The organism is Gammaproteobacteria bacterium, from assembly GCA_022450155.1.
Taxonomy (GTDB): domain Bacteria; phylum Pseudomonadota; class Gammaproteobacteria; order Arenicellales; family UBA868; genus REDSEA-S09-B13.
Genome location: JAKUQR010000005.1, coordinates 1 through 57671 on the forward strand (window position 1 = coordinate 1; position 57671 = coordinate 57671).

The window sequence follows — 57671 nt, forward strand, 5'->3', positions numbered from 1 at the left end:
CCCTAGAGGAACTTTTGTTAGGCCTAACAGAAGTTGATTTGAGGTCCGTTCGCCGTCCCTGACCCACTGAGTAATATCTCTTTAGGAGATGATATTTGTTCAGGAGTTCTCGGTGGGTTTTGGCCCTTTGTTTGTTGTGATGAACGAGTAACTTCCCAACTTCCTGGTTCGAAACTTTGACTTTCTCGACTTCGACCGTCTTGATCCCGAGTTGTTGAATAGCGACCAATCGGCGATTTCCTGAGATCACCCTGTTCTTTTCATCGATGACCAGGGGTTGGAGGAGACCTACTTCCTGAATACTTGAGGCCAGATCATCGATGTCTGACAGGATATAGACCTTCCTGTTGAGGGGATGATGATCGAGCTTAGAAACTAGTACTTTCACGGGGCGATCATACCCAGAGGAGAGGGTTCGGAAAAGGTAGCAGAAAGTGGGTCTAGAAAACCCTTGTTTTATCGCGTTTCCGAACAGTCGATCCAGCTGTTCTGGAATCACTTGTTTTCAGAATAGCCCGTTTCCAAATAAATCTAGTTTGATGATTCGGAAGTTACCTTGAGTTTGTTCAAATCTCTTATCAAACGCACCCACCTCCCACGACATACCCACTGTCAAAAAGAGGAGGCGACCGACAACAGAGAATGATTGTTTTAGTTTCATGGTTGTAATACCCCAGGACTTTCATTAGTCCTATCCACACAATACTACCGGGAATTAGGGAGTTCAAGGAGTCTTGAATTGACTCCAAATGGTTACAGATTCAGTAGATTCTCTTTCCTGACATTTCAGATCACTGAGCATCCCCATCTACTCAAAGATTGTGACTTTTCACTTATGTGCAAAGAACTGTTTGTTTTTGCCGTGTTTAGTGAAGTAACCATCTGCAACAGTCAAAACCGTCTTAGAAGTGTTCTCAGAGTTGTTCTCGTTACGGTATTGAGTAACCGATGATGCAGGGTCAATTCTATTTGTTTAACCGTATGAAATCGAGATCACGACCACTGATTTCTCTTAACTATTTTCAACACGTTCTGTAGATATGAACTTAACGTCAATATCTTTCCAGTCCGTTCTCCAGTTATTTCTTTTCTCCCAATCTGCATTGACTTCCCCATCTGTACTAACCAATACCCACCTCTCGTTACATGCAGGAATAATCTGTTCTTCTCGTATATAACTTTTTGTTTCTATTCTAGGAACAACGTGCATATGGTGTTTCTCAATTGTTTCTCCATGAGAAAGCAACCTATCTAGAACCGATGGAATCGAATCATCATCCCACCTCCCTGTTTTCGGGTTAACTCCAATATTGGTGAGAGACTCCTTTACAAATATCTCGACTACAGGTCCATCACCGTCATCATCTTGTAGCATTGCATCTTCGTCCTCATACTCATCTGTGTACAACTCTAAATTCAGTACAACGTCTTTGTGACCCGCATAGGACAATGCCACAGCAAGTTTAATTTTTTGATTTACACCTTCCGGATATTCATATGCCTCTACTAAATTCGGTATGCGAACTCCTTGCTTCATTTGTAGAATTCCCCCTAACCCGGTTTCGTATTTGCTTCTATCCCACATCTTGAGATGGTTGTAGTCTCCTTTCAGTTCAATCAATCTAATCTCTGATTCAGACCCATCCCCCTGGGGGAATAACTGTCGAACCTTCCTTTCTCTTATCAACTTATCTCTTGCAGGAGAGATAACAAACCCGAGCACCGCAAACTCCTCATCGGATAGAAACCACTGTTCTATTGCATGAGACCAGTGGGAGTCGTCCTCCCATAACTGACCCAGCAGTTCACTCTGTTCTTCCATCAACTCGTCAGTCTCTTCCCCTTCCGGTATACCATCTTCGACTAACTTATATTCATCAGAAAATGCACGGGTGTTCTCGGGTTCATCTAACAACTCGACATCTGTAATAACTTCTAACTCGAACACCACGTCTTCTTGATCTTCATAGGTCAAGGTAATAGTTGGACTAAATCTTTGTAGACCCATGTTCTATTCCTCCTTATCTACTCGATCCCTTCAGTAGATTGCATGACTATTATGCTGACTAGACTTTCCAAAAGCTTGATTTTTTGAGAAAGGGCCTTATCCTAATGCTTATTATAGGTTTGTGAACTAACGCCTAATTGGAGCAATAGCACGTTATGTTTAACAGAGAACAGATTGTCTCTCTCCGACCAGCCTCCAGTGCTGTGGAATACAACAAGGTCCTCCGGAATACCTATGGATTGCTCTCTGCGACCCTGCTCTTCAGTGGCGCCGTCGCTGGACTGTCTATGGCCTTTAACTGGCCCCATCCAGGCCTTGTGATTACCCTGATAGGCTATTTCGGGTTACTTTATCTGACCCGTCGATTTCGAAACTCAGCTCTTGGGCTGTTATTCGTGTTCGCTCTGACAGGCTTCATGGGATTGACCTTGGGGCCGATCATCGATTTCTATTTGACCGCTGTCCCGAACGGCCAGCAGGTGGTAATGACCGCCCTAGGCGGTACGGGTGTCATTTTCCTGGGCCTCTCAGCCTACGCCTTACGTTCCCGCAAGGATTTCAGCTTTTTGGGCGGAATGCTGTTTGCTGGCATCCTGGTTGCATTTATCGCTGGAGTAGGCGCCATAGTTTTTGGCATTCCCGCATTGTCTTTAGCGGTATCCGCCATGTTTATCCTGCTGATGAGCGGACTCATTCTGTTTCAGACCAGTCAGATCTTACACGGTGGTGAAACAAACTACATCATGGCGACCATCACACTTTATATCGCCATTTACAATCTGTTCCTCAGCCTGCTCCACATCTTGGGTATATTTGGCGGTGACGACTGAGAGATAGTTTGCTCGATTAAATGACCAGCTCTGGCATCGCCGGGGCAGATCTACTAAGCGCATCTCTTTCAGACATTCTGGATCCTGTCACATCCAGCCAGATAGGGCCGCAGTACATCTGGAACCGATATTGTTCGGTCTTCATTCTGATAGTTCTCCATGATTGCCACCAGCGTCCTGCCTATAGCAAGACCCGACCCATTCAATGTATGCACATACTCTGGTTTACTGGTTTCAGGATTACGCCATCGAGCCCGCATACGCCTTGCCTGAAATGCCTCATAATTACTACACGAGGAAATCTCCCGATATCTCTGCTGGCCGGGAAGCCAGACTTCCAGGTCATAGGTTTTAGCAGAAGAAAAACCAAGATCTGCAGTGCAGAGGGTAACAACCCTGTATGGCAGTTCGAGGAGCTGTAGCACGGTCTCAGCATGACCAGTCAATTCCTCTAGGGCAGCCCATGATGTCGAAGGTTCAACAATCTGGACCAGCTCTACCTTCTCAAACTGGTGTTGTCGGATCATACCGCGGGTATCTTTTCCGTAAGATCCTGCCTCACTTCGAAAACAAGGTGTATGACACACGTGTCGAACGGGCAGCCGAGTCGATTCGAGTATTTCGTCTCGATAAAGATTAGTAACTGGCACTTCCGCGGTGGGTATGAGGTAGTACCGAGGGTCGGTATCGGTTGCGAACTGATCCCGCTCAAACTTTGGCAACTGTCCTGTACCGAATAAGGAACTGGCATTAACCAGATACGGCACATAGGTCTCTTCATACCCGTGCTCCTGGGTGTGAAGGTCCAACATAAACTGAATCAGCGCTCTATGTAGTCGAGCGAGACCTGCTGTCATCACGACAAAGCGCGAACCGGTCAGCTTCGCAGCCTGTTCGAAGTCCAACATCCCCAGGTCCTCGCCAAGTTGAACGTGGTCAAATATTTCAAACAAAAATTCACGGCGTTCACCCCATCGCCTTTGTTCGACATTATCATCCTCTGACTCGCCGGCCGGCACACTCTCATGAGGAATATTTGGCACGTCTGCAGTCAGGTCATTGAGTTCAAGCTGTATCTGTTGCAAGCGATCGCTGACAGTTTTGAGTTCTCCTCCGAGCAGTTCGGTTGTCTTGATAAGTTCAGATGCATCCTCTTTGGATGCCTTAAGTTTGCCGATTTCTTTTGAGATTTGGTTACGGGAATGTTGCAGCTCCTGCTGTTTGATCTGGAGCTGTTTTCGGTCCTCCTCCAGTCTCTGGAACCGTTCAGTATCAAGCAAATACCCCCGGGCTTGCAGCAGTCTTGCCACTTCCTCTGTTTTACTTCGGAGCAGTTGCGGATCAAGCATCTTCGACTTACCTCAAGACTTTGCTATCAAAAGTTCCGACCTACACCCATTCCCAGATAGGCACCCAGTATGGATACAACAACACTTGTAACAATGTACAACAAGCCACGTAGCCACAAACCCTGTTCAAATAGAGTGATGGCGTCTACGGAAAATGCCGAAAACGTTGTAAATCCACCAAGCAACCCGATCTGTAGCCCGTTTCTTAAGAGGTCACTTAAAGGTATTCGCGTGACAAACAGCGCTAGGACCAGTCCGGCAAAAAAACACCCGGCTATATTGACGACTAACGTACCCCACGGAAAGCCGTTTCCCGCGAATTGAGTGATACGCAATCCTAATCCATAGCGCATCAGCGCTCCGACAGCACCACCGCATCCTATGACCAGTAACTGCAACATCCTATCTATTCAACATCGCCTATGACATCGACGCCAGCAGGCGGAATAAACTGAAATACGCTATCGGGGATCGGTTCATTTTCGACCACATCGGACAGTGTTACTCGCGTGATCTGATTGAGTTCGTCCAGCAATTGTATAAGTCGAAGCGTATCACCCTCGAAACCCAATTGAATCTCTGCAAAACTTCCATCGCTTAACTTGGGGACTAGTGAGATCCAGTTAACCGCACCTTGTCTCCCCAGAACTGTTGCTTTGTAGTCTTTCCGATATTGCTGCCCACCGGAAAGCAACACCGCGGGAGTTTGTCCAATCGCAGTCTCCTGCCCCCTGCGAGTGACCTGCTCCAGTTCAACATCGTAAACCCAGAGCACCTCACCATCAGCCACAATCGTCTGCGAGTGAACAGAGTCATAATCCCACCGAAATCGGCCTGGGCGAGCGATCCAGAGCAGTCCGCTGGACTCTTCAAGTGCCAGTAAATTTTCGTCAAGAATTACCTGGGTGAAACTGGCCTTGAGCGTACTGACCTCCTCAAAAAACCGATCAAGCTGGTCAAACCCATCTGCACCTGCGTATGCCGGTGACAGCCCGGCACCCATCGAAAAGAAAAGAAACAGCCAGCGTACAGCCTGGCGGATTGTGGCCACTTGTTCTTGTCGAGTCATCTATTCAACCGGGGCCGGCGCAAAGACCTCACGTTTTCCACTTTCGAGTGGCCCGACCACGCCCGAAGCCTCCATGGCTTCTATCATTCTCGCCGCGCGGTTATACCCAACCCTGAGGTGTCTCTGAACCGACGAGATTGAAGCGCGTCTTGTTTCAGCAACAAATGCAAGCGCCTGGTCGTATAGCGGATCACCTTCGCCCCCAATAGCGTCGTCTCGTCCAGAGCCGAGTTCCTGGGAGGCCTCCGAATGAATCACAGCATCTAGATATTCGGGTACACCACTCTGGCGTAAATGTTGTGTGACTCGCAGAACTTCCTGATCCGAGACAAAAGAACCATGCACTCGGACTGGATAGCCGGTACCAGGTGGCAGAAAAAGCATATCGCCATGCCCCAGCAGTTGCTCCGCTCCCATTTGGTCGAGAACGGTACGAGAATCGGCACGCGAACTCATCTGGAATGCTATGCGGGTTGGGAAATTTGCCTTGATCAGGCCTGTCACAACATCCACAGAAGGTCGTTGAGTCGCCAGCACCAGGTGTATACCAGCTGCTCTTGCACGTTGTGCGATCCGGGTGATCAGCTCCTCGATTTTCTTTCCCACCACCAACACGAGATCGGCAAATTCGTCTACGATCACCACGACGTAGGGCATTTTTGCCAGCGTCGGTGGCTGGCGGTCTCCCTCGCCACCGATTGGCTCATAGAAAGGATCCGGAAGCGGCTTTCCGGAATTTATCGCAGCGAGAACCTTACGGTTGTACCCCATAATGTTCCTGACACTGAGGGACGCCATCAGCCTGAATCGGCGATCCATTTCGCCCACGCACCAGCGAAGCGCGTTGGCGGCTTTGTTCATATCAGTGACAACCGGTGTCAGTAGGTGAGGTATTCCGTCATAACCAGACAATTCAAGCATTTTGGGATCGATCATGATCAGTCGAACGTCCTCTGGAGTCGACTTGTAAACAATGCTTAAAATCAACGCATTGATGCAGACCGATTTTCCTGATCCCGTGGTGCCTGCTACCAGTAAATGCGGCATCTTGCACAAATCATCGATTACGGGCTGCCCTGAAATGTCCTTACCCAGCACGAGCGTCAAAGGGCTTTTACTCGATTCATAGACTTCAGAAGCCAATCCCTCAAGCAGGCACACGGGTTCCCTCAGCTCATTAGGAATCTCCAGTCCGATGTATGTTTTGCCGGCAATATTTTCAACCACCCTGACGCTGATCACCGACAATGAACGGGCAAGATCCCGAGCCAGACTCACCACCTGGCTTGCCTTAACACCCGGTGCCGGATCGATTTCAAAACGGGTGACCACGGGCCCTGGCTGAACTGATTCCACTCGCACATCGATGTTGAAGTCCATGAGCTTTTTCTCAACCAACCGGGACATCATTTCCAAGGTTTCCTTGCTGTATCCCTGAACCTTCGCATCTGGTTTATCAAGCAGGCCTAGTGCCGGTAGTGACCCCTGCGGGACCTTATCCTCTGTAAACATAGGGATTGGCGCCTGCTTCTCCTTGTAGATACGGGCGCTCTCCCTGGTTTCAGTGACCTTAGGCTCTATACGCGGGGGACGTTTCTTGGCACGATTCCGGTTGATTTCTGCCACTGTATCTTGTCGTTTTCGTTTGAGCCTGGATCCCCGTACCTCATCAAACCAAATCGTTACCCGTTGCCATATCCTCTCAGAACACCTGCAGGTCAATTCTCCAACCTTATCCATGATCGTGAACCAGCTGACGTCCATAGACCAGGAAATCCCAGCAATAAAGACCACCAGAAATACAACCGTTGCACCGACTATCCCAAATGAATCAGAAGCCCACGCCCCCGCCAACATGCCGATCCAGCCACCTGACTCGAACGGCATAGTGCGGGACCAGGAGAAGTAATGTAGGAATTCGATACCACACGCTGACAGAAGCACGAATATCATACCGGCCCCATGAACCAGCTTGGAATATCCCATACCTTCACTGTCCGATCCACGCAACAGTCGCCAACACACCACACCAAACAGGATCGGTAAAAAGTAGGCGGAGTAACCTAATGCATTCAGCACCAAGTCTGAAAACCAGGCGCCGAATCTGCCGCCAAGGTTCTGGACGTCATTACTGACTCCCGTGTGCGTGTAACCAGGATCGCTGCTTGAATAACTCACCAAACAAACCAATAGATAGGCTGTGAATGCACCCAGAGCAATGACCAACACCTCCTTGCCCAAACGCAACAGTCTTGGTGACACACGGACATGAGTCCGTTCCACTTGTTTGGGCGACTTCGCCTGGGCCACAGTGATCGATAAGCAGATTGGTAAAAAAATGAGGCGGTGTAATTATATCGAAATATGCAAGAGCAGCGCTTAATCTGGGTAATGCTCCCCTATCGGTATCGATTTAAACTCATTATGATAGCGCCTTCGGATTCGTTGATGATCTCGCATTGCTTAATTCCCCCCTACTTTGACTAGACCGCACCAGTTAAAACCACCCGCCATGCGAAAACAAAACCACAGCCGATTGTTGATCCTCGGATCTGGTCCCGCGGGTTATACCGCTGCCCTCTACGCTGCCCGGGCAAATCTGAGCCCAGTCCTCATAACGGGTATTGAACAGGGCGGTCAACTCGTGACAACCACAGATGTGGACAATTGGCCGGGAGATTCGACTGGTGTCCAGGGACCCGAGTTAATGCAACGTATGTTGGCGCATGTGGAACGTTTTGATACCAACGTTATATTCGACCATATTCATGATGCCGAATTGGACCATAGGCCATTCCACCTGCATGGCGATTCGGCGACGTACACCTGTGATGCACTAGTCATTGCGACCGGTGCATCGGCAAGGTACCTGGGACTGCCATCAGAAGAAACCTACAAAGGAAAAGGCGTCTCGGCATGCGCCACGTGTGATGGGTTCTTCTACAAAGACAAACCCGTTGCCGTCATTGGAGGTGGGAATACAGCTGTTGAGGAAGCTCTCTATCTTTCAAATATCTGCTCTACTGTTTCGTTGGTTCACCGCCGTGAGCAACTCAGGGCTGAAGCGATCATGCAGGATAAACTGTTTGCCCGATCCGATGGTGATGGAAATGTAGTCATCCACTGGAACAACACACTTGATGAAGTAGTGGGAGACACGGCAGGCGTAACTGGTATTCGAATAAAAGACGTTAATTCGGGCAAGAAATCAACGCTCGACGTTCATGGGGTGTTCATCGCGATTGGTCACAATCCCAATACAGATATCTTCAAAGATAAACTAGAGATGGATGGCGGGTACATTGTGGCCAACGGAGGACTGAATGGAGAAGCTACGGCAACAAGTATCCCGGGAGTTTTTGCAGCGGGAGATGTCACGGATCACGTCTATCGCCAGGCCGTAACCTCGGCGGGTTCGGGTTGTATGGCTGCTCTGGATGCAGAACGTTTTTTAACCGAACAATCTAACTGATGGACGGCCTTATGATGCACGATCCCGATCGTTTATTCAGAAAGTCAGTGACGGGGGTCACGCCCCTTCGTAATCAAGGCTCGCCGGTCGTATCAAACAAGCCACGAAGTGCCGGCGCGCCGCCTGAGGCAGGTGCGATATCCAGTTCTGGAAAGGTGGATCTTGATGGTGATCTGTTTTACCGAAGCGGAGTCCAGAAAAAAACATTGAGGGAGCTTAAGCGAGGTCGATTGAAGATCGATGAAGTTCTTGATCTTCATGGGTACACGCAGACCTCCACCCCCGCTGCGATCACCAGCTTCATAGGGTCCTGTAACAACCCGGACAACCAGTGCGTTATGATAATCACTGGGAAAGGGAGAAATTCTCCTGATCGAGTCTCGGTCGTTCGAACCACCGCGCTTGAAACGCTTCGAAAACACCCTCGTGTTTTGGCTTATTGCTGTTCACAACCGGTCGATGGTGGTTATGGCGCCTTCTATATCCTGCTTCGACGTTAACCTATAGATTGTTCAACCAGAACTACCGCGTGCGCCGCTATACCTTCAGCGCGTCCGGTGAACCCCAACCCTTCGGTAGTGGTCGCTTTTACATTGACCAGACTTCGGTCTAATTCAAGGTCAGCAGACAGGTTTGATCGCATCGCATCGATAAATGGTGCTAATTTTGGCGCCTGGGCTACGAGTGTCGCATCGACATTAACCACTCGAATTGAATGCGATTGGAGTAGCCGGCGAACCTCGACCAGAAACTCCCGGCTGTTTCTATTTAGGTTTCGATCATCAGTATCTGGAAACAAGTTCCCGATATCTCCCAGTCCTGAAGCACCCAATAACGCATCGCAAATCGCATGGATCAGAACATCAGCGTCACTGTGCCCCTGCAAACCTTGGTGATAGGGTATCTCCACCCCCCCAAGAATCAACACCCGCCGGTCACCCAGTTGATGGGCATCGAACCCATGACCGACTCTGATCAGGTCCTTCATGATTGCTCACCAAGCAAAAATTCTGCCAGTTGTAGATCCCTGCTGTTTGTGATCTTGATATTCTGCCCAGCGGATTGAACGATCAGGGGTTTTAGACCCAACCTTTCTACCGCTGCTGATTCATCCGGGATCGACTCCAGATTATGCGCTACTGCCTGTAGCGCGGCGAACAGCACAGGAAACCGGAACAATTGGGGAGTCTGGGCACGCCAGAGCATTCTTCTATCCATCGTCTGGTCCGCGGTTGAATCCTGGTTTGCAATCTTGATTGTATCGGTTACGGGTACAGCCAGTAGCCCAGCTTGGAATGACGGTACTACCTTTGAAATTAAGGTGTCAATGTCCTCGATTCGCACGCAAGGGCGTGCTGCATCATGCACAAGGACCCAGTCATCTGCAGCCGCGCACCCCTGTAGCGCTTGAAGTCCCAACCACACGGTCTCCGCCCGACATTGACCCCCGGTATAACAAACTACCTGCGTGTCGTCCGGCAACGGTAGCCTCTGCCAGTGTTTGTCAGTTTTAGAAATTCCAACAAAAATGTCATCGATCTGTTCAACCGCAGCCAGCCTGTTCAAGCTATGGGCCAAAACACTCAACCCGGCGATTTCTAGATATTGTTTTGGAACAGCGCCACCGAGACGCTTGCCCTGACCTGCTGCAGGGACAACGGCCCAAAGTCTCTCTCCGTTCTTAAACGCCATAATGTCTTTTTTCTAACAGGATATTCAAGCACGTACGCGTCATTAGGATAGAATCCATAACCTCACCGCGGCCAAGCAAACGCTGCCCGATGCGCCCGTTACCAGACGAATTCAAGCCAAGCTCCGATTCGACCCAGGCCACCCCCTGGCCTGATCTGTATGGCAGCGCCGAGGGATTTGCGATAACGCGCTTAGCTGATCGGCTGGAAAAGCCGGTGGTTGTCATCGCCAACGATTCTCGGCGGATGAAACTCCTGCAGGAGGAAATAGCTTTCTTCATTCAGGACCATTCTACCCCACCCCTATTGTCTCTCTCAGACTGGGAGTGCCTGCCGTATGATGTTGTTTCACCTCAGCCAGAGGTCATATCGGACCGACTGAGAACACTTGCTCAAATCCCGCATCTCGAACGGGGCATCTTGCTTTCAACCGTACCCGCACTGATGCAAAGACTCCCCCCTTCTGACTACTTCTTGGGCCACAGCTTTTTACTCGAGACTGGTCAGACAGTGGTTCCAGAGAATCTTCGAAAACGACTTCAGGAGGCTGGATATCTATCTGTATCGCAAGTTCTTTACCAGGGAGAGTATGCAGTTCGCGGCGGAGTCGTTGATATTTTCCCCATGGGCTGTAGCGACCCATTCAGGCTCGACCTCTTTGGGGACCAATTAGAAACCATCCGCTTGTTTGACCCAGCGTCACAAAGATCGTCTGCTACCAGAAGTTCCATAGAACTCCTCCCTGCTCGGGAGTATCCCACAGACAGCGACGCGATCACTCGGTTCCGGGCCAATTTTCGGCGTCAATTTGAAGGCGATCCACAGAAGCATCTAGTGTACCGAGAAATCAGTAAAGGCAATCTACCCGCGGGTCTGGATTTCTTTTGGCCATTATTTTATGGCGAGACCAATACCCTGTTTGAACATCTGCCCTCTAACGTCACGTGGGTCCTGGACAAAGGTTTTCGAGACAGCGTCGACAGACAATGGGCATCGATCATTGACCGTCATAAACTGGCATGTCTCGTGCCCGAAAGACTCCCCCTGCCACCCGAACAACTGTACGCTTCGCCAACCGAAATAATCCAGCGAGTGGATACTGAGACCAGGGCCTTTCTAGACACAAAATCACATGAGCAATCGGAGGGCGTTAAACCTGGTATTTTTTGGGTCGAACCGCGAAGCAACGAACCGTACAGTGCTGTAATTCAACATCTTCAACATACGCCTTGCAGGACTCTACTCGCGTTTGAATCCCAGGGCCGACAGGACATCATTAACGAGGTTCTTGGAAGTCGTGACATGTACCCGACTAAAGTGGATGCATGGACTGAATTTGCGGACGAGGATGGCCCCCAACTCGCGACAATAATCTGTCGGCTCGAACGCGGTGCTGTTTTTCGGGCCTTGGGGTTGGAGGTCTTGACCGAAACCCAGATATTTGGCGAGCGGATTACTCACAAACCGAGGCGTGCCGCCCGATCACGTGATCCTGAAAGTATCATCCAGTCGCTTGCCGAACTGAAGATTGACGATCCGGTGGTCCATGAAGATCACGGTGTAGGGCGCTACAGGGGCTTGAAGGTCATGCGCATATTGGAGCACGAGAGCGAACTGATGGTTATCGATTATCAGGGTGGCGACAAACTTTACGTGCCGATCTTGAACCTGCATCTGGTAAGCCGATACCTGGGCGGCGACTCCGAGACTGCGCCACTGCATAAACTAGGGTCCGAACAATGGGCCAAAGCTAAAGTCAGAGCCGTCAAGCGCACCCGCGACACAGCCGCCGAACTGTTGGAAATACAGGCAATCCGGACGTCTCGAACCGGCAACGCCCTCGCTATACCGACGCCGGAATACTCGGAGTTCGTATCAAAGTTCGTTCACGAAGAGACGCCTGACCAGATCACCGTGATGGAGGATGTTCTGAGTGACCTGGTATCCGATCGGCCAATGGACCGGCTGGTCTGTGGCGATGTTGGATTCGGCAAAACCGAAATTGCACTTAGAGCTGCGTTTGTAGCGGTTCACAATGGGAAACAGGTTGCATTATTGGTGCCCACAACGTTACTGGCACAACAGCACTTTGATACTTTTCTCGATCGTTTTTCCGACCAGCCTGTGAGTATCCGATGTATTTCCCGCCTGCAGACCACCAAAGAAGTTGAAAAGACCCTGGCAAATCTTCATAACGCCTCCCTAGATATCGTAATCGGAACACACCGCCTGTTACAGCCCGATGTATCTATTAAGAATCTAGGACTGTTAATCATAGACGAGGAACACCGGTTCGGCGTACGCCAAAAAGAGCACATCAAAAAACTTCGAAAGGTCGTGGATATCTTGACACTCACCGCAACCCCGATTCCCAGGACATTGAATTTCACCATGGCTGGGGTCCGTGACATTTCACTGATTGCTACACCACCCGAACAGCGCGTCGCTATCAAGACATTCATCCGAATCAGGCACGATGGTCTTATTCGGGAGGCCTGCCTGAGAGAGATAAACCGTGGCGGACAGATTTTCTTCTTACACAACCAGGTCAGATCTATCGGACGCGTAAGAGATGCGCTTCAGGCTCTCGTCCCAGAAGCAACCATTGGAATCGCGCACGGCCAGATGCCGGAATCGGAACTTGAAGTCGTGATGAGACACTTTCAACAACAGCGATTCAACCTGATGGTGTGTAGCACCATCATAGAAAGTGGTATCGATATTCCCAACGCCAATACCATACTGATCGATCGCGCCGATCGTCTGGGGCTTGCACAACTGCACCAGATCAGAGGGCGTGTCGGGCGGTCAAGTCGACAGGCCTTTGCCTACCTACTTATACCCGATGAAATACCGATAACTGAGAGTGCATCAAAACGTCTTGAAGCAATCGCTTCCCTAGAAGGACTCGGTGCAGGATTTGCACTGGCATCCCACGATCTCGAGATCCGAGGTGCTGGAGAACTCCTCGGAGAGGAACAAAGCGGAACAATCGATGATATTGGATTTAGCCTTTATGCTGATTACCTCAATCGTGCTGTCAGGGATCTAACGAAACTCCCAGACGACAACGAAAACGTTCTCTACGAATCAGTTCGAACCGAGGTCGACCTCGATCTGCCAATTCTTTTCTCGGACAGTTATCTGCCCGACGTCCATACCCGATTGTTGCTGTATAAGCGAATCGCAAATGCACGAACTGCCGAAGAACTGTATGACTTGCAGTTGGAGACACTCGACCGATTTGGCCTGCTGCCCGAGGCCGCAAAGTCGGTCTTTGCTGTCAGCGACATCAAGTTAATAGCGACCGGCCTTGGGATAGAGAAAATTCAACTGGGACACAAAGGTGGCTTTGTGAAATTTTCCGAACATACCTTGCTGAATCCAATTTGTATCGTTGACCTTCTTGAATCCAGCAACGGTGAGATCCGCATGCAAGGCACCTATACGCTAAAGATCACTACATCTGTGCCCCTGCCACAAGATAAAATCACCTACACAAAAAAGTTGTTGGCTCTATTGGGGGATAACTCATGAATCAGAGCTAGTGCCTGTTTTAGCGGCTAACCCAGACCTATGGTTTGAATCAGACTCTGCCAGGTTCACGGCTATACCGTTGTACCAGAGGTGAACTATCAACGCGAGAAACTGATCACTTGGGCAGAGTCAGTCTCCTCCACTAGTTTTCTCTGCATGTATTCCGGCACTAATTCCTTCATGATCTGCTCGATTGCATCAGTGTCGGATTGCTGACATTTAGAAGTCAGCAACCTAACAGCATTCACAACTGAATCGCTGTTTAGGACCCTACTTTCAGCTAGATTGATCTGCTGGTGCAGTGTTTTCCCAAGTATCTCCTCGTGATGAAACAGTTCCTCCACCAGTTTTTCGCCTGGTCGAAGGCCGGTATAAACAATTTCAATCTCTCGGCCGGGTATCAGGCCGGCCATACGAATGAGTTGTTTTGCGAGATAGGAAATCTTGATCGGTTCCCCCATGTCAAGCACAAATATTTCACTGCCCTGTCCCTGAACACACGCCTGCATGATCAATTGACACGCTTCCGATATTGTCATAAAGAATCGCGTCACATCGGGATGGGTGACGGTGACTGGTCCGCCCTCTTCGATCTGTTTCTCAAATAGCGGTACCACACTGCCCGCAGACCCCAGTACGTTACCGAAACGTACGGTTATAAAAGCGACCCCGGACTGTGTGTTTCGAGCCTGAACCAGGACCTCAGCCATGCGTTTGGTTGCACCCATGATACTCGTCGGGTTGACCGCTTTATCGGTCGAAATCAGAACAAATTTTTCGCAACCAGTTTCACAACTCACTCGCGCCATTACATCTGTCCCAACCACATTATTTCGGACAGCTTCCCGGACTTGCTCTTGCAGCGAAGGGACGTGTTTGTAGGCTGCCGCATGAAACACGATATCCGGCATATACTGGTTGAATACTGCTCTGACCCCGGGTTCATCACATACATCTCCCAGCCGCGCATGTAATGCTATATCCGGGTGCTTGTTCTCTATTTCGTGACCGATCCTATACAAGTTGAATTCACTCTGGTCCAGCAATATCAGCGATGCCGGGTTCAATCGAACCACTTGGCGACATAACTCACTGCCAATGGACCCTCCCGCACCCGTTATGAGCACGTTCTTACCGGTCAGGCCGCTTGAAATTAGGTCGATATCGAGCGACACCGGATCTCGACCCAATAGATCATCCAACGCGACTGGTCTCAGATCCCGACTGCGAGCAGTTCCATCCAGTATGTCCTGCACCTTAGGCAAGGTACGGTAGGAGACCTGCGCCTGCTCACAGTAATCTACGATACGCCGCATGTCCTGTGTCACGGCACTGGGTATCGCAAGCAATACCAGTTCGATGCGTAACTCTTTGGCCACTCTGGGTAACGCTGAACACGCGTCAACCACCCGAACTCCCTGAATATGGCGTCCTTTCTTATCCGGATCGTCGTCTAGATAGGCTATCGGCTCGTACAGTACCGGTGTTGAGTTCCTGAGATCCCTGACCAACATATCGCCAGCCACACCAGCACCAATTACTAAAACCCGCTTACCGGACCCACTCGGTCCAGCGCGTGTGTGATAAGCGCGATAAATCAACCGGTTGGCTACCAGCAATCCGATAAGCAGCACACTATGTAGTGGAAAGACAGACCTCGGCACAGCCTCAAGCCGGGTTGCAAGAAAAATCGCAACCGCGATCAAGGCTGTTCCAAAGAATACCGACTTAACGATGGCAGAGACGTCCGGCGCAGATGTAAATCGCCATGCACCTCTAGGAACCGCAAATGCAAGCGACATCGCCACATGGAGCAGGACCACCAAGGGCAGCATTGCGATTGCCTGGTCTAGAAAAGGCTGCGGGATAGTATCGAGATTAAAACGAAACCAGTAGGCCACTAACCAGGCGATGATGACCATCAACGCGTCATGCAGGATCACTGGCCAGCGACCGGCGTAGTACCTCAACTCCTCGACTGCGTTTTCGCTGTTACTGCTCTTCATTTTGACTAAGGCGCGCCCGTTCTTTTCGTCGCACTGCCAGTCCGCAGCCCGCCAGTGTCACAAGGCCCAGCATGATCCAGAACCATTGTGGACCGAACCCGTGGATCAGAAACGTAGCGTAAATCGACAAGCATAGCGTAATCACCACAGCCAACAATGTCACTTGTGCGTGATTATAGCCAAGACGAACCAGTCGCTGGTAGAAATGACTCGAATGCGCTTCCCACCAGCGTTCACGCCTTAGAATGCGGGCAGAAAGTGTTAGAGTCGCATCACAGAACACCACACCGTAGAGAAGCACAAACGCTTCGACCGGCAAGCGATATGAAGTCCAGCCGATGATCCCCATTACTGCAAAATACATTCCCAATGTAAGACTTCCAATATCACCGAGAAAAACACGCGCAGGTCGCCAATTAAGGATAGAAAAACCGATCAAAGCACCCGCAAGCGTCAGGTTCAACAACACAAGGTTGGGGGCACCTGCCTGGTGGAACCAGAACGCCAAGACGATTGTCGCAATCGTCGACTGCGTCGCGATCAATCCATCAATACCGTCCATAAAATTGAACAGATTAGTCATCCACACGACCCAGACCACGAGTTCAATAAACAGCAGCCAGTAGGGCTGCTCCAGACGATAACCGGCAATATGAATACCCTGTGAGCGCGCAAGTAGATATACCATGATGCAGGCGATCACAACCTGTATGAAAATTCTCGACCGGATCGTCAAATTACGCCGATCGTCAAACCATCCCAGTACTGCGATGCACCCGAGTAACAGTGCGATCAATACATCCAACACAGTGATCGATTCGAGGATCAACTGATAAATTGCGATCAGTGATACTGTCGCAACAATAATCACTATCCCACCACCCCTGGGAACAACTTGACTGTGCAGACTGCGGGTATTAGGTCGATCTGGAACCAGAATACTCGAGTTGTGCTGTAAAAGGTAAGACAGCAGGCTATAAGTGGCGAGGCTACTCAGTAGCAGCAACAGCGCGGAGACAGGCGTCATAAGGTTATGTCGGTTTTAGGTCGTGACAAACAACAACAGCCATCTTTCAATTGTACAGAGGTCGGATACGTCGACTGAACCGCCCCAAACAGTCCTTCAGGATATGGTGGGTGCTTGCTTCTGCCACCTGCTCATTGATGCCGACGAGGGCATCAAGACACAGTTCTGAAATATCATCAACATGGACTCGTTGGTGACCATCAATCAGAAACTGATGTTGACTGTTCGAATCAGAAATAGAATCTAACATGTTGTTATTATGCAGATTAGTATAGTTTTTATGGCTGACATGATTAAGCCACGACTGCAAGACGAATGGCCCTCGTTCGAGCCAGCCAGCTGTTGTTTCGGACACTGGTGGTTTCTCGTCAGTGCTGTTTTGTTCAACTGCCTTGGCTTCAACTCTGGTCTCCAGCAGCAGCTGTAAGCTGAAGGCTCGATGTGCAAATCGCTGTTGATAGGTCGTCAGTCGATCAGCGGATCCTAAACATATGATGCAGCTAAACTCAGGCCAGTCTCTGTCAGGCACCTTTGCAGTGTATTCTGACGTAATCCAGGTAACCCGAGGTATTCGGGGTGCTGTTTGAGGGTCGGTTGTTTCTACAAATACGACGTAACCCCGGGCTGCCAGTCGCATCACAACCGAACGCACTAATCGGGACTGCGCTCCGATGACGAGCACACCGTTACCGTTTGTCTCAGGCCAGGAGCCTTCGAACTGACCTGGATCTTTACCGCAACTCGCCTCGGGTTTAGCAAGATCGGCCAAACTTTTTACCTTTAAATGTGACTGCGACATCAACGATATCGCATAAGCGGCGAAGGAATGCCGGTTTGAATGTTTCCTAAAGTAAGTCATCAGCGAGTGATGCTTATGGCGGGCAATTTCAACCGAATTAACGCCGCTTGATACAGCCCCCACATGTACAGCCGATACGCCTGGATTGAACACAACTTTAGACCCCGCTTCCCTGACCCGCCGACAGAGATCCAGATCTTCGAAATGAAGAAAATAGTCTTCATCCATCCCGCCCAACTCGTTGTAGAGTGACTTCCTGATGGCAAAAAAAGAACCTGACACCGCATCCACATCAATGCTATCTTGTGGCATTGGTTCGTTTGTCATATCTATTGTTGGCATATTCCTGAGTGGGAATAATTTGCCCAACATCTTGCCAATAGTTCGGATCAGCGTCACATCGTGGCGTCTACAACCTGCCTGCTCGCGCCCGTGAATTCCAAATACCAATCCACCCACTAAACCGACTTCTTGCTGATCCTTTAACAATCTGCACAGTCGATCAATGGTGTGTGGCCACACCAAGCAATCTGGATTGATGACGACCAAAATATCCCCTGATGCGACCGACGCGCCAATATTGACGGCCGCAGAGAATCCCAGATTTCGATCGTTTTGGATGTATTTTTCATTTTGCCTCCCGTTACATCCCAGTGCCCAAATTTTGCTGATATCCCTTGAGTGATTATCGACCACGATCAACTCCACTGCTGGGGTCGATTTTCTGATTCGCTCAATGCATAGCCCAAGGAACGCACCCGCATTGTAATTAACCACGATGGCAGAAACAGCCGGACAGGTGTATGGGTTCATATCAACGCGATTTCGACAGTTTCAAAACCGCCCCCTGATCGATCGCCTATCTTGGTAAAGGCCAACAATCTCTGCCGGGAATAGTCGTAAACCGCGCGGATTGCTTGAATTCTGTAACATCACCACTGCTCGACCTGAAATACGTTTTGCTCTGTGATCCTCTCCTGTGGTCCGAAACAACCCGTGGGCCGCCCATCAAACTTCACTAATGGACATGTTCATTTGAGCAAGTCCAAATCCGCCATAGTCACCTCTGACAGTAAGATGTATCAGGTCGTATCGACGGTCTATCGCGATGTTGTCACGCTCTCCGTCATCCAGCGCGACACCAAGTGATATGAAATATTCACCTGGCACCAGGTTTAGATCGAACTGAAAACGGACGACGACGGTCATTCCAGCCTTACCATGGCTGACATCTATAGCGCGTTCCCTAGTGTTAGTCCCATAGACCGTCTGGCCGTCGACAGTTTTAACAGTGCAGCCATAGATCAGGTCAGTTAATTCCTGGAAAAAGCGAACATGGACCATCAATTCTAGGTTTTCTCCGGACTCGAATACCACCTGGTCGTCGCCAGAGTTAGACTTAAGCTGGTAGTCCATTATGGCTGCTCGCCGGTCTCCCCAGCGATATTCGTTAGGGTTGTATGATCGCCGCTGCTTACAGTGGTCCTGAGCTAAATCGGATGACGCTGGCGCAGCCCAGGCTGGGCTGGTGTCAGCATCCGTCTGATCGCCTTCAGTAGCTTCCTCACTGGGGCCAACCTTCCTCGGTTGCTGAACCTCACTTCCGAACAGGTGTTCCAGATAGGCCTGGATCACGGCCTTGGGCTCTCCAATAGCTTCTATGTTGCCTGCATTCAAAAAAACAGCCCTTGAACAGTGATTTTGGATCAGTTCGACCGAATGTGAGACGAACAGTATTGTTTTCCCAGATGCCTGCATCTCCTGGAACCGCCTATAACATTTACGCTGGAACCGGATATCACCTACGGCCAGCGCTTCGTCAACGATCAGAATATCTGGATCTGAACTGATAGCTGTTGCAAATGCCAGCCTCACGTACATCCCACTGGAATAGGTGCTGACGGGGTGATCAATAAATGCTCCGATATCAGCAAATTGGAGAAGCTCGTTCAACTTAGCCTCCAGGCTATGCTTTGGAATACCCAATATTGAAGCATTGAGATAGACGTTTTCACGGCCTGTGAATCTGGGATTGAACCCTGCACCCAGTTCCAACAGAGCAGACACTGTGCCCTGTCGTACGACCTCACCATGCGTGGGAGACAAGGTACCCGAGATAATCTCAAGCAGGGTCGATTTTCCAGACCCATTGGGTCCGATAATTCCGATTGTCTCACCTTGAAACACCTCAAACGAAATATTATCCAACGCCGTAAACTCATGGTGATATTTTCGACCGCGTATCGAATACAGCTCCCTTATTCTGTCCATCGGTCGGTTATAGATCCTATAGACCTTCCCCAACTCAGTCACTGTCAACGCCGATACAGTGTCAGAGCACATCTGCAAATCCTTTGCGCACTCTTTCAAACCACAAGAATCCCAGATAGGCGAACACCAGCGCAACGACTGTGTAAATACCGATTCCCAATATATCCGGTGCGGCGTTCTTCAATAAAAAGTTTCGTAACTGCTCTATCGGAAAGGTTATTGGATTTAGATAGAGAAGGGGCTGAATGCTCTCGGGCAACGCACTCTTGGGATACAGGATTGGTGCCATAAAAAACAGTACTGTACTAATCACGCCCATCAACTGGCCAATATCCCTAAAGTAAACCGCTGCCGCAGACACAAACCAACCGATTCCTAAGCACACAATTGAGATCATTACAAATGGCAGCGGTATAAAAACTACAGACCAGCCAAATGAATGGTCGTTTTCCAACAAAAGTAAGCCGAGCAAGTACAGGATTAATACAAAGAGGCTAATACCAGCCTGGAATAAAGCGGACAAAACCGTCACCCAGGGGAGCGCCTCCAGTGGAAAAACTACTTTCTTAACGTATTGTGGATTATCTGCGATGACGGTGGTCGACTGAATAAGACAATCCGACAGTAAGGAATGTATGATCATTCCTGAAAACAATATTGCTGGAAATCGCGCTAAGCCACCCTCTTGGGCAGGCCAGCGAATTTCTAGGACCAGGCCGAATACAAACGTATAGATCGCCAACATAAGCATTGGCGTAAGGAGTGACCAGATAAGTCCCAACGCTGTACCCCGGTAGCGCGTGAGAACAGCGCGGCGGGTGAGCTGATGGATGACAAAACGGTTCGACCGGTAACTACCGAACAAAGCCAAAAGACACCTTCAATTGTGTGTAATCAATTCGGAAAACGGTTTGTGGCATGGTTACTGTTTCCAGGCAAACAGGCTAGTTGTCGTATTCGTCGCTGACGACCTGTTGGAGATACTGGCCGTAACTGCTCTTTATCAACGTAGCGGCCAACCCTTCGAGTTGCTCGATAGTAATGTACCCCATTCGATAGGCGACTTCTTCTGGGCAACAGATCTTCAGTCCCTGTCTTGACTCTATGGTTTCAATAAATACCGCCGCTTGTAATAGAGACAGGTGGGTACCGGTATCCAACCATGCGATTCCACGCCCCAGATTCTCGACGTTCAGCTGTCCGCTTGCCAGGTACATACGGTTGAGGTCTGTTATTTCCAGTTCACCTCGTGCCGAAGGCTTAAGAGAACGTGCAAAATCAACAACCTGCGTGTCATAGAAATACAACCCTGTCACAGCGTACTTAGACACTGGCTGTTCTGGTTTTTCTTCCAGGCTTATCGCCACACCCTCTTTGTTGAAGGTGACTACCCCATAACGTTCTGGATCTTGGACGGGATAAGCAAAAACCGTAGCACCACAAGGCTGTTCAGCTGCCCGTTGCACAATATCGCTTAGATTATGGCCGTAGAAGATGTTATCGCCCAGGATCAGGGCGCAGTCGGAATCCGCAATAAACTCTGCGCCGAGAAGAAAAGCCTGAGCAAGCCCATCTGGCGACGGCTGAATCGCGTAAGAGAGATTCAGCCCCCAGGAACTGCCATCGCCCAGCAGCTTTTCAAATCGAGGCACGTCCTCGGGTGTCGAGATAACGAGAATATCCGTTATACCCGCGAGCATTAATACCGACATTGGATAGTAGATCATCGGCTTGTCGTAAACTGGCAGTAACTGCTTCGACAAAACATTTGTGGCAGGTGCCAGTCGAGTACCCGCGCCACCGGCTAGAATAAGGCCTTTCATCTTAGACTCCCAGCCCTCGTCGCTCGCTGCGGCAAGAATCTGTGCGAACTATTTGGACCCAGTCCAGCCCGCGCGTCGACAGATACCACTCAACGGTCTTGCGAAGTCCGGTGACAAAAGTTTCTCGAATTGACCACCCCAGTTCCTCCTGCAGACGACGACTATCTATCGCATATCGAAAATCATGACCAGGGCGGTCTTCAACAAACTGAATGAGGCTCTCCCGGTTGGGCAGTGTTTCTAGCGGTTTAAGTTCATCCAGGATACTACATATCGCTTTGACCACATCAATGTTGCTTTTCTCACAGTTGCCACCAATGTTATAGCGTCTTCCGGTCCTTCCTTCGAACAGAATTTTCTTTAGTGCTCGCGCGTGATCATCGACGTATAACCAGTCTCGGATATTCTCCCCTGCGCCGTAAACAGGAATGGGTTGAAAAGCCATAGCTTTCTCAATCACAACCGGAATAAGTTTTTCGGGGAATTGATACGGCCCATAGTTATTCGAACAGTTTGATATCGACACGTTCAGGCCGTAGGTTTCGCCCCACGCCCTGACCAGATGATCGGCGCTGGCTTTGCTCGCAGAATACGGTGAATTCGGCTCATAGGGAGATAGTTCGGAAAAAATGCCGTCTGCACCTAAAGATCCGAAAACTTCATCTGTTGAAACATGCAGGAAGCGACAGCCAGATCCATCGGGTTTTCCTTGTTTAAGCTGATGGGTCCTGACGGCTTCCAGCAGTGTATAGGTGCCTATTATATTTGTTTGAACAAAATCGCCCGCAGAATCGATCGATCGATCAACATGGGATTCTGCGGCAAGATGTATAACCCCAGTTGGGTTGTGCTTGTGGAAAAGTCGCCGCACTGAATCCGCATCGCATATATTCGCCTGTTCAAAAACGTAACGTTTGGACCCAGCAATATCATCGAGAGTCTCCAGGTTCCCGGCATAGGTCAAACAGTCGACGTTGACCACCCGACACTCTGTACTGGCCAGCAGTTCTCGAACGACTGCTGAGCCTATAAAGCCGGCTCCACCGGTCACAATGATCGTACCTGATTCGGGTCCAAGCGTAGTGCTCATCAGTTTGGTTCTGGCCGTTTGGACTTCGGAGAATTGGATTGCATGTGCTGCATAAGCCAGTCAACATAACGGCGTACACCTGACTCTAGCGTTGTAAATTCCCTGTCATAACCCGCCGAGCGCAACCTGCCGACATCTGCCTGGGTATAGTCTTGGTACTTGCCTGCCAGGGTGGCGGGCATATCAAAGTAGCCAATAATCTTCTGAATCTGGGATTCTCCCAACGACAGAGGCTTGTTTTCCGATAGCGCCCGACAGCTATTAACAACTGCCAGAGCCATATCGTTAAAGCTGCGACTGACACCAGTTCCCAGGTTAAAAATACCGCTGAAATCAGGATAGTCCAAGCAAAACAGGTTGGCTCGAACAACGTCTTCAACTGACACAAAATCTCTGCGCTGCTCACCATCGCCGTACCCACCCGATGCCGCAAACAATCGCACCTGGCCGGTCGTCTGATATTGATGGAACAATTGAAACGCAACAGACGCCATATGAGCTTTATGCTGTTCTCTCGCACCATACACATTAAAATAGCGCAGGCCCACAACCTGGCTAGTGCGAGACTCTTCTCGGACTCGAACATAGCGGTCAAAGATTAACTTAGAGAGCGCATAGACGTTCAATGGTTTTTCATAGTCGCTGACTTCCTCAAACACCCTGGATTCTCCATATACCGAAGCTGAGGAAGCATAGACAAAGGGCACAGAGTTACTGCGACAAGCTTCGTACAAGTGCTTTGAATAAGAGAAATTGTTTTCCATCATGAAATGGCCGTCCGTTACCATCGTATCCGAACACGCGCCTTGGTGAAAAACAATGCGGGTCTGTTGAGGCAGCCCATTATTGATCAGGTCTTTAAGAAACTGTGTTTTGTCCAGGTAATCAACAAACTCGAGGTCAACAATATTCGAAACCTTGGCAGAATCTTCAAGATCATCCACGACAATAATGTTGTTTAGGCCTCTGTCATTGAGGCCAGCAACAATATTCGCCCCGATAAATCCTGCACCGCCTGTAACGATGTACATTACATCGTTTCTCTTTCCAACTGAGAAAGAATTTCGGGCAGCGTCACCGTAGCAGTACCGAATTTACCGACTGCAATACCCGCAGCAGTATCCGCATATTTCAAAATTTCGTTCCAGCTCATACCGCAGGCCAGGAATACTGCAATAGCGGCCACTACCGTATCGCCCGCGCCACTGACATCGTAGACTTGTCTAACATTAGAAGACTGGTGGATACATTCCCCATCTTCAGTAAACAGCGTCATGCCCTCTGATCCACGGGTGACGAGAAGTCCTTGAAGTGAGAGCTTTTCGACCAGCGAATAAGCTTTTTTGTTGAATTCCTCGGTCGTCTGGCAGTCTCCGACGCACCGAACAAATTCCATTGTATTCGGCGTGACAATGGAGGCGTCACAATAGTCCGAAAAATCAGCCCCTTTGGGGTCAACCACAACAGGAATTTCATGTCTACGTGCGAGACTTACGATCTGAGGAACATTTGAAAGGCCTCCCTTCCCATAGTCTGAAACAACCACAACAGACACACCTGCCAGTAACCTCTCGTAATCATCCAAAACACACTCAGTGAGACTCACACTAGGCGCTCCCTCAAAATCAACTCGGATCAACTGCTGATTTTGCGATACAACTCTAAGTTTTTCGGTAGTCCGATTTTCGGTGTCAATGTGCAAGTGCCTGTCGACGCCTGACTCTGCCAGTAGACTGTTCAGCAATCTGCCACTCGCATCGTCACCGACTATCGAGAGTAGGCAGCACTGAGCGCCTATACTCCTGATGTTGGCAGCGACGTTACCCGCCCCACCGACGCACTCAGTCACTGAATCAACCGAGACGACCGGCACGGGTGCTTCAGGAGATATTCTTGTGACGGACCCAGACCAGTAACGGTCCAGCATGATGTCCCCAACAACGAGAATACGGTGTGAGTCTATCAGTGTTGTCAACGATTCATTCATGCACTCAGGATCGATCAATTAGTGGCTTTATATGCGATCACCGCGGCCAATCCCACAGTAGGTGAGCCCAGTTTCATTTAGCACCTTCGGATCATAAATATTTCGACCATCAAATATAACAGCGCCCTTCATTCGGTTCTTGACTTCGGTGAAGTCCACACTCCTAAATTCTTTCCATTCGGTCACTATGATCAGTCCATCTGCATCGTTCAGTGCGCTGTAAGGGTCAGCGGAAAAGGTGACTGTTGGGTTGTCTCGGAAAATCTCTTGGGCACGGGCAATGCATATTGGATCATAGGCGCAAACCGTAGATCCATTTGACTGAAGTTGTTCAATGACCGATTGACTTGGTGCCTCCCGCATATCGTTTGTATCCGGCTTAAATGCAAGACCCCACAATGCGAAATGCAGTCCTTGGATATCATCCCCATAGAAGCGTAATATTTTCTCAACCAGAACTCGTTTTTGGGCGGTGTTGACTTCATCAACTGCCCTGAGCAGGCGACTGTCGTATTGGTGAGCCTTACCAATCTGGTAAAGTGCACGCACATCTTTGGGGAAACAAGAGCCCCCGTATCCACATCCAGGATAGATGAAGTCATAACCAATTCTCGGGTCCGAGCCTATGCCCTGCCTTACCGACTCGATATCTGCGCCAACCCGATCAGACAAGTTCGCTATTTCATTTATGAATGATATTTTTGTAGCCAGCATCGCGTTGGCAGCATACTTGGTTAATTCGGCAGAGCGGACATCCATAAACAGCATACGATTATTACTGCGATTGAACGGCGAATACAGGCGGTCCATCTTCTCTTTGGCCCTGAGACTGTCTGAGCCAATAATGATTCGATCTGGTTTGAGAAAATCTGAAACCGCAGCCCCTTCTTTAAGAAATTCAGGATTCGAGACTACATCGAACTCCACCGAACAGTTGCGTTGCGCGAGTACGCCGTCTATTTCGTCACGCACTGCATCACATGAACCCACCGGCACAGTCGACTTCACAACCACCACCGAGTAATCCTCGAGCCATTGAGCGATCGACCGGGCGGCAGTAAGTACGTGGCCAAGATCTGCAGACCCGTCCTCCATTTGAGGCGTGCCTACGGCAATGAAAATTACCTCTGCCCCACGGATGCCGCGCTCAACGCTACTGGTAAAACCCAGTCTCTTTACAAGTAGGTTGGTAGCAACGACTTGCTCCAGACCGGCTTCATGAATAGGAAGCTTTCCATCTGATAAATCCTTGATTTTGTTTTCATCGATATCTACACATGTGACGTGATTACCGACATCGGCCAGACAAGCGCCACTGACGAGACCGACATACCCCACCCCTATAACTGACACCTTCATTGCGTGCTCCAGGCATTGTGGTTAACTAAAAGAAAGGGTGCCTGCAGGCACCCTTTCCACCGCGGCGCTATTTTATCAGTCAGATGAATCATCGACCTGTGTTTGCAGCGGCACATCCTTAACGACAATCACGCCTTGGTTAGCGTTAATGATCGCTATGCCGATTCCACTAACGCCCATGAGGTCGTCGATTGAATCGAAATCGCCGTATTGGCTCCGATAATTCACGATCGCCTGGGCAAGCCTGGGCCCGATTCCGTGAATGCTGTCGACGAGCTCAGCGACATCAGCCGAATTAATGTTGACTGTACCGGCCATAGCACCCGTCGACCACAGCATACCCACTAACATGATAAAGAAATAGTTTTTTAGTTTCATCACCTACGCTCCTTGTAGAATTGTACGAAAGATTTCACTGCATCCTTGCAGCGGTTACGAGTATCGCCAAGCACTCAATTGACGTTCAATGGGCATACGTCACTTGCAACTAATTTATCTTTCCTGTAGGTGTGGTGTTATCTTCGCGGGTCCAGTGCTGTTCCATTTTCTGCATCCCGGGCACTGCCAGTGCATCGATTTTCCTTTGAAGCCACAATTACGGCATTCATAGCTTCTCGCTGTTCCAAAAAGGACTGAAACCAGATCGATCAAAAAATCCAGACTGCGATCTGAACGAAGTCCACGATTGCCAGAGTCGGCCGACTCGATGAGGTCAGTTAATGAGTTTAAAGAGTGAGTGTTACGCATCCAGTTCAGCAAACGACTACGGGCCTGCTCAGGCTGTCCGGATTCTACAAGAAAATCGACTAATGTCATCACCAATCGAAAGTCATTGTTATGCTCGAGGCATCGTTCCAGAAAATTGCGGTAGTCAGCCAGGCGTCCTAGACTCTGGTAACTCTGTCGTACCAAGCCGATAACATCAGTCAGCATTTCAGGATGCCGGTTAACTATCCTCGTCCACTCTCGGATTGCAGTTACGTGCTCATTCTTGATCGCCCTGAGCCTCCCGGACTGCATCAACGCTCGCGTACACTCTTGTTCTAAAGTCAGCGCCTGATGGATAAACCCCGCACATTCTTGATAGAACCCTGCAGTCATTCGCTCCTCTGCAAGCTCGCAGTTATATTGCGCAAGTAGGCCATCTAAGTCTTCGCCACTGGCCAAGGAGAGCCTCCTCGCGGCATCTATGGCGTTTTCCCATTCCTTCTCCTGCTCATAGAGTTGCAATAACAGACGGTAGGCTGATTCCGAATATTGAGCAGCCTCTGCCACCTCAAGCAGCAAACTTTCTGCTCTGTCGAACAGTCCTGCCTTGTAATAATCCTGACCTAGTTCATACAGAGCATGAAGACGCTGTTCAGGATCTAGGCCGCTTCTCGCAATCAGATTCTGGTGAAGTTGGGTCGCCCTTTCTATCTCTCCTCGACGTCTAAACAGGTTTCCGAGCGCAAGCTGGATCTCAACTGTTTCCTCGTGCGTCTCCAGAGCGCTTATCAACACATCCAGAGCCTTGTCCTGTTGTTCATTCAAGAGCAAGTTAAGGCTTTTAAAATACGCCTGAGGTATGTCCGCGCCTACGCTGCGTGTGGAGCGACGTCCTCTCGAGGCAGCATACCAGCCAGAAGCGGCCGCCAATGGCAAAAGCAGAAGGAGCCAGACTGGATCCATTTTACTAACTACTCATCCTTGTTAATTTTTCTTGTGCCGCTAGAGCGTTTGACTGCAAAGCCCGCAGCTTTCTCGCTGTTCTTACGAGACGTATTTTCAGACTTAGAAGAATCAAGCTGCTCGTGAATACACCAAACAGGATACCCATACCAAGAGTAAGCAGTAAAAGTATTGCGACGGGCCCGTTCCAGACCATTCCAAAATAGTAGTGAACTTGAATATCATGCGAATTCTGTGCCATGAAAGTAAATACAAAGAGAAACAGCACAATCGAAGTCAACGCATAGAATACGACCTTCATTTCGCTCTGCGACTGCTGGGTCCGCCACCTAACGCGTTACCGGCTTTACCTGTAGCTGATCCGCATACGCTCTGATCACCTGGTAGAAGTTTCGACATCTGTCTTGGTTTTGTTGACCCGCTCTCTTAACAATCGACCGGGCTTGAAGTGTGGAACATACTTTCCCGGTACTGATACTGATTCCCCAGTCTTTGGATTCCGACCGATGCGAGGCGCCCTATATCTTAGTCCGATGCTCCCGAATCCCCGTATTTCAATACGATCTCCATCGACCAAGGAGTTGCTCATGTGCTCAAGTACGGCGTTGACAGAAGTTTCTATATCGCGCGCTGGCAAATGAAGCTGCCCCGCCATAAGTCGTTCAATAAAGTCAGATTTAGTCATCGACACAACCCAGTCAACCGCATCGTTTCGGTTCCTAGTCAATATTGATCAAAGTTCAGCTTTCCCTCTTAGACAACTCTTCTATCAGCTTATCCCCTAGCGAGATTGTAGTTGAAGGTCTGGCCGAGTACTCCTCTATTGCCTTCCCTTCTATCTCCATCTCCAGCGCTTTTACAGACAGTGTAATACGTCGACTCTTTCGTTCAATGCTGGTAATTCGTGCTTCGACTTCGGCACCCTGCTGCAATGCGTTACGCGCATCCCCAACAAAATCCCGCGACAATTCAGCTGCCCGAAGATAACCTTCAACGCCATCTTCCAAGTGTATTACCGCACCTTTTTCGTCGATGGTGCCAACGACGCCTTTCACTACCGACCCTTTGGGATTGGCCGAAACATAAGCACTAAACGGATCGTCTTCAGCCTGCTTAATGCCAAGGGATATGCGTTCCCGATCAGGGTCTACTGACAGAACAACTGCAGTTACCTCGTCGCCCTTTTTAAATTCCCTGGCGATGTCTTCACCAGACCGGTCCCACGACAGATCACTAAGGTGAATCAGGCCGTCTATGCCACCAGCTAGACCTATGAACACGCCAAAGTCAGTAATAGATCTGATCTGACCCGTTATGCGGTCATTTCTATTGTGAGTGGCCGCAAACTCTTCCCATGGATTGGACGTACACTGTTTAATTCCCAACGATATCCGCCGCCGTTCAGAGTCGATCTCGAGCACCATGACTTCAACTTCATCCCCCAAGTGACATACTTTGCTGGGATGAACGTTTTTGTTCGTCCAGTCCATTTCAGACACATGAACCAAGCCCTCGACACCTTCTTCCAATTCAACAAAAACACCGTAGTCCGTAAGATTTGTAATCTTCCCGAAAATTCGGGTATTTGCAGGATAACGCCGCGCTATATCCGACCAGGGATCTTCGCCGAGTTGCTTCAGTCCCAACGAAACCCGGTTCCTCTCCCGATCGAATTTCAGCACCCGGACATCCAATTCTTGCCCCACCTCCAAGACATCTGATGGGTGTTTGACCCGCTTCCAGGCAATATCGGTGATGTGCAAAAGTCCATCTAACCCGCCCAAATTAACAAACGCACCATAATCCGTCAGATTCTTCACCATGCCTTTGACTACCTGACCTTCTTCAAGGTTCTGGAGCAGTTCAGCACGTTCGACCTCCATCTCTTTTTCCACGACTGCCCGGCGCGAAACAACTACGTTGTTCCTGACCCGATCCAGTTTTATCACCTTAAACTCAAGTTGTTTGTTCTCTAGGAACAAGGTATCTGTCACTGGTCTGACATCCACCAGTGAACCAGGCAAGAAAGCCCTTACTTCGTCGATAGAGACCGTAAACCCGCCCTTGACTTTTCCAGTCAAAATCCCCGTTACGATTGATTGCTCGGCGAAAGCACTCTCCAAAACTTCCCACGATTTCGCTCTTCGTGCACGCTCTCGAGACAAGCGCGTATTTCCATAGCCATCCTCGACTGTTTCGATAGCGACTTCAACCCGATCACCGATGTTGACTTGGACTGCACCTTCAGAATCCCTAAACTGAGACACAGGGATTTCAGACTCCGACTTGAGGCCTGCATTAACAATGACGTAATCACCGTTGATATCGACAACTTCAGCCTCAATTACTGCACCAGGCTTCATTTCAGAGCTGTTTAAGCTCTCTTCCAATAGTTCTGCAAAGGTTTCTGACATAGTGTGTGAATTCCAGGCTTTCGCCCAATCTTTCCGACGAGTTAATGGTTAGTATTTAACTGGAGCCCCGGTCATTGCGAGGGTGCACCAGATCTGCGATTCGACCGTACGTTTCAATTCGAATAAACATTCATGATCTATTAGAGTGTTACTGATCTAACTACAAAACGTAGCCACTAAATTTCCGCGGCACAAGTGTTTTATCCATTACCACCCTGGACGAGTCTGGCTGTAAGTAGATCATCAACTTTTTTAACGACTTGATCAATTCCAATTTCGGTTGTATCGAGAACGACAGCATCGTTCGCGGGTACCAAAGGCGAAACTGCTCGCGTGCTGTCCTTCTGGTCGCGAGCTGAAACTTCATTTTCAACGCCGGCTAGGGTAGCACTAAAACCCTTTTCCAACAACTGTTTATAGCGCCTTTGTGCCCTGATTTTGAGTGTCGCTGTCAGAAACACTTTGAGTGTCGCATCTGGAAACACCACGGTCCCCATATCCCTGCCATCTGCGACCAAACCTGGGGCCTGTCGTTCAAACCGCTGTCTGGATATCAAACATTCTCGAACCATCTGCTGTGACGCGTAAGTGGAGGCCAGCAAGCCGGCATCGGGCCCTCGTACAACTGTTGTGACATCTTTCCCATTGACAAAGATACCGACCTCTCCGGTCTCTTCAACGACAAAATCAAAATCATTTTCCGCAAGAACCCGCTGGATGCCCGGCAGATCATCGGGCGACACTTCCAACTGATGGGCGCTGAAAGCGAACGCTCGATAAAGTGCGCCGCTATCGAGGATCCGCCAGTTTCGAAGAATAGCAATCCGGCTGGCAACTGTCCCTTTACCACTTCCCCCTGGCCCATCCAGAGCCAAGACTGGTACCTCAACCACGATCAGGCCCGCTTTGTTCTTGTATAAGCATCCCTATCGATGACGCCAGTTCGACGAATCCTGGAAATGACGTTCCTACATTTTCAGTGTCTTTGACACAGATCGAACCGGATACAACCAACCCAGCAATCGCGAATGCCATTGCGATACGATGATCCGACCGGCTATCTACTTCGCCCGGCAATATCTGCCCTCCTGTTACTGAGTAACCATCGGCTTTCTCTTCTGCCGAGACCCCCAGTTCGCTTAATCCAGTAACTATCGATCGAATCCGATCACTTTCTTTAACCCTGAGTTCTTCTGCTCCATGCAGTGTTGTTTTTCCATGGGCACAAGCAGCAGCAATCGATAAGATAGGAAACTCGTCAATCGCCCGGGCTACCTGATGCGTTCCAATCCCAACACCTCTTAGCGGTGTGGAACGAACCATCAGGTCCGCTGTAGGTTCACCACATACCGTCTTTCTGTTGAGACAATCGATACTGGCCCCCATTTGTTGAAGAATTTCAATCACGCCTGTTCGCGTCGGGTTAACACCTACATTCCTTAGAATAATCTCAGATCCAGTTGCGATTGCCGCACCGACTATAAAAAATGCAGCAGATGACAAATCCCCTGGTACCACCAGCTTCGTTCCTGCCAACTCCTTTCCACCAATCACTCTAAGCCAGTCACCCTGTTGGGAAATAGTATGCCCAAAACCTGTTAACATCCGCTCCGTATGGTCTCGTGTTTGTTCCGGTTCTTTTATCTGGCTGGTTCCATCAGCACATAGAGCCGCCAGAAGGAACGCCGACTTTACCTGCGCGCTGGCGACTGGCATTACATAATTAACACCCTCGAGTTGTTCAACCGGTTGTATTTGAATCGGCGGATAGCCATTGCTCTGGGTAGTAATATCGGCACCCAGGGCACGCAGCGGTTCAACAACTCGAGCCATGGGTCGCTGACTGAGAGAGTCATCTCCAATCAACGTCACTGGGAAAGATTGTCCAGCCAAAACACCCGCCATCAGACGCATCGCGGTACCAGAGTTCCCCATATTCAACGGCTGCCCCGGATCCCTCAGTCCGTATAGGCCGACGCCGTCGATGACCATTCCACCCCCTTCCCGCTGATCGATCTTGACTCCCATGTGACGAAACGCGTTGACAGTCGCAGAAACATCCTCGCTTTCTAACAGTCCCTTAATCGTCGTGCGTCCTTGAGCAATCGCACCGAGGATTACTGCTCGGTGACTGATCGATTTATCACCCGGCACAAAGAATGACCCTCTCAATACACCTTGACCGTTGATGATGAACGACTTCATGTTCAGCACTCAGGAAGCGGCTACGAGCGCCTATCCTTGATCTGTCTGCGTACCTCATTTGAGTGCTTAAACATTTGCTCTAGCCCATGTGAGTCACAGTCGTTTATCAACTCGGCCAAATTGGCTATAGCAGTCGAAAATTCTGTCAGCCGCTGCAATACCGCTTGTTGATTGCTTAAAAATATGTCCCGCCACATCACAGGGTCGCCCGATGCGATTCGAGTAATATCGTAGAATCCACCTGCAGATAGATCGAAACTATCTTCCGGATTTGTTTGCCTGGACAACAGGTCTACTAAAATAAATGCCAAAGCGTGTGGAAGATGGCTGGTCAACGCCAACAGCTCATCGTGGACGGAAGGCTCCATAAAAACAACCTCAGCGCCGATTGTCTCCCACATATCTTTTACCGTCGATATAGCCTCTGTACCCGTGTTAGCTATCGGTGTAAGTATGGTTCGATGGCCCTTAAACAGGGTCGCTGAGGCTGCATCTACTCCGCTTTGTTCTTTGCCCGCAATCGGATGGCCGGGTACAAAATTAACGATCTTGTCGCCAAGCCCACTCACTGCCGCATCAACAATAGGCCCTTTTACGCTACCGGCGTCGGTAACAATCGCATTGTCTCCCAGACACGACTTGAGTTTTTGGAAAGTCGATGAAATCGCATTTACGGGTGAAGCAATAACGACCACTTCTGCCTGTTCAACTGCCGTACCTAAATCCAGTGACCAACTGTCTACGACCCCGAGCGCCTGTGCTCGTTGAAGGGAGCTCTCTGTACGGCCGAACCCCGTAATATGTCCCACGGCATTTTCAAAACGGAGCGCCTTGGCTAAAGATCCGCCGATCAAGCCGACACCGATAATGGTAAGATGATGGATCAACTACATGCTCAATCAGGACAGTAAATACACTGGTCGTGCGGGTCTACGACGTCAGCGCGACCGATATCGCACTGATCATCGTTTCATTTTCGTCTGGCAGTCCGACCGTTACTCTCAGATGGTTCGGTAGGCCATAGTTTGCAACGGGGCGCACGATCACACCTTGCTTTAACATCGTTTCATAGACCGAAATAGCCGGACGCGCTACGTTGACACAAATAAAGTTGCCTGCGGAGGGAATATACTCAAGGCCAAGCTCGGAAAAGCCGGCATAGATCCTGGCTCTACCTTGTGTATTGAGACGTCGACTCTCAGCAAGAAACACAGCATCATCCAGCGCAAGTCGCGCCGCCGCAAGACCAAAACTGTTGACGTTGAACGGTTGTCGCACCCGATTTAGCAGGTCGGCTATGGCAGTCGATGATACGCTATAACCAACCCGCATTCCGGCCAGTCCATAAATCTTAGAAAATGTCCTGGTCGAAACCAGAAACGGGTACTCTTCCAAAAAGTCTATTGCATTAGGGAACTCAGGACCCTCGCAATATTCATAATAGGCCTCGTCAACCACTACTATGGTTGTTTCCGGGACACGATCGAGAAAAGAAAGCAGGGCTTCAGATTCGACCCAGGTGCCCGTTGGATTATTGGGATTTGCGATAAAGACCACTCGCGTATTTCGATCAACTAGAGATAGCATTGCCTCCAGATCATGGCCCCACGATCTCGCTGGGGCAATTTTTAAATCAGCCCCAACCGCGGATGCAGCCAGGCTGTAAACAGCAAACGAATGTTCAGACACAACAACTCCCTGGCCTGGACCGACGAACGCGCGCACCAGGAGTTCGAGGACATCGTTGGATCCATTACCGAGTGTCAGTTGGTCTGTAGATACCCCGAGTAACTCGGAAAGCCTGGTTTTAAGTACCCAACCAGAACCATCAGGGTACCGGCTGGTATCTGACTCTTGTTGTGCCAGTGCCTTCGCAATGACGTCACTCGAAGTTCTTGGATTTTCGTTGGATGCGAGTTTGACTATGTTGGACAAACCAAGCTCACGTTCTAGTTCTTTAACCGACTTGCCGGGCTGGTAGGGTTGGAGTGCCCGTACCCCGTCGACGGACAGATCCTCGGCATTGAACACCATCCTGTTCAGACGCTCCTCGGATAGGAACCCAAGATCTTAAACATCGCCGCATTCCTTTTTATCTGTGACAATGCGCTATCGACGTTGGCATCCTGTACATGACCCTCTAGATCGATGAAAAACATGTATTCCCACAGTCCTGTTCTGGAGGGTCGGGATTCTACGCGGGTCATATTGATATTGTGCTCTGAAAGTGGAGCGAGCAGCGTGTGAAGTGCGCCTGGCCTTTCCTGAGCGCTCATCACCAAACTGGTTTTGTCTTGTCCTGAAGCTTGGACTGTATGACGACCGAGCACAAGGAACCTGGTTGTGTTCCCTGGTTGGTCTTCGATATCCGCGTGTAATACCTGCAACCCATAAGCCTCTGCGGCCTCCTCAGAGGCTATCGCTACGCTGGTCGGATCGTCGAGGATCTGACGAACCGCATCTGAATTGCTCGCACAAGCGACCCGCTCTATCGACGGGAGATTAACGTCTAGCCATTGGCGACACTGCGCCAGGGCCTGCTGATGGGCCAGCACCCTGATTGGAGAAGCACTCTCAGCAGAACCGATGAGGCAGTGCTTTATTCTTAGATCAATCTCGCCACAGATCTTAAGAGAGGTCGTCAACAGCCTGTCCAGCGTCAGATGTATACCGCCTTCTGCTGAGTTCTCAACGGGGACGACGCCAATGTCACAGTGCTCGGCTTCGACCAGGCGAAATACCTCTTCAATGCTCGATGTCAGCTCCAGATTGATTTCAGCGCCGAATTGCTTCCGGGTTGCGAGTTCCGAAAATGTGCCATCCGGACCAAGTGTCGCGATCGAAGGCTTTGCCTCAATAGCGCGACAGGCTGAAATAATCTCCCGAAACAGGCGTTCGACCACTACCGACTCCAACGGCCCGCTATTAGCCTGCTGAAGGCGTTGAAGAATCTGCGCTTCCCGCTCTGGTCGATAAACGATATCGGCTTTCTGACCAGGCTTTTTGTTGCCTACCTTCATGGCTTTGCGAGCGCGTTCATTAATCAGCGCCAGTAAACTGTCATCGATCTGATCAATCTTGCCACGCAGGTCTACGATTTCTTTGTCGTCAGTCATAGATCAATGAGTATCAGGTTGAAAGCTGGTTTATCCAGATTGTTCATTTACATCCGATACTGCCTGCGAAAACTGAAATGCTCTCTGCTCCTCAGCTAGATTTCCGCGTCTGGCTCATCATCTGTTGAGTCCACGACTAAACTTAAGCTAATCAGATCTTCACCGTCGGCCAGCGTAATCAGTCGAACCCCTTGGGTATTGCGTCCCAGCTCTGAAATGCCTTCAACGCTGGTACGGACCAGTCGCCCACCATCAGTCAATAACATCAGCTCATCTGCTGGACAGGTCAAAACAGCGCCGATCAACGATCCGTTCCTGCTACCGTTCTGAATAGCTATCACACCTTGCCCGCCTCTGCGTTTACGCGGAAATGAAGTTACGGCAGTACGCTTCCCATACCCGCGGGCTGTTGCCGTTAGCACACATTTGTCGAGCTCATTTTGGCCAACAACCAGCATTGAGATCAAGCGTTGACCGGGTTTTAGGGATATCCCTTTTACCCCCCGAGCCGACCGCCCCATTACCCTGACATCACTCTCCGCGAAGCGCATTGACTTCCCCGAGCAGCTGAACAAAAGCAAATCGGAGTTTCCTTGAGTCATACCGGCGCTCACTAACTCATCACCCTCGGACAATGTGAGCACTCGCAAACCCGACGGCCTGGGTCTTGAAAAGGCGTCGAGGTCACATTTCTTTACAATACCATCCGCTGTCGCCATAAATACAAATAGCCCTTGCTGATTGTTGTCCAGAGGCAAAAAAGCCGTTATGCGTTCTTGCGTGCCCAGAGGTAGAAGATTGACAAGAGGGCGCCCTCGTGCCTGCCGCCCTGCCTGAGGCAGTTGATAGACACGCAACCAGTAGACTTTCCCATAGTTTGAAAAACAAAGAATCGTATCGTGCGAATTTGCAACGAACATCGACTTTACAAAGTCATCCTGTTTGGTGCGTGTCGCAACCTTACCTTTGCCGCCTCTACGTTGGGCCTGATAATCGGACAACGGTTGCGCCTTTGCATACCCCTCCCCAGATAGTGTCACTACCATCTCTTCGCGGGCGATAAGGTCTTCGTCATTCAGATCGAGATGAGTCGCCAAGATTTCAGTACGCCGACTGTCGCCATAGCTGTCTTGAATTTCCTTTAACTCGCTTTCAACAACAGCCACCAAACGATCGGGATGTTCAAGAATATCCAGCAGTTCTCGAATTACTAATAAATTTTTCTCGTATTCGGTTTTTATCTTTTCTTTTTCGAGCCCTGTTAAACGATGCAGTCTGAGGTCTAGAATTGATTGCGCCTGCGCCTCGGTCAAGCGGTAACCGTCTTTCCTCAATCCTTTTTCAGGATCCATATCATCTGGACTAGAGATCGTCGAATCACCCAGACTGGTCAGTTCGCTCACAAGCGTAGCATTCCACAACGTAGAAATGAGTTGGTTCCGCGCAACTGTTGGGTCGGATGCGGCTTTTACTATTTCTATGACCTGATCAATATTCGCCAAAGCTACCGCCAATCCCTCAAGAACGTGGGTTCTTGCTCTTGTTTTCCTTAGGTCGAATATGGTTCGGCGGGTAATGACCTCGCGACGATGTCGCAAAAAACTGTTTAACAGTTCCTTTAAACTGAATAGTTTTGGTTGGTTGTTACTCAGCCCGACAAGATTAATGCCGAAAACCGTCTGCAATTGTGTGTGCTGATACAGGTTATTCAAAACAATTGCCGGCACCTCGCCGCGCTTGAGTTCTATAACCATTCGCATTCCAGATTTGTCGGACTCGTCCCTAAGTCCGCTGATGCCACTGAGCTTGCCTTCCTTCACCAGTTCGGCGATCTTTTCAAGCAGCCTCGCCTTGTTGACCTGATAGGGTAACTCTGTCACCACAAGACTTGAACGTTGACCGTCTTTCTGGTCCTCAACACCGACTCTGGCGCGTATATGAATCCTGCCTCTTCCGGACTCATAAGCCTGTCTAATGCCACCACGCCCGTTGATAATGGCTGCTGTGGGAAAATCCGGCCCCGGTAATATCTCCATTAGTTGGTCGACCGAGGCGTCAGGTTCGCGAATAAGCAACAGGCACGCTTCTATGGTTTCTGTAAGGTTATGCGGTGGTATGTTAGTCGCCATGCCGACCGCAATCCCAGAAGAACCGTTTACCAGGAGATTGGGGAGACGTGCCGGAAGTAGCACGGGTTGTGTCTCGGTTTCATCATAGTTTGGATGGAAGTCGACGGTTTCTTTGTCGATATCATCAAGTAACTCGTGTGCAAGTCGGGACAGGCGTATCTCTGTGTAGCGCATCGCGGCAGGAGAGTCACCATCTACTGAACCAAAATTTCCCTGACCATCTACAAGGGGATAGCGCAGTGAGAATGGCTGAGCCATACGAACAATCGTGTCGTAAACCGCAGTATCGCCGTGCGGATGATACTTACCAATAACATCACCTACGATGCGTGCTGACTTTTTGTAACCTTTGTTCCAGTCGTTACCCAGTTCTGACATCGCATACAAAACTCGCCGGTGAACGGGCTTGAGGCCATCGCGAACATCCGGTAGGGCACGGCCTACGATGACACTCATTGCGTAGTCTAAATACGACTGACGCATCTCCTGTTCGAGATTCGTAGTTATAGTTTCTTTGGCAATATCATTCATCTGTACTATTGGGTTTGAGCTTCAAGCGACAGCATCATGAATACCGGCCTAAAGGCCGAAAACGATTGAATTTACGAAAGAATTCGGGCCCTAATCGAACCCGAAATCAAAGGCTGATTTTATCACAAAACACGGCTTTACCGTGCCTTAAACAGGGCACTTAACCCAATAAACAAATTTCAGTCTACGGGCTTTTAGCTGCGGCCAAAACCACAGTCAGCGCCTGAAATGTCATCAAAAAAGCACCCCAATTGCCGCCTCGCACAAGGTGGTGAGACCGCCGATCCATGGCATCAGCACAACAACTGCAAGGCCATTTATCGTCAGCAGAATTCGAGCATCTGGCTTCGGACTGAACTGCAACCTCAATTGCTCCGTTCTGGGTTCGTCAAAATACATCACTTTGACGATCCGAAGATAATAAAACGCGCCTACCACTGAAAAAACAACAGCAATAACTGCGGCCCAGGTCAACTCAGCATTGACTACCGCCTGTAATACAGACAGTTTGGCATAAAACCCGACGGTAGGCGGTATCCCCGCAAGGGAGAGCATCAGCAGTAGCATAATGAACGCAGCCCACGGATGGGATCGACTCAGCCCCGAATAGTCTTCGATCAGATCAGCTTCCACCTCCTCGCTCGACAATACCAGTATCACGCCAAATGCGCCCAAGGTAACCACTGCGTAGATCAATATATAGGCCATAGCAGACGCATAGCCGGAGCCCTCGCCTGTCAGGATACCCAGTAGAAAGAAGCCCACATGGGCAATTGCCGAATAGGCCAGCATGCGTTTGATATTCGTTTGCGCAATTGCAATGACATTGCCTAGAGCTAAAGACAAAATGGAGACTACGAGCAGCATCCCCTGCCATTCTGTGGCGAGCGATTCAAGTCCGTCTGCCAGAAGTCTGAGTATCATCGCAAAGCCCGCAAGTTTTGGTGCTGTAGCCAGATAAACCGTTGTCGAGGTTGGGGAGCCCTCGTAAACATCGGGTACCCACATATGAAAAGGCACTGCACCTATCTTGAACAAAAGACCAACCAGAACCAGTATCAGTGCCATGGTTCTCGGCAACGTACTTCCGGCGTAATGCCCCATCGATTCCGACAGTTCGTTTAGGTACAGCGTCCCGGTGAGCCCATACAGCAGCGACATGCCATACAGCAGTATCCCGGATGCCAGTGCGCCCAGTACAAAGTATTTCATGGCCGCTTCCGAAGCAGTCGTTGAGGTAGTCCGCAATGCCACCATCGCATACAGGCACAGCGCGAGCAATTCCAGGCCTACGTAGAGAGACAGCAGATGATTTGAAGCCGTCATCACCATCATTCCAACAACTCCAAATAGCGCCAGCGTAAAAAACTCCCCTTGCCACAGTCCTCTGGCAGTTGCATAACTGCGGCTGTAGACCAACGCACACCCCGTCAGAATGCAGATGCCTGCTTTCAAAATAGCTGACACACCGTCCATTAACACCAGGCCGTTGAGTCCATAGACCGGAGCTGACTCAGAATAAACCAGACTCAGGGTGGCTCCTACCGCTAGCGTGACCAACGACAAGCCATATCCAAACTTCTGCTTTTGGGTTGCGGGTAAATACAGATCCAAGACGAGAATAAAGCAAGCCATGAGCGATACGACGATCTCAGGCAAAACTATTAGAAATTCTTGCTTAGTCATGGTCAGTCGAGTTTTGAGATCGCAGCATGTTGCAATAGGTTTTCGACGGTCGAATGCATCACCTCAAGAAGTGGCATTGGATAAACACCCAGCCCAAGCACACATACCGCCAATACGCCTAACACAGCTTTCTCTCGCCGATTGACATCAACCAGTGCTTTTACTTTGTCGCTGGTCATCTCACCATAGACAACTCTTTTGATCATCCACAGCGTATAGGCCGCACCTAGAACAAGCGTAAGACCTGCCACAGCTGCGTACCAGCCGTTAACCCTGAAACTACCTAGGATAACCAGAAATTCACCCACGAATCCCGACGTACCCGGCAATCCGACATTCGCCATCGCAAAAAACACCAGAAAAAACGCAAACACGGGCATGGTATTGACCACACCACCGTAGCTGTCGATTTCCCTGGAATGCATCTGATCATAGAGAACACCGACACACAGAAACAGAGCAGCCGAAACAAAGCCGTGAGAGATCATCTGTACGATGGCACCCTCCATACCTTGCGTATCGAATATAAAGAGCCCCAGCGTCACAAACCCCATATGAGAAATCGACGAATACGCAATCAATTTCTTCATATCCCGTTGCACCAGAGCCACCAGCGCGATGTAGACCACTGCAATCAATGACAGCCCTATAACCCATATAGCAAGCTCTGAAGAAGCATCCGGCGTAATTGGAATACTGAACCGGAGAAACCCGTAAGCACCCATTTTCAGGGTAATGGCTGCCAGTATTACAGACCCGCCAGTGGGCGCCTCCACGTGAGCATCGGGCAACCAGGTATGTACCGGAAACATTGGCACCTTTACGGCAAAAGCCGCGAAGAATGCCAAAAAGATCAGCACCTGGGTTCCATAGGTCAGCGGTGCTGAATGAAACGACTCTATGCTAAAGGTGTGGCCTGATGAGAAATACAAATAGACAATTGCCACGAGCATCAATAGAGATCCTAGTAACGTGTACAGAAAAAACTTTATTGCCGCATATACCCGATTGGAGCCACCCCAGATCCCAATAATCAGGAACATCGGTATCAGCATAGCCTCCCAGAAGAGATAGAAAAGAATAGCATCCATCGAACTAAACACTCCTATCATCAGCCCTTCCATAATCATGAAGGACGCCATGTATTGAGCCACTCTTTTGGTAATCACCTCCCAGCCAGCTATGACAACAATGACCGTCAGAAAGGCAGTCAAAACAATCAGCGGCACAGAAATACCATCAACACCAAGAAAGTATTGAATGTGAAATGCGTCAATCCATTCGTAGCGTTCGACAAACTGCATACTCGATGTGGTGACGTCGAAATCAAGATATATCGATAAAGACAACAAAAATGTACCCACGGAAAACCCAAGCGCCATCTTTCTAGCTAACTGAGCATTGCGATCTCCGCCGGTCGACAAAATGAGTATCCCGCCCACAACAGGCAGCCAGATCAAAACACTGAGAATATTGGGAGTCACGCTGTCCATTGATCTTCTGCTGATCTCACGACCATAGGTTCCAGGATAAAAATACGACCACACCGATGATCATGACGAATGCATAGTGATAAACGTAACCGGTCTGCAGTCGCTTCAAGATGCGTGAAAACCACCCGATCATGTTTGCAGTGCCGTTTACGGCTAACCCGTCTATCAGCGCGACATCCGCCCGTTGCCACAGCCACTCTCCCAGGCGGATGCCGCCGGATGCGAATAGCCACTGATAAAATTCATCAAAACCGTACTTCTTCTCCAGTATTTTGTAGACAAACTTCAGTCTTTGGGCAAATTTGTCCGGTAGCGACGGTGCTTTTACATAGAAAACCCACGCCAGAACAATACCCGCCAGAGCCAACCAGAATGGAGCCGTAAAGACTCCATGCGCAATCAATCCCATAGCAGTGAGAGGATCACTGGAATTTGTTGACCGAGTAGGGGCTACAGCGTCTCCCAAAAAGCGCCCGTCCAACACACCTTCAACTAAAAAACCGCCAAACACAAGAGAAGGAATTGCCAACAGGATCAGCGGCACTGTAACCACCCACGGACTTTCTTTCAGCTGTGAGCGTGCCTGGATACCCATACGTGGCTCCCCATGAAACACCATAAATATCAGCCGAAATGAATAGAACGCTGTCACAACAACACCCCCAAGGACCGCAGCATAGGCCAACCCAGCACCGGGTATGTTGGAGTGATGCACCGCTTCGATGATCGCGTCCTTTGAGAAAAAACCGGCAAACGGCGGTATCCCCGCCAGCGCAAGACTACCTATGACTGACGTGATGTAGGTAATGGGCATGTAGCGGCGAAGCCCGCCCATCCGCCGCATATCCTGCTCATGGTGCAACGCAATGATGACAGACCCTGCGGCCAGGAAAAGAAGCGCCTTAAAAAAAGCATGGGTCGCGAGGTGAAAGATTGCGACCGAGTAGGCTGATGCCCCCAGTGCAACCGTCATGTAACCCAGTTGCGACAGCGTTGAATAGGCGACTACGCGTTTAATATCGTTCTGAACGAGTCCAACCAGGGCCATCAAAAAGGCGGTCAATGCACCGATAATCAGGATCACAGATAACGCTGTTGTCGAAAGTTCGAACAACGGAGACATTCGTGCAACCAGAAAAATTCCGGCGGTCACCATCGTGGCCGCGTGAATCAGAGCCGAAATCGGTGTTGGACCCTCCATAGAATCAGGTAGCCAGACGTGCAGTGGCACCTGTGCGGATTTGCCCATTGCCCCAACAAAAAGCAAGAGACAGATCAGTGTTATCCAGTGCCATTCATAACCGAACGCGCCGATTACCACTGCATTCTGTTTGCCGGACGCCGCAGAAAATACCGCGCTATAGTCCAGGGTACCGAACAAGTACATTACTGCAGCGATACCCAGGATAAATCCTAGATCACCCACCCGGTTGACCAGGAACGCTTTGAGGTTTGCTGCAACAGCGGATTCGCGTTTGAACCAAAATCCAATAAGCAGGTAAGACACCAAGCCCACCGCTTCCCAGCCAAAAAAGAGTTGTAGAAAATTGTTCGCCATAACCAGCATGAGCATGGCAAAAGTAAACAATGCGATATAACAGAAAAACCTGGTGTATCCCGGGTCATCCCGCATGTAGCCTATCGTATAGATATGAACCATCAGCGAGACGAAGGTAACGACTGCCATCATGACGGCTGACAGATGGTCAATCAGGAATCCGATTTCAAAAGATACGCCCCCGCTTGTTCCCCAGATGTAAACAGGACCGTCAAATGAGTGTCCATCCAGCACATCGAACAGCACGACAGCTGAGAGCACAAACGAAAGAGCAACACCAGTTATCGTGATACGGTGTGTTGCGCTGTTACCAATTATATTTCCCCAAAACCCGGCAATAACGGCAGCGGCGAGACAGGCCAACGGGACCAGCAAATAGATTAACTTCATTAATTAGCTGTCATCCGCGTAACTGATCCAGATCTTGAACATTTATAGACCGGCGGTTACGAAATAAAACAATCAGTATCGCCAGCCCGATTGCCGATTCCGCCGCAGCCACCGTCAAAATGAAGAAAACGAAAACCTGACCGGCCAGATCATCCAAATAATGAGAAAATGCGATGAAATTCGTATTGACTGCCAATAAAAGCAACTCTATGGCCATAAGAATGATCACCAAATTTTTCCGATTCAGAAATATCCCAACGACACTAAGGGCAAAAAGAATAGCCCCAAGAACGAGGTAATGTGATAGCGAAATCATTTGTTCATCTCCGACCGTTTTTCTGTCGGCATACTGACAATTCGAAGTCGTTCTGACTTGCTGACTTTGACCTGCTTGGAGGGAGACTGGTAGCGTGTACCTTGGCGTCGGCGCAGCGTCAGCGCTATCGCAGATACGATTGCTACGAGAAGAATGAGACCAGCAACTTCAAAGACAAAAACATAATCGGTGTATAAAACCAGACCTAATTCTCGTGTGTTGCTGTAATCGGGCCCATGCCCAGCTGGTCGTGGTAACGATTGGGAGCTGAATCGATCTGACATCATCACCAAAACAAACTCGACAACCATGACGCCGGCAACCACGGCACCGACGGGTAAATATCGTGTGAAACCTTCCCGCATACTTGCGATATCGATGTCCAGCATCATGACTACAAACAGGAACAAAACCATAACCGCACCGACGTAAACGAGTACTAAAGCAATGGACAAAAACTCAGCTTCCAGAGTCATCCAGATACAGGCCGCGCTGAAAAACGACAAAACGAGAAACAATGCGGCTTTTACTGGGTTTCTAATTGTTACCACCATTGCCGCAGAGACGACCAGCACGGTTGCGAATAAATAGAACAGTATGGAAAGCAACGTCATAGGGCGAGTCAGTCTTACACGGTCTATCTATATGCTGAATCTTGCTGACGAGCCGATGCAATCTGCGCTTCGCACCGATCACCGAGATTCAAGAGATCAGTTTTTGAGACCACGCCGGACTCACCCGACTCGAAGTGATACTCATCGATATTCGTAAGAACTATCGAATCAACGGGACAAGACTCCTCACAAAATCCACAGTAAATACATTTAAAAAGGTCGATGTCGAATCGAGTTGTCCTGCGTGTTCCGTCCTCTCTTTCTTCCGATTCGATGGTGATAGCAAGCGCCGGACATACTGCTTCACAGAGTTTGCAACCGATACAGCGCTCTTCGCCGTTTGGATAGCGTCGAAGTGCAAGCAATCCTCGGAAGCGTGGTGATTTTGGTGTTTTTTCTTCTGGATACTGGATCGTGAACTTCTTTTTGAAGAAATAACGACCCGTGAGACCGAGGCCTCGTACAAGCTCGGACAGCGCCCAAGTATTTATTAAACGCTTTATTAAAGACATTTTTTCTAACTATGTAAAAATGACGCCGAAGGGAGTAAAAAACTTGACCGCACCGATAACCGCTATCCAGATAAGGGTCACCGGAATAAACACCTTCCAGCCAAGACGCATGATCTGGTCATACCGATATCTTGGAAATGTCGCCCTAAACCACAAGAACAAGAACGCCACTATCGACAGTTTGGCTAAAAACCAGAACAAGCCCGGCAGCCAGGTAAACGGAGGGAATTCAAACGGGGGGTTCCACCCTCCCAGAAATAAAACTACCGTTAATGCTGAGATCATCAGCATGTTTGCGTATTCAGCGAGGAAAAAAGCTGCGAATCCCATTCCTGAGTACTCCACATGAAACCCCGCAACAATCTCGGATTCGCCTTCCGCGACGTCAAACGGCGCCCGGTTGGTCTCTGCCACTCCTGAAATGAAAAACACCAGGAAGAGTGGCAATAGAGGCAGGAAGAACCACTGATGCAGACCACCCGATTGTGCCTGAACGATTGTATTGAGATTCAAACTGCCCGCCACCATGAGTACTCCAACCAATGCGAAACCCATTGCAATTTCGTAAGCAACAATCTGTGCTGCCGAGCGCATTGCACCTAAAAACGCATACTTTGAATTCGAGGCCCAACCAGCAATGATGACGCCATAAACACCCATCGACGTCAGCGCCAACACATAAAGCAATCCGGCATCGATATCAGCCAGTACCAGAGTTTTGGAATACGGTATCACCGCCCACACGGCGAAAGCGGGAGTCACAGCAAGCACCGGGGCAATAAGAAAGAGGTACCGATCGGACTTACTGGGAATGATCATTTCCTTAAACATCAGCTTTATAATATCTGCTATCGGCTGCAGCAAACCTTTAGGGCCCACCCGATTCGGGCCGACCCTGACGTGCATATAAGCAATCACTTTCCTTTCTGCCAGTGTGTAGTACGCGACCGCAATGATGAGAGGTCCAACGATAAAACCGATCTTAAAGCCGAGTTGTAAGATCAACGGCAAAGAGGCCCAAGTTGTCGCAATCCAGCTCATCTGTTACTCCACAGCTTGAACCACAACCACAGGAAAAGAACCGAGAACCGACGTTTCAGAAAGCCCCGTTGGCACGTATACAGCGCCACGAGGCACGCGATCATCGGGTTGGACCGGAAGCATAACTTCGCCTGTCTCTGAGCGTACCGCTAAACGATCCCCTTGTTTAAGTCCCAGTTGGTCCAGTTCTTCCCTACAAGCGAGCAATGCCACAGGTTCTGCATCCTTGGTCGATTGCAGCGCTGTGGCACGACGTACTGTGGGATCTACGCTATACACTGGCACATCGACAATTCGATCCAGTTGTTTGCCTTTCTTTAGTTCAGCGGATTGAGTAGAAACATGATTAATTGCTTGTAGATCAGATTTGTAGCGAACGCTTATTGGCTCTGATAAATCATAGACCTCTTCAAGCTCAGCAATGACGTCATCCGAACTAACGTAGTCAAAACCGTCCAATTTTAAGAAATTTCCAAGCACCCGTAGGATTTTCCACCCCGGTCTCGACTGACCCATCGGCTTTACAGCGGCACTGGCGAACTGGGCGACGCCTTCGCAATTGATATAACCACCATCGATTTCCGTAAAAGCCGCAAGAGGCAACACAACATCCGCTTGCATAGGGACCGCAGAACGAAAAGTCGAAAAGCTCACAACGAACTCTGCTTCGCACAATGCGGTTTCCAACGCCACTGGGTCAGCATAATCGTTGCGAACCTCCACACCATACAAAACATAAGCCTTAAGACGCTTATCGATCATTGTTTTGCTATTTAACCCCCCCGAATCAATCGAACGTCCTCCAGGAAGACGATGCGGCACACACCCAGCGACCCACCCCGCAGCGCCATTAGCGTCTGGCAGCAAGGCAATCCGAATACCACAGTTCTCTCCCAGCCAAGATGCAATCTGCCGAAGCGCACTAGCATCCGGATGGTTCATTCCGATCTGACCTAAGAGAATAAGAGCACCTGCATCGACTGCAATTAGGACGTTGGCGATAGCTCTAACATCTATTACAGATTCATGTCGTCTGGCGAGCTCAACAAGATTTACAGGCAACAGGTCCGCCTTCCCTGCAGCGAGCGCGACATTTTGGGCGATCCTCGCAAAAATGCCAGCCATCATCGAAGGCTTTATAATTACTTCTTGCGTCGTCACAAAATTATGATTGAACGACATTGGGTTAAGAACAGCTATCTCACCACCCTCTTGAACTAAACGACGGAGCCTCAGTGATATCAACGGCAATTCTTTTCGGATATTCGAACCCACGATTAAAACGCTGCCGAGTTTCTGCAGCTTTGATATAGAAGTGTCGATACCTGGATAAATCGGTGCTGCCAAATCATCTCGAAAATCTTGTTGTCGCAATCTGTGATCAACGTTAGATGACCCTAGCGCACGCAATAATTTCTGTAGAAGAAAGAATTCTTCTAACGACGCAGTTGGAGACGCAATTGCCCCGATTTGCTCACCGGACCAAGTCTGTTTGATGCGCAACAAACTCGACGAAACAAGTTCTAACGCCTCAGTCCACTCGACTTCCTGGTAACTGTCGCCCCGTCGAACGAGCGGCATCGTTAACCGATCGTTAGAATTAACACTCTCATAACTGTATCGATCTCGATCCGAAAGCCAACATTCATTAACCGCCTCGTTGTCTCGCGGCAATACTCGCTTGACCACACCCCCAATTTCCTGAATTTCAAGATTTGAACCCAAACAGTCGTGGGGGCTAATGCCTTTGTGTCCGTTCAATTCCCAGGTTCGCGCCGTAAACCGATACGGTTTGGAGGTCAGTGCCCCCACCGGACACAAATCAATCACATTTCCGGAGACCTCACTATCCATCGATGTACCAAGGAAGGTCGTGATCTTCATATCTTCACCACGCCCGATCGCACCCAGTTCCATGACTCCAGCCACCTCTTGTCCAAACCTTACACAGCGAGTGCAGTGAATACAGCGTGTCATTTCAGTCGCTATCAGAGGCCCAAGATCCACATTGTCGACAGATCTTTTAACCTCATCGAATACTGAACTACTCCCGCCAAATCCCATCGCCTGATCTTGAAGAGGACACTCCCCTCCTTGATCACAAATCGGGCAATCCAAAGGGTGATTGATCAGTAGAAACTCCATCGTGTCCTTTTGTGCCTGTTTCGCGATCTCCGACGTGGTCTGTACAACCATACCGTCGGTTACTGGAGTGGCACAGGCAGGGAGAGGCTTCGGTGCTTTTTCAACCTCAACGAGGCACATGCGGCAATTTGCGGCAACAGAGAGCTTTTCGTGATAACAGAATCGCGGAATATAGATCCCGGCATTGTCAGCCACTTCAATAATGGTCGAGCCCTGCTCTGCTTCGAACTGCTGCCCGTTGATCTCAACTTTGAGCATGATGTTCAGGACCTATTGTCAAGCTGCAACTCGAGACGAGATTTTTGCCTCGAACTCTTCACGAAAATGTTTGAGAAAACTTTGGACAGGCCAGGCAGCCGCATCTCCCAAAGCACAAATAGTTCGGCCCTCAATCTTGTCAGCAACATTGACCAACTTATCCAAATCTTCGGGTTTACCGGCACCGATTCGTATACGATGAATCAATCGATGTAACCAGCCTGTCCCTTCTCGACACGGCGTACACTGTCCACAGGATTCTCGAAAGTAAAAAAGCGCAATACGCTCCAATACCTCGACCATACAGGTTGTGTTATCCATCACAATCACCCCGCCGGAACCGATCATCGATCCTGCCTGCTGAAGCTGATCGTAGCCCATCTCACAGGACACGATAGCCTCTGCAGGCATTACTGGCATGGAGGATCCTCCGGGGATAACAGCCTTTAAAGAACGCCCTTCGAGCAACCCACCGGCGAGACTCAGTAATTCGCTAAACGGGGTCCCTAATGTGACTTCGTAATTGCCTGGACGCTGTACATGACCGGACACTGAAAATATCTTGCTGCCGCCACTACCCTCTTGGCCCAAATTATTGAACCAGGCCGGGCCTTTGCGAATAATGGGCGGTAGCGAGGCCAGTGTTTCTGTATTGTTGACCGTGGTCGGCTTACCGAATGCACCCACTTGCGCGGGAAACGGCGGCTTAAACCGCGGCATTCCCTTTTTGCCTTCTAATGATTCAAGTAATCCTGTTTCTTCCCCGCAGATGTAAGCCCCTGCGCCTCGCTGGCTATAGAGATCGAATACCACCCCTGACCCCCGGATATCTTGCCCCAAGTAACCTGCCTGGTAGGCCTCCTTAAGCGCATTCTCAAATCGGACCCACGGCTGGTGATATTCCCCTCTAATATAGTTGTATGCGACAGTGGAACCAGTCGCGTAACTGGCGATGGCCATACCTTCGATCAACTGATGTGGGTTGAGGTATAGAATTTCCCGATCTTTAAATGATCCAGGCTCACTCTCATCGGAATTACACACAATATACTTCTGACCATGAACATCGCGAGGCATAAAACTGAGTTTGAGTCCCGACGGAAATCCAGCACCGCCCCGTCCTCTTAGACCGGACGCCTTAATCATCTCGATCACGTTGGCCGGGGGTATTGATTCATCAACGATTTTCGACCAGGATTGATAGCCCCCTAACTCTTTGCAGTAGTTTTCTAACAGCCACGGCGACTGGACTTCTGGCGCGGGCAAACAGACATGGCATTGTCCCATGGCGATCAATCCAGTTCAGACAGCAGCCGATCAATATCTGCTGGCGTCAGGTTTTCTACGTAACGATCATCGACGATGAGCATCGGCGCCCCACTGCAAGCGCCTAGACATTCAGCCTCAAATAGCGTGACCTTGCCGTCCGGTGTGCTCTCGCCAACATCCACGCCTAGTTTCTCTTTGAGTCGGTCAAGAACAGATTCGCTCCCGCGAAGCATGCAAGAAACATTCGTGCATACCCTGATCTTATGACGACCGACAGGCTTGGTGTAAAACATGTCGTAGAAAGTCGCCACTTCGTAAACTTCAATTGGCTGAAGAGACAAGAATGCAGCCACAGAATTTACGACACCTTCGGATACCCAGCCGTGTTCTTGTTGCGCATAGCGCAATGCGGACTTTAGTGCTGCCCTACGACTCGGATATTTTTTGGCCTCGGCCTCTATTTTTTCCCTGACATCGTCAGATAGCTGATAGTCGTTTGTCATAACGTCAGCGGTCAATTTCACCAAACACTATGTCCTGCGTGCCGATGATCGCCACCATGTCGGCCAACATATGGCCGCGCGACATTTCGTCGAGGGCTGCGAGGTGAGGAAATCCAGGTGCTCGGATCTTTACTCGGTAGGGCTTGTTGGCGCCATCTGATACCAGAAATATCCCGAATTCCCCTTTGGGGGCTTCTATAGCGCTGTACACTTGCCCAGGAGGCACATTGTAACCCTCAGTAAACAGCTTAAAGTGGTGGATCAAAGACTCCATGTCTTCTTTCATTTCCTCCCGCGGCGGTGGACTCAACTTATAGTCGTCCAGCATAACTGGACCCGGATTCTTCCTTAACCAGTCCACACACTGAGAGACGATTCGATTTGATTGTCGCAACTCCTCCATACGCACAAGGTATCTATCGTAGGTATCCCCCGTAACTCCAACTGGTATGTCAAAGCTAACTTGGTCATATACTTCGTAGGGCTGTTTCTTTCGTAAATCCCATTCAACACCGGATCCCCTGAGCATTGGGCCTGTAAAACCGAGTTGCAGTGCCTGCTCAGGCGTAACAATTCCTATATCGACGGTTCTTTGTTTCCAGATTCGATTATCGGTAAGTAAGGTCTCGTACTCATCAACGCACGCTGAAAACCGTCCCGTAAATGCATCTATGAAGTCAAGTAAGGAGCCAGACCGATTCTTGTTCCGACTGGCGATATCCTTTTCGTCCTCCCGGCTATTATTTTGATACAGTGGCATCTTATCGGGCAAATCCCGGTAGACCCCACCTGGCCGATAATAGGTCGCATGCATACGTGCACCGGACACTGCTTCATAACAGTCCATTAAATCTTCTCGCTCCCGAAATGCATACAAAAATACAGCCATCGCCCCAATATCGAGAGCATGCGCACCAAGCCACATCAGGTGATTTCCAATTCGGGTAATCTCATCAAACATAACCCTTATATACTGAGCACGAATTGGCGGCACGACACCCAACAACGACTCTATCGCTAAAACATACGCATGCTCATTACACATCATGGAAACATAATCTAGACGATCCATGTAACCAATACTGTGGTTGTAAGGTTTACTTTCTGCCAGCTTTTCGGTTGCTCGGTGCAGCAACCCAATGTGCGGGTCTAGTCTTTCGATAACCTCCCCGTCCATCTCCATAACCACCCTCAATACACCATGTGCTGCGGGGTGCTGCGGCCCGAAGTTCATGGTGTAGTTGCGGATCTCAGTCATCAGACCATTCATCCCGGATAACCCGAGGCACCGTCACTCTCGGTTCAATCGACACAGGTTCGTAAACCACTCTACCTTTCCCTTCGTCGTACCTCATTTCCACATGACCTGACAACGGGAAATCTTTACGGAACGGGTGGCCAATGAACCCGTAATCAGTCAATAGCCGCCGGAGATCCGGATGACCAGGGAATCGGATCCCGAAAAGATCGAAAGCTTCTCGTTCGTACCAGTTCGCGCAACGCCACACCTCGATGACCGAATCAATAGTTAAATCATCTTCAGGAACGGGCACTATTACACGTAGACGGTGATTCAAACTGATCGAAAGCAAATGGTAAACCACAGCAAACCTTTCGTTATCCCAACTCCGTTGCGCCTCTTGGCCATAGGTCTGGTAGTCGACAGCGCATAGGTCAACCAGTTGTTCGAATGCTGTATTTTGGTGGTCTCGAAGTTTTCTCAACAGTTCAAGCGATGATGATCGACTGACCGTTACCGTGAAACCCAATGAATCCCCAGTGATCGATGCATCAAATCCACTGCATATGATTTTGACCTGACTGTGCAGGTCTTGTGTGGCGCTCATGTGGCTATCGGACTCTAGCGCGCTATCGTATCTGTGCGCTTAATCTTTTTTTGAAGCTGGATGACACCGTACAATAACGCCTGTGGCGTAGGGGGACATCCCGGCACATACACATCGACCGGGACGATCCGATCACATCCGCGAACCACTGAATACGAATAATGGTAATAACCGCCGCCATTAGCACAAGATCCCATCGAAATTACCCAGCGCGGTTCGGGCATCTGGTCATAGACCTTACGCAACGCAGGCGCCATCTTATTAGTCAGCGTACCGGCTACGATCATTACATCCGACTGACGCGGGCTTGGACGGAAAATAACGCCGAAACGATCTAGGTCATAACGTGATGCGCCCGCATGCATCATTTCTACGGCACAACACGCCAGCCCAAATGTCATTGGCCACATCGACCCCGTACGGGCCCAATTTATAAGGTCATCCAGCCTGGTAGTCGCCCAACCCTGTTCTAAAACGCCCTCTAATGCCATCCGAACACTACTCCCATTCCAAAGCGCCCTTCATCCATTCATATACAAAACCGACTACCAGCACTAACAGAAAAATTATCATTGCCAAAAAACCGAAGATGCCAATTTCGTCCAAGGCGACTGCCCATGGAAATAGAAAAGCAATCTCCAAATCAAAAATAATAAACAAAATCGCGACGAGATAATAACGAATATCAAACTTCATGCGGTTGTCTTCGAAGGCTTCGAATCCGCATTCGTATGGAGAGAGCTTTCGTTGATTTGGTCGGTGTGGGCTTAGCAACTTACCAGCCACAAGGAGGACTACCCCAAGCCCTGAAGCAACAATCAAGAACAGCAACACTGGCAAGTAGTTGGCTAGCATGCAGCTGTCGCTTCAGATGGATGACTCAAGGCTATCGATGCCCTAAATTCTAGTGACTGACCCCCCATACGGTCAACAAACTTGCCGCCAACGCCAACCAAAAAAAGACACTAACAACTCACTCGTGCCAGATGTTTGGTGCCGAAGGCCGGACTCGAACCGGCACGGCTTACGCCACCGCCCCCTCAAGACGGCGTGTCTACCAGTTCCACCACTTCGGCATATTTCTAGGTCTATCACTTAAAGTGTAGTCTACTTTAATACAGCCTCAATCCTGCGACCCAGGGACAGCCGGTAGGTCAGTCGAGTCTTTTACTCGTTGGATTTCTGCGGCTGGTGCCGGGGAAGTGGTGGTTTCAATGACACTTCTTGGCCCAGCACTCTGCTGGGTGTACAGATAAGCGAGACTGAGGCCAGATATAAAAAATACGGCCACCAAACTTGCAGTAATACGACTCAGAAAGGTCGCTGACCCTTGACTGCCGAATACCGACTGGGAAGAGCCGCCGCCGAATGCGGCGCCCATATCGGCGCCTTTACCCCGCTGCAAAAGTACCAGGAGCACTATCGACACAGCCACTACGAGGTGAACCACTGTGATAATACTGATAATCATTTCATCACTCCATTGCCTCACAGATCGCCAGGAAATCGGTTGCCACCAGCGCGGCACCTCCAATCAGCCCACCGTCGATATCTGGAGAGGAAAAAAGCCCTTGTGCATTGTCAGGTTTTACACTGCCGCCGTAAAGCAATCGAGTGTGATCTGCAGCAACCGGGTTAAGTTCTGCTATCGTTTCACGAATCAAAGCATGCACGTCCTGCGCCTGATCCGGACTTGCAGTACGACCAGTACCAATCGCCCAAACTGGCTCATAGGCTACGATCGCAAACGGGAATATATCGACTCCGTTTAAATCAAGTACGCTCATGAGTTGTTCCCGAATCACCCGGTCAGTATCTCCGCGTTCCCGCTCCTCCAGTGTCTCACCCACACAAATGATGGGCTTAAGCTCCGCAGCTACAGCGACCCTGGCTTTTTCCGCCACCAGATCACTTGACTCACCATAAAGGGCGCGCCGCTCCGAATGTCCGACAATCACATAACCACAGTGCTGTTCTTTCAGCATCTCAGCAGCGATCTCGCCCGTATATGCCCCGGGCCCGTGTATATCTAGATTCTGCGCACCCACTGTTATCGTGGAACCAGCTAACGTCTGAACTGCCAGGGGTATATAAAGAAACGGTGGACAGACCACAACATCCAGGTCCGGCACAGATCGGACAAGACCTTCTTTCAGCCCAATCAACAGAGCATCCGTCATCGCGGTTGATCCATTCATCTTCCAGTTTCCGGCAACTAATGGACGACGCATCATTTCTCCTGCTGCTGAAGATCCGTAAATTTGTAAATCGGCCAACGCGGGGCGGCGATGTTACCGAGGCGAGGCGCTAGACGCAACCACTTCGATGGTAGCGTAAGATGGACTAATGCTTCGCACTCGAGCTCACGACAGCCATAGTCAGTTGCTCGACTAACGTCTCTACCTGCTCGGCATCGACCCCCTCAACCATGACTCGAATAACAGGTTCGGTCCCGGAAGGTCTCAGGACAACTCTGCCATTGCAATCCAGCACGGATTCAACCTCACGAACTGCGTTGATGACCGTTTCATCGCCCAGCACTATGGCCGCAGAAACAGAACCGTTTATCGGCACATTGATCATGGACTGCGGATAAATCTGCATACTCGACACGAGTTCGGCCAGCGTCCGGCCAGTCGAGTGCATCACTTCAAGGACGCTGATCGCTGTCAGTAGTCCATCGCCGGTTGTACTCTTATCAAGCTGGATAATATGCCCGGAGGCTTCACCCCCTAGGGTCCAACTGTTGGCGTACATCTTTTCCAGTACATGCCTATCGCCAACACTGGAGCGCTCGAAAGCAATTCCACGTTCTTGACATGCAAGCTCCAGGCCAAGATTGCTCATAACAGTCCCGACTATTCCGTCCGCTACCCGTAGATTCCTTTGCCCATAGACCCCCAGCACATAAAGTATCCCATCACCATCGACAATTTTCCCAGAAGCATCCGCAAGCACGACTCGATCCGCATCTCCGTCAAGTGCTATGCCCAGGTCAGCATTGTGTTTCTTTACTAACTCGCTGATATGCTGAGGGTGGACCGATCCGCATTCATCGTTGATGTTTTTACCGTCGGGCAGAGCGCCAGCCAAGACGACTTCTGCACCTAGTTTGTTCAGCAGTTTGGGGCCGACTTCATAGGCCGCGCCATGGGCGCAATCAAGGACGATTGTAAAATCTTTCAGATCAAGATCAGCACCAACTTGTTCCAGACAATAATCCACATAGTCATCAGCGGCCCGAGTATGGCGTCTTGCCTTCCCCAACGCCCCTGACTCAACGGTTTGATTCTCATCAGCAAGTAACGTCTCGATTTTAAATTCGAGTTCATCACTAAGTTTCTGGCCATCACTCGAGAAAAATTTGACTCCATTGTCATGGTAGGGATTGTGGGATGCACTGATCATAATACCTGCCGCCGCATCTGAGGTTCTGGTCAGAAAAGCGACTGCTGGTGTTGGCAAGGGACCCGTTAAAACCACGCCCATACCAGCTGCCGACAGTCCTGACTCAAGTGCAGATTCCATCATGTACCCGGACTCGCGGGTATCTTTCCCGATCAGAACCTCACCACCTGGGTGCAGCGCCAATGCCTTTCCCGTTGCCCATCCAAGATGGAGCATATCTTCTGGAGTGATTGGCTTTTCACCGACTCTGCCGCGAATACCATCCGTCCCAAAGTAGCGTTTATTGACCGTGCTATTCATTAAATGAGACGCTATACGGCCATTCGGGTTTCTTTAAGAAACTGCGCGGTCATGCCGACATTGTGCACACGAATAAGCGAGGCTCCGTTTACGACCGCCTGCGCTGCGTACTGCGCGCTCAACCGGTCACGATCCGGTCCGGTCACTTTGCTCGGTAGAAACGATTTTCTGGATATGCCTACGAGAACCGGCTGACCGAGCTCCTGAAGTTCTCCAATCTCATCAATCAATCTTCGGTTGTGCTCCGGTCGCTTACCAAAGCCAATACCTGGATCTACGACGATCTTCTCCGACGAGATTCCAGCTGCAAGACATCGGTCGACCCGCTGTTGCAAGAATGTTTTCACCTCGTGCACTACATCGATATAGTCCGGTGCCTGCTGCATAGTGGCTGGTATCCCTTTCATATGCATCAAGCAGACCGGGACATCCAGAGCACGAGCCTGCTCCAAGGCGCCAGGCCTCCTTAAAGCCCAAATGTCATTGATCATTGCAGCACCAGCTTCAACAGCCGCCTTCATAACTTCAGGCTTACTGGTATCAACCGAAATAGGAACGGAGACTTCCCTGGACAGTTGGCGAATCAACGGAATGATCCTTTTTAATTCTACTTCAACGGTCACCGACTCCGAACCCGGTCGAGTCGATTCTCCGCCAACATCGATCAGATCAGCACCTTCATCCACCATTAGGTGCGCTTGTCTTACTGCATCCTCGATCCACAGATACCGACCACCATCAGAAAATGAATCAGGTGTGACGTTCAAGATTCCCATCAACGCCGCACCGGCCGGCAGCGACAAGCAGTCTATGCTCAATAACAGAACAGGATTCTCGGAGGTCAGGCAGAATCGCTTGCCGGCGAATCCATCTTAGGCTTCACCTTCGGCTGATCAGATGATGGAGCATCCCCGTCCAGCGGAGTTTGATCCGCAACATCCTCCTGCGTATCGTTAGCATCACCACCTGAACTATTGTCATCGACTGATGGTGGACCTAGCCGTTCACCGCGCATAATCTGATCAATCTGCTCGGCTTCCAGTGTTTCCCAATCCAGTAAGGCCTCTGCCATCGTTATAATCTTTTCCCGATTCGCCTCGACGATCTCACGTGCTCGGACATACTGATCTTCGATGATCTTTGTAATCTCCTTATCGACGAGTTCTGCGGCCGAGTTACTTAGGTTTTTATGGGTGATCACGTCCCTGCCCAAGAACACCTCCGCATCATTGTCACCATAGACACGCGGGCCGAGCGAGTCACTCATACCCCAACGCTGGACCATCTTTTGAGCAAGATCGGTGGCCTGTTCGAAATCGTTGGCCGCCCCAGTAGTCATCTGCCCCATAAAAATTTCTTCGGCTATCCGGCCGCCCATCAACACAGCAATTCTGGCAAGAAGATACTCCCGATTGTGGCTGTACCGATCTTCTTCAGGTAATTGCATCGTAACCCCTAAGGCTCGACCACGAGGAATGATAGTGACCTTGTGGACCGGGTCTGTGTGCGGCCTAAGCGACCGGGCAACGATCGTGTGACCGGATTCATGGTAGGCGGTGTTCTTCCGCTCCAGCTCCGGCATCACCAACGAACGGCGCTCAGCCCCCATAATAATCTTGTCCTTGGCCAGCTCAAATTCTTCCATCGCAACCAGCTTTTTACTCCCCCGAGCTGCAAACAGTGCAGCTTCATTAATCAAATTAGCGAGATCAGCACCGGACATTCCAGGTGTCCCTCGCGCGATGATGCTCAGCTTAACGTCTTCTGCGAGGGGCACTTTACGCATGTGTACTTTCAATATTGCTTCTCGGCCACGGATATCCGGTAACGACACATGCACCTGCCGGTCAAATCGGCCAGGCCTTAACAACGCGGGATCCAACACATCGGGCCTGTTTGTAGCTGCAACAACGATGACACCCTCATTGCCTTCAAAACCGTCCATCT

Annotated in this window: 51 protein-coding genes and 1 tRNA gene (1 of these 52 running past the window's edge); 4 read left to right on the forward strand and 48 right to left on the reverse strand. The window is 49.9% G+C overall.

All coding sequences use genetic code 11. The annotated features are described in order from the left end of the window. Together MK323_03770 and MK323_03775 are read right to left on the reverse strand one after the other, a co-directional pair. A partial coding sequence (locus tag MK323_03770) for a ParB N-terminal domain-containing protein (GenBank protein MCH2481276.1) occupies positions 1 to 499 on the reverse strand: 499 nt, incomplete at its 3' end. Between the two features lie 513 nt (positions 500 to 1012). Beyond that, positions 1013 to 2008, reverse strand: a complete 996-nt coding sequence (locus MK323_03775; GenBank protein ID MCH2481277.1) for a hypothetical protein — start codon at positions 2006 to 2008, stop codon at positions 1013 to 1015. 155 nt (positions 2009 to 2163) lie between these two features. Between MK323_03775 and MK323_03780 the strand changes: the two genes are divergently transcribed. Then, positions 2164 to 2838 (forward strand): Bax inhibitor-1/YccA family protein, encoded by a 675-nt coding sequence (locus tag MK323_03780; protein MCH2481278.1) that lies wholly within the window; start codon positions 2164 to 2166, stop codon positions 2836 to 2838. 68 nt (positions 2839 to 2906) lie between these two features. On the opposite strand, the gene serS is transcribed toward MK323_03780, so the two are convergent. The 4 genes from serS to MK323_03800 are packed head-to-tail and all read right to left on the reverse strand — an operon-like array spanning position 2907 to position 7596. Continuing rightward, positions 2907 to 4187 (reverse strand): serine--tRNA ligase, encoded by a 1281-nt coding sequence (gene serS, locus MK323_03785; GenBank protein MCH2481279.1) that lies wholly within the window; start codon positions 4185 to 4187, stop codon positions 2907 to 2909. 26 nt (positions 4188 to 4213) lie between these two features. Further along, positions 4214 to 4588: a fluoride efflux transporter CrcB gene (gene crcB, locus MK323_03790; GenBank protein ID MCH2481280.1), complete on the reverse strand. Its 375-nt coding sequence runs from the start codon at positions 4586 to 4588 to the stop codon at positions 4214 to 4216. Between the two features lie 5 nt (positions 4589 to 4593). Next, positions 4594 to 5256 (reverse strand): outer membrane lipoprotein chaperone LolA, encoded by a 663-nt coding sequence (gene lolA / locus MK323_03795; protein MCH2481281.1) that lies wholly within the window; start codon positions 5254 to 5256, stop codon positions 4594 to 4596. Continuing rightward, entirely contained in the window at positions 5257 to 7596 is a 2340-nt protein-coding gene (locus MK323_03800) for a DNA translocase FtsK 4TM domain-containing protein (GenBank protein ID MCH2481282.1), read from the reverse strand. It lies immediately after the preceding gene. 172 nt (positions 7597 to 7768) lie between these two features. Here MK323_03800 and trxB point away from each other — a divergent pair, with 172 nt between their 5' ends. Further along, positions 7769 to 8728 (forward strand): thioredoxin-disulfide reductase, encoded by a 960-nt coding sequence (trxB, locus tag MK323_03805; protein ID MCH2481283.1) that lies wholly within the window; start codon positions 7769 to 7771, stop codon positions 8726 to 8728. Continuing rightward, a complete protein-coding gene (locus tag MK323_03810; GenBank protein MCH2481284.1) occupies positions 8728 to 9228 on the forward strand; it encodes a Smr/MutS family protein in 501 nt (166 codons plus the stop codon). The genes trxB and MK323_03810 overlap by 1 nt, the downstream gene beginning before the upstream one ends. On the opposite strand, the gene ispF is transcribed toward MK323_03810, so the two are convergent. Then, positions 9225 to 9707, reverse strand: coding sequence for a 2-C-methyl-D-erythritol 2,4-cyclodiphosphate synthase (ispF, locus tag MK323_03815; protein ID MCH2481285.1), 483 nt, complete (start codon positions 9705 to 9707; stop codon positions 9225 to 9227). The genes MK323_03810 and ispF overlap by 4 nt on opposite strands. A 5-nt stretch (positions 9708 to 9712) precedes the next feature. Then, positions 9713 to 10420: a 2-C-methyl-D-erythritol 4-phosphate cytidylyltransferase gene (gene ispD, locus MK323_03820; GenBank protein ID MCH2481286.1), complete on the reverse strand. Its 708-nt coding sequence runs from the start codon at positions 10418 to 10420 to the stop codon at positions 9713 to 9715. A gap of 89 nt (positions 10421 to 10509) precedes the next feature. Between ispD and mfd the strand changes: the two genes are divergently transcribed. Beyond that, positions 10510 to 13956 carry a transcription-repair coupling factor gene (gene mfd, locus MK323_03825; protein MCH2481287.1) on the forward strand — a complete coding sequence of 1149 codons (3447 nt, stop codon included), beginning with the start codon at positions 10510 to 10512 and terminating at the stop codon, positions 13954 to 13956. A 98-nt stretch (positions 13957 to 14054) separates the two neighbouring features. On the opposite strand, the gene MK323_03830 is transcribed toward mfd, so the two are convergent. From MK323_03830 to ftsH, 40 genes are all read right to left on the reverse strand, one after another. Beyond that, a complete protein-coding gene (locus tag MK323_03830) occupies positions 14055 to 15962 on the reverse strand; it encodes a polysaccharide biosynthesis protein (GenBank protein ID MCH2481288.1) in 1908 nt (635 codons plus the stop codon). After that, positions 15949 to 16989 carry a glycosyltransferase family 4 protein gene (locus tag MK323_03835; GenBank protein ID MCH2481289.1) on the reverse strand — a complete coding sequence of 347 codons (1041 nt, stop codon included), beginning with the start codon at positions 16987 to 16989 and terminating at the stop codon, positions 15949 to 15951. Before MK323_03835 ends, MK323_03830 begins: the two co-directional genes overlap by 14 nt. 46 nt (positions 16990 to 17035) lie before the next feature. After that, complete coding sequence (locus MK323_03840) at positions 17036 to 18601, reverse strand: glycosyltransferase family 2 protein (GenBank protein MCH2481290.1); 1566 nt, start codon at positions 18599 to 18601, stop codon at positions 17036 to 17038. A gap of 195 nt (positions 18602 to 18796) precedes the next feature. Continuing rightward, positions 18797 to 20131, reverse strand: a complete 1335-nt coding sequence (locus MK323_03845) for an ABC transporter ATP-binding protein (protein ID MCH2481291.1) — start codon at positions 20129 to 20131, stop codon at positions 18797 to 18799. Beyond that, entirely contained in the window at positions 20121 to 20840 is a 720-nt protein-coding gene (locus MK323_03850; GenBank protein ID MCH2481292.1) for an ABC transporter permease, read from the reverse strand. The genes MK323_03845 and MK323_03850 overlap by 11 nt, the downstream gene beginning before the upstream one ends. A 163-nt stretch (positions 20841 to 21003) precedes the next feature. After that, complete coding sequence (rfbA, locus tag MK323_03855; protein MCH2481293.1) at positions 21004 to 21882, reverse strand: glucose-1-phosphate thymidylyltransferase RfbA; 879 nt, start codon at positions 21880 to 21882, stop codon at positions 21004 to 21006. A gap of 1 nt (position 21883) precedes the next feature. Next, positions 21884 to 22972, reverse strand: a complete 1089-nt coding sequence (gene rfbB, locus MK323_03860) for a dTDP-glucose 4,6-dehydratase (protein MCH2481294.1) — start codon at positions 22970 to 22972, stop codon at positions 21884 to 21886. Then, positions 22972 to 24003: an ADP-glyceromanno-heptose 6-epimerase gene (rfaD, locus tag MK323_03865; protein ID MCH2481295.1), complete on the reverse strand. Its 1032-nt coding sequence runs from the start codon at positions 24001 to 24003 to the stop codon at positions 22972 to 22974. Before rfaD ends, rfbB begins: the two co-directional genes overlap by 1 nt. Next, positions 24003 to 24959, reverse strand: coding sequence for a D-glycero-beta-D-manno-heptose-7-phosphate kinase (gene rfaE1 / locus MK323_03870; GenBank protein MCH2481296.1), 957 nt, complete (start codon positions 24957 to 24959; stop codon positions 24003 to 24005). The genes rfaD and rfaE1 overlap by 1 nt, the downstream gene beginning before the upstream one ends. Before the next feature lie 27 nt (positions 24960 to 24986). Next, positions 24987 to 26318 (reverse strand): UDP-glucose/GDP-mannose dehydrogenase family protein, encoded by a 1332-nt coding sequence (locus MK323_03875; protein MCH2481297.1) that lies wholly within the window; start codon positions 26316 to 26318, stop codon positions 24987 to 24989. A 75-nt stretch (positions 26319 to 26393) separates the two neighbouring features. After that, positions 26394 to 26696: a helix-hairpin-helix domain-containing protein gene (locus MK323_03880; GenBank protein MCH2481298.1), complete on the reverse strand. Its 303-nt coding sequence runs from the start codon at positions 26694 to 26696 to the stop codon at positions 26394 to 26396. 114 nt (positions 26697 to 26810) lie between these two features. Beyond that, complete coding sequence (lapB, locus tag MK323_03885) at positions 26811 to 27989, reverse strand: lipopolysaccharide assembly protein LapB (GenBank protein MCH2481299.1); 1179 nt, start codon at positions 27987 to 27989, stop codon at positions 26811 to 26813. Positions 27990 to 28365: 376 nt separating this feature from the next. Beyond that, the gene (locus MK323_03890; GenBank protein ID MCH2481300.1) at positions 28366 to 28674 is read right to left on the reverse strand and encodes an integration host factor subunit beta; all 309 of its coding nucleotides are present in this window, start codon (positions 28672 to 28674) and stop codon (positions 28366 to 28368) included. A 55-nt stretch (positions 28675 to 28729) separates the two neighbouring features. Next, positions 28730 to 30403: a 30S ribosomal protein S1 gene (gene rpsA / locus MK323_03895; GenBank protein ID MCH2481301.1), complete on the reverse strand. Its 1674-nt coding sequence runs from the start codon at positions 30401 to 30403 to the stop codon at positions 28730 to 28732. Positions 30404 to 30603: 200 nt separating this feature from the next. Beyond that, positions 30604 to 31299, reverse strand: a complete 696-nt coding sequence (cmk, locus tag MK323_03900; protein ID MCH2481302.1) for a (d)CMP kinase — start codon at positions 31297 to 31299, stop codon at positions 30604 to 30606. After that, positions 31289 to 32608, reverse strand: coding sequence for a 3-phosphoshikimate 1-carboxyvinyltransferase (gene aroA, locus MK323_03905; GenBank protein ID MCH2481303.1), 1320 nt, complete (start codon positions 32606 to 32608; stop codon positions 31289 to 31291). Before aroA ends, cmk begins: the two co-directional genes overlap by 11 nt. A gap of 20 nt (positions 32609 to 32628) precedes the next feature. Continuing rightward, the gene (locus tag MK323_03910) at positions 32629 to 33495 is read right to left on the reverse strand and encodes a prephenate dehydrogenase/arogenate dehydrogenase family protein (GenBank protein ID MCH2481304.1); all 867 of its coding nucleotides are present in this window, start codon (positions 33493 to 33495) and stop codon (positions 32629 to 32631) included. Positions 33496 to 33538: 43 nt separating this feature from the next. Beyond that, entirely contained in the window at positions 33539 to 34642 is a 1104-nt protein-coding gene (hisC, locus tag MK323_03915) for a histidinol-phosphate transaminase (GenBank protein MCH2481305.1), read from the reverse strand. A gap of 5 nt (positions 34643 to 34647) precedes the next feature. Then, the gene (gene pheA, locus MK323_03920; GenBank protein MCH2481306.1) at positions 34648 to 35724 is read right to left on the reverse strand and encodes a prephenate dehydratase; all 1077 of its coding nucleotides are present in this window, start codon (positions 35722 to 35724) and stop codon (positions 34648 to 34650) included. A 95-nt stretch (positions 35725 to 35819) separates the two neighbouring features. Next, positions 35820 to 38384: a DNA gyrase subunit A gene (gene gyrA, locus MK323_03925; GenBank protein ID MCH2481307.1), complete on the reverse strand. Its 2565-nt coding sequence runs from the start codon at positions 38382 to 38384 to the stop codon at positions 35820 to 35822. Between the two features lie 234 nt (positions 38385 to 38618). Beyond that, a complete protein-coding gene (nuoN, locus tag MK323_03930; protein MCH2481308.1) occupies positions 38619 to 40070 on the reverse strand; it encodes an NADH-quinone oxidoreductase subunit NuoN in 1452 nt (483 codons plus the stop codon). A 2-nt stretch (positions 40071 to 40072) separates the two neighbouring features. Continuing rightward, positions 40073 to 41563: an NADH-quinone oxidoreductase subunit M gene (locus tag MK323_03935; GenBank protein MCH2481309.1), complete on the reverse strand. Its 1491-nt coding sequence runs from the start codon at positions 41561 to 41563 to the stop codon at positions 40073 to 40075. A gap of 16 nt (positions 41564 to 41579) precedes the next feature. Then, positions 41580 to 43511 carry an NADH-quinone oxidoreductase subunit L gene (gene nuoL, locus MK323_03940; protein MCH2481310.1) on the reverse strand — a complete coding sequence of 644 codons (1932 nt, stop codon included), beginning with the start codon at positions 43509 to 43511 and terminating at the stop codon, positions 41580 to 41582. A 10-nt stretch (positions 43512 to 43521) separates the two neighbouring features. Then, positions 43522 to 43827, reverse strand: a complete 306-nt coding sequence (gene nuoK / locus MK323_03945; protein MCH2481311.1) for an NADH-quinone oxidoreductase subunit NuoK — start codon at positions 43825 to 43827, stop codon at positions 43522 to 43524. Beyond that, positions 43824 to 44441: an NADH-quinone oxidoreductase subunit J gene (locus MK323_03950; GenBank protein MCH2481312.1), complete on the reverse strand. Its 618-nt coding sequence runs from the start codon at positions 44439 to 44441 to the stop codon at positions 43824 to 43826. The genes nuoK and MK323_03950 overlap by 4 nt, the downstream gene beginning before the upstream one ends. 23 nt (positions 44442 to 44464) lie before the next feature. Then, positions 44465 to 44953: an NADH-quinone oxidoreductase subunit NuoI gene (gene nuoI / locus MK323_03955; protein ID MCH2481313.1), complete on the reverse strand. Its 489-nt coding sequence runs from the start codon at positions 44951 to 44953 to the stop codon at positions 44465 to 44467. A gap of 9 nt (positions 44954 to 44962) precedes the next feature. Continuing rightward, entirely contained in the window at positions 44963 to 45994 is a 1032-nt protein-coding gene (gene nuoH, locus MK323_03960) for an NADH-quinone oxidoreductase subunit NuoH (GenBank protein ID MCH2481314.1), read from the reverse strand. Positions 45995 to 45997: 3 nt separating this feature from the next. Then, positions 45998 to 48397, reverse strand: a complete 2400-nt coding sequence (nuoG, locus tag MK323_03965) for an NADH-quinone oxidoreductase subunit NuoG (GenBank protein ID MCH2481315.1) — start codon at positions 48395 to 48397, stop codon at positions 45998 to 46000. A gap of 18 nt (positions 48398 to 48415) precedes the next feature. Beyond that, positions 48416 to 49684: an NADH-quinone oxidoreductase subunit NuoF gene (nuoF, locus tag MK323_03970; protein ID MCH2481316.1), complete on the reverse strand. Its 1269-nt coding sequence runs from the start codon at positions 49682 to 49684 to the stop codon at positions 48416 to 48418. A 5-nt stretch (positions 49685 to 49689) separates the two neighbouring features. After that, complete coding sequence (gene nuoE / locus MK323_03975) at positions 49690 to 50169, reverse strand: NADH-quinone oxidoreductase subunit NuoE (GenBank protein ID MCH2481317.1); 480 nt, start codon at positions 50167 to 50169, stop codon at positions 49690 to 49692. Positions 50170 to 50173: 4 nt separating this feature from the next. Next, positions 50174 to 51427 (reverse strand): NADH-quinone oxidoreductase subunit D, encoded by a 1254-nt coding sequence (locus MK323_03980; protein MCH2481318.1) that lies wholly within the window; start codon positions 51425 to 51427, stop codon positions 50174 to 50176. Beyond that, positions 51420 to 52016 carry an NADH-quinone oxidoreductase subunit C gene (locus tag MK323_03985; protein ID MCH2481319.1) on the reverse strand — a complete coding sequence of 199 codons (597 nt, stop codon included), beginning with the start codon at positions 52014 to 52016 and terminating at the stop codon, positions 51420 to 51422. The genes MK323_03980 and MK323_03985 overlap by 8 nt, the downstream gene beginning before the upstream one ends. Before the next feature lie 14 nt (positions 52017 to 52030). Continuing rightward, positions 52031 to 52507, reverse strand: coding sequence for an NADH-quinone oxidoreductase subunit B (locus tag MK323_03990; GenBank protein MCH2481320.1), 477 nt, complete (start codon positions 52505 to 52507; stop codon positions 52031 to 52033). Positions 52508 to 52514: 7 nt separating this feature from the next. Further along, positions 52515 to 52871 carry an NADH-quinone oxidoreductase subunit A gene (locus tag MK323_03995; protein ID MCH2481321.1) on the reverse strand — a complete coding sequence of 119 codons (357 nt, stop codon included), beginning with the start codon at positions 52869 to 52871 and terminating at the stop codon, positions 52515 to 52517. A 136-nt stretch (positions 52872 to 53007) separates the two neighbouring features. Then, positions 53008 to 53092: transfer RNA gene (locus MK323_04000), tRNA-Leu, on the reverse strand. Between the two features lie 47 nt (positions 53093 to 53139). Beyond that, positions 53140 to 53487, reverse strand: a complete 348-nt coding sequence (secG, locus tag MK323_04005; GenBank protein ID MCH2481322.1) for a preprotein translocase subunit SecG — start codon at positions 53485 to 53487, stop codon at positions 53140 to 53142. Between the two features lie 4 nt (positions 53488 to 53491). Continuing rightward, positions 53492 to 54247, reverse strand: a complete 756-nt coding sequence (tpiA, locus tag MK323_04010) for a triose-phosphate isomerase (protein MCH2481323.1) — start codon at positions 54245 to 54247, stop codon at positions 53492 to 53494. 112 nt (positions 54248 to 54359) lie between these two features. Next, complete coding sequence (glmM, locus tag MK323_04015) at positions 54360 to 55724, reverse strand: phosphoglucosamine mutase (GenBank protein ID MCH2481324.1); 1365 nt, start codon at positions 55722 to 55724, stop codon at positions 54360 to 54362. An 11-nt stretch (positions 55725 to 55735) separates the two neighbouring features. Next, entirely contained in the window at positions 55736 to 56500 is a 765-nt protein-coding gene (folP, locus tag MK323_04020) for a dihydropteroate synthase (GenBank protein ID MCH2481325.1), read from the reverse strand. Between the two features lie 65 nt (positions 56501 to 56565). After that, positions 56566 to 57671, reverse strand: the 3' portion of a protein-coding gene (gene ftsH, locus MK323_04025) for an ATP-dependent zinc metalloprotease FtsH (GenBank protein MCH2481326.1). 850 nt of this gene lie beyond the right edge of the window; 1106 of the gene's 1956 nt are visible here — the last part of the coding sequence; the start codon falls outside the window, past its right edge — the gene reads right to left on this strand; the stop codon is at positions 56566 to 56568.

Excerpts from the sequence above, each read along its gene's own strand:
- MK323_03995 (MCH2481321.1), bottom strand. The coding sequence starts at position 52,871 with ATGCTAGCCAACTACTTGCCAGTGTTGCTGTTCTTGATTGTTGCTTCA.
- MK323_03775 (MCH2481277.1), bottom strand. The coding sequence starts at position 2,008 with ATGGGTCTACAAAGATTTAGTCCAACTATTACCTTGACCTATGAAGAT.
- nuoL (MCH2481310.1), bottom strand. The coding sequence starts at position 43,511 with ATGAAGTTAATCTATTTGCTGGTCCCGTTGGCCTGTCTCGCCGCTGCC.
- MK323_03880 (MCH2481298.1), bottom strand. The coding sequence starts at position 26,696 with ATGAAACTAAAAAACTATTTCTTTATCATGTTAGTGGGTATGCTGTGG.
- trxB (MCH2481283.1), top strand. The coding sequence starts at position 7,769 with ATGCGAAAACAAAACCACAGCCGATTGTTGATCCTCGGATCTGGTCCC.
- MK323_03890 (MCH2481300.1), bottom strand. The coding sequence starts at position 28,674 with ATGACTAAATCTGACTTTATTGAACGACTTATGGCGGGGCAGCTTCAT.
- MK323_03840 (MCH2481290.1), bottom strand. The coding sequence starts at position 18,601 with ATGAACCCATACACCTGTCCGGCTGTTTCTGCCATCGTGGTTAATTAC.
- MK323_03875 (MCH2481297.1), bottom strand. The coding sequence starts at position 26,318 with ATGAAGGTGTCAGTTATAGGGGTGGGGTATGTCGGTCTCGTCAGTGGC.
- aroA (MCH2481303.1), bottom strand. The coding sequence starts at position 32,608 with ATGAAGTCGTTCATCATCAACGGTCAAGGTGTATTGAGAGGGTCATTC.
- secG (MCH2481322.1), bottom strand. The coding sequence starts at position 53,487 with ATGATTATCAGTATTATCACAGTGGTTCACCTCGTAGTGGCTGTGTCG.
- nuoG (MCH2481315.1), bottom strand. The coding sequence starts at position 48,397 with ATGCTCAAAGTTGAGATCAACGGGCAGCAGTTCGAAGCAGAGCAGGGC.
- nuoF (MCH2481316.1), bottom strand. The coding sequence starts at position 49,684 with ATGGGACAATGCCATGTCTGTTTGCCCGCGCCAGAAGTCCAGTCGCCG.
- MK323_03990 (MCH2481320.1), bottom strand. The coding sequence starts at position 52,507 with ATGGCATTAGAGGGCGTTTTAGAACAGGGTTGGGCGACTACCAGGCTG.
- ispD (MCH2481286.1), bottom strand. The coding sequence starts at position 10,420 with ATGGCGTTTAAGAACGGAGAGAGACTTTGGGCCGTTGTCCCTGCAGCA.
- rfbB (MCH2481294.1), bottom strand. The coding sequence starts at position 22,972 with ATGAGCACTACGCTTGGACCCGAATCAGGTACGATCATTGTGACCGGT.
- MK323_03780 (MCH2481278.1), top strand. The coding sequence starts at position 2,164 with ATGTTTAACAGAGAACAGATTGTCTCTCTCCGACCAGCCTCCAGTGCT.
- hisC (MCH2481305.1), bottom strand. The coding sequence starts at position 34,642 with ATGGTGTTCAATGCCGAGGATCTGTCCGTCGACGGGGTACGGGCACTC.
- nuoE (MCH2481317.1), bottom strand. The coding sequence starts at position 50,169 with ATGACAAACGACTATCAGCTATCTGACGATGTCAGGGAAAAAATAGAG.
- nuoN (MCH2481308.1), bottom strand. The coding sequence starts at position 40,070 with ATGACTAAGCAAGAATTTCTAATAGTTTTGCCTGAGATCGTCGTATCG.
- MK323_03935 (MCH2481309.1), bottom strand. The coding sequence starts at position 41,563 with ATGGACAGCGTGACTCCCAATATTCTCAGTGTTTTGATCTGGCTGCCT.
- pheA (MCH2481306.1), bottom strand. The coding sequence starts at position 35,724 with ATGACTGACGACAAAGAAATCGTAGACCTGCGTGGCAAGATTGATCAG.
- lolA (MCH2481281.1), bottom strand. The coding sequence starts at position 5,256 with ATGACTCGACAAGAACAAGTGGCCACAATCCGCCAGGCTGTACGCTGG.
- MK323_03950 (MCH2481312.1), bottom strand. The coding sequence starts at position 44,441 with ATGACGTTGCTTTCCATACTGTTCTATTTATTCGCAACCGTGCTGGTC.
- lapB (MCH2481299.1), bottom strand. The coding sequence starts at position 27,989 with ATGGATCCAGTCTGGCTCCTTCTGCTTTTGCCATTGGCGGCCGCTTCT.
- folP (MCH2481325.1), bottom strand. The coding sequence starts at position 56,500 with ATGGGAATCTTGAACGTCACACCTGATTCATTTTCTGATGGTGGTCGG.
- nuoH (MCH2481314.1), bottom strand. The coding sequence starts at position 45,994 with ATGAGCTGGATTGCGACAACTTGGGCCTCTTTGCCGTTGATCTTACAA.
- gyrA (MCH2481307.1), bottom strand. The coding sequence starts at position 38,384 with ATGAATGATATTGCCAAAGAAACTATAACTACGAATCTCGAACAGGAG.
- MK323_03985 (MCH2481319.1), bottom strand. The coding sequence starts at position 52,016 with ATGAGCGCCACACAAGACCTGCACAGTCAGGTCAAAATCATATGCAGT.
- MK323_03830 (MCH2481288.1), bottom strand. The coding sequence starts at position 15,962 with ATGAAGAGCAGTAACAGCGAAAACGCAGTCGAGGAGTTGAGGTACTAC.
- tpiA (MCH2481323.1), bottom strand. The coding sequence starts at position 54,247 with ATGCGTCGTCCATTAGTTGCCGGAAACTGGAAGATGAATGGATCAACC.
- glmM (MCH2481324.1), bottom strand. The coding sequence starts at position 55,724 with ATGAATAGCACGGTCAATAAACGCTACTTTGGGACGGATGGTATTCGC.
- rfaE1 (MCH2481296.1), bottom strand. The coding sequence starts at position 24,959 with ATGAATGAATCGTTGACAACACTGATAGACTCACACCGTATTCTCGTT.
- rfaD (MCH2481295.1), bottom strand. The coding sequence starts at position 24,003 with ATGTACATCGTTACAGGCGGTGCAGGATTTATCGGGGCGAATATTGTT.
- rfbA (MCH2481293.1), bottom strand. The coding sequence starts at position 21,882 with ATGAAAGGCCTTATTCTAGCCGGTGGCGCGGGTACTCGACTGGCACCT.
- MK323_03810 (MCH2481284.1), top strand. The coding sequence starts at position 8,728 with ATGGACGGCCTTATGATGCACGATCCCGATCGTTTATTCAGAAAGTCA.
- crcB (MCH2481280.1), bottom strand. The coding sequence starts at position 4,588 with ATGTTGCAGTTACTGGTCATAGGATGCGGTGGTGCTGTCGGAGCGCTG.
- nuoI (MCH2481313.1), bottom strand. The coding sequence starts at position 44,953 with ATGTCTTTAATAAAGCGTTTAATAAATACTTGGGCGCTGTCCGAGCTT.
- nuoK (MCH2481311.1), bottom strand. The coding sequence starts at position 43,827 with ATGATTTCGCTATCACATTACCTCGTTCTTGGGGCTATTCTTTTTGCC.
- serS (MCH2481279.1), bottom strand. The coding sequence starts at position 4,187 with ATGCTTGATCCGCAACTGCTCCGAAGTAAAACAGAGGAAGTGGCAAGA.
- mfd (MCH2481287.1), top strand. The coding sequence starts at position 10,510 with ATGCGCCCGTTACCAGACGAATTCAAGCCAAGCTCCGATTCGACCCAG.
- rpsA (MCH2481301.1), bottom strand. The coding sequence starts at position 30,403 with ATGTCAGAAACCTTTGCAGAACTATTGGAAGAGAGCTTAAACAGCTCT.
- MK323_03845 (MCH2481291.1), bottom strand. The coding sequence starts at position 20,131 with ATGTGCTCTGACACTGTATCGGCGTTGACAGTGACTGAGTTGGGGAAG.
- MK323_03835 (MCH2481289.1), bottom strand. The coding sequence starts at position 16,989 with ATGACGCCTGTCTCCGCGCTGTTGCTGCTACTGAGTAGCCTCGCCACT.
- MK323_03980 (MCH2481318.1), bottom strand. The coding sequence starts at position 51,427 with ATGACTGAGATCCGCAACTACACCATGAACTTCGGGCCGCAGCACCCC.